Raw genomic sequence first — 57,671 nt, 5'->3', positions numbered from 1 at the left:
GAGACGGAACTCCACCGGCAGTTCGCCTCGCAGCGGGTCAACCAGGTCAACAGTCGCAAGGAGTTCTTCTACGCCACCCCGGCGGAGGTGCGCGACGCGCTGCAACGGTTCGCCGGACAGCATCTGATCGAGTTCACCGAGGAACCCCAGGCGCTGGAATGGCGGGCCGGCAGGCGCATGGGCGAAGCCGGTGCGCCCGTCGTCGGCGCAGGAGGAGTTGCCGCCCGGACAGCATGAGGTGCGGCGGGGCGTCACTACGATCACGGCCATGGATTGGCTGGAGCGGGCGGCGAAGCTGAGGCAGTGGAGTCGAGACGGGGTGCGGGCGCCGCACAAGCCGTTGCTGCTGCTGTACGCGCTGGGCCGTTTTCAGGCGGATGCCGCGGACGAGTTGCCGTACAGCGCGGTGGAGTCGGATCTGAAGCAACTGCTGGTGGAGTACGGTCCGCCGCGCGGGACCACGCCCGCCTATCCCTTCCACCATCTGGTCAGCGACGGGGTGTGGGAAGTGCGGACCGATCACGGCACCGGCAGCCCGGGCACCGGGGTCCGGGAACTACGAGCCAGCCGGGCCACCGGGCGGCTGGCCCCGGACCTTCGGGTGGCGCTCCAGCGGGAACCGTCGCTGCTGGGGCGCATGGCACGGGTGCTGCTGGATCTGCACTTCCCAGCGTCACTGCACCAGGACCTGTGCGACGCGGTGGGCCTGGAACTGGAACTCGCGGAGACCGACGCCCTGGCAGCGCCCGGGAGGCGGCAGCGGGACCGCCGGATGCGGGAGATGGTGCTGACCGCGTACGAGTACCAGTGCGCCTTCTGCGGCTACGACGGCATGATCGGTACGGCGCCCGTCGGCCTGGAGGCCGCGCACGTGCGCTGGTGGGCGTTCGACGGCCCGGACGACGTCGACAACGGACTGTGCCTGTGCTCGCTGCACCACAAACTCTTCGACAAGGGCGTCCTCGGCATAGGCGACGGCCACCGCATCCTGGTCTCGCAGCAATTCATCGGCCGCAGCCAGGCTGCCCGCGAGCATGTCACGGCACTCGCGGGCCGTCCGCTCATAGGTCCTCAACCCGGCATCCCGCCCGTCGCGGCAGCCCACCGCTCCTGGCACACCAGCCAGGTCTTCCACGGCAGCCCCCGCCCGGCTGCCGCTTGACCCTGTGTTCAATGCGGGATTCCAAGGGACTGGGCGCACCAAGCATCCCTGATGGCTCCTCATGCTGCTTTCATCGCTCGCATGCGTCCCCCGGTCCGCCGCCTCAGGCAACGCTCGGCCTCCCCGCCCGGTCGAAGTGCGGGAGGCGATCCACACGTGGCCGGGGCCTCGACCATGTTCTGGTCGAGGCCCTCTCACCGCATCGTATGCACCCTCGCCTTCGGCTATTCCACCGCTTCACGGCGCGCTCGCAATAGCGCATCGAGGACACTCACCGGCGAGCGAGGGCTCATTGTCAAGCGGGCATCGAGCGCTGCCTCCCACTGCTCGGTTAGCCCAGCCATGAGGCGCTTGCGCATGCCGGGGGTGACGTGGGCATAGCGCGCCGAGACCGAGCCATCGATATGGCCCATGCGTTCGTCCATGAGGACCTTCTCGGTGCCGAGGTCCTCCATCACGGTCCGGTGGGTGTGGCGAAGACCGTGGGGTGTGAGGCCCTTGGCAATCGGAAGCCAGCAGGCGTCAGCTCGGCCGCTGGCGCCGCGTCCTCGGGCTGGGACGCCAGGCCACGGCTCGCCGAGTAGGGGTACCGGGCGAGCCTCCTGTGGCGCCTTCTTCGGGTACCAGCCGGAGACCGCCGGGGTGAACAGCCACGTCGCAAAGCCGTTTCGGCGCCAGTGGGCGGCGTGCTCCGACACCGCGCCGCCGCGCACGAACCCCAGGTCCGCGATGGCCTGCTCCACCCTCACCCGCTTTACTTCGGCGACGCGGTCGGGGTGATTGAGGACGTTGGACACCGTGCCCGTGGAGACTTCAGCACGGCGTGCGACATCGACGAGCTTCGCGCCCAGGTGGCCGCCGGTGCGGGCCGCGCCTTGGCCCCGGAAGACGTAGGTCTTGCCGTGACACGGGCAGGGTGTCGGCTTCGTGCGGGCGACGTGGTTGGCGACCAGGGCCGACAGCCAGTCCATCGCGTCGATGGTGCGGTAGCTGTCGTCCTTGGGTGGGCAGCGCACCAGCTCGCCGGTGTCGAGTTCGTACAGCTGCCACTCGACACGGACAGCGCCCGGGCGGGCGAACTCCGTCTCCAGGCCAACGATTTCGCCCCAACGCATGCCGGTGTACCCCTTGAGGACGACGGCGACGAACTCGTCGTCGCGGCCAGAGAGCAGGGCTGCTCGTTCGGCGGTGAGCAAGATGCCGAGGGGGTCGGTGACGACCTTCTCCGGGCCTCGGTCTCGGGAGCGGCCGGCGCGCTTGCCGCGACCGCGTCGCTTGGCCGCTGGATTGGACGTGATCAGGCCCTCGTCGATCGCGTCCTCGAAGATCAGGTGGAGCGTCGAGCGCCAGGTCTTGACGCTGGAGGCCGCGTAGACGGCCTTCTCTTTCTTCTCCCACAGGTCGACGTCCGTGCGCAGGATGCCGGCGAGCGCCTTGTCCTCGAAGTCGGGGAGCAGGTGCTCCTCGATGTGGCGCTTGTAGTTCTGCATGGTCGAGGCGGCCAGGTCCTGGGTCTCGTACCAACGGTTCGCATACTCGCCGAAGGTCTCCTGGCCGAGTGCCGGGTCGCGCCAGTCGCCGCGGCGGTACTTGTTCTCGGCCTCGCTCGCGGCGCGCTGGGCCTCGCCCTTGGTGGCGAAGCGGATCGCCTTGCCGTTCTCGTCGACGACCGTGAGGTGCTTGCCGGGCGCCGTCTTGTACCGGCCGCGCCAGTAGTTCCCGCGCTTCTCCGCGAAGCCCAACTTCCTTCTTCCTCCTGTGCTCTCGGCTTGAGGTTGGACGCGGGCGCGCTACGCGACGGTCTCGTACTGGGTACGACGAGGCGGTCGCGCCCGCAGATGCCCTGTCGGCGGAGCCGTAGTCGGCCCAGGGGGCTGGGCGGCACGAGTTCGTGCGGTGGGAGGACTTGTGACCGTTGAACCGGCCGGCGCACTGCTCACGGATCGCTTCGGGCGCTCTTCGTGAAGGCTGACGATCCCGGCGAGGTGTTCGGCGGTGAAGCGGTAGGCGCGGCCGACTCGGGTGTGCGGGATGAGGCCGCGTCGGGCGCGGTCCTTGACCCACCAGGCGGAGCAGCCGAGGGCTTCGGCGATCTCTTCGGGGCGGTAGAGACGGAGCAAGGGGGCTTCGGCCCCTGTACTGGGACGGTGTCGCATGAGGGCGGGGGGTATCGACGAGTGGTGCAAGAAGAGCGGGGCCTCTCTCGGTTGGGGGCAGCGGCTTGGGTCAGCGGTGCTGGACAGGGCTCGTCACGTGACGGCTGGCCCCTGCAGCAACGTGAAGGGCGGGACTCGGAGGGCTTCGGCGATCGCGACCAGGTCGTCGACGTCGCATCGACGCTGGGCACGTTCGATGCGGGACAGCATGGTGTTGGACATCGGGTGACCGAGTACAGTCATGCGGCCAGCCAACTGGCGTTGCGACAAACCGCGTTCGTTGCGGAGAATTTCGATGGTGCGGGCGGTCCGCATTCCTGCGGGGCCGATTTCCAATGAGCGTGCGGGCATGGCTCCATTTGTAGCGTCCATTCGCCGGTTTGGTTAACCGGCGATCGTGGTCTATGTTCCGCTCGCGCGGTTCCTCGGGCGAAGCGGGTCCCCGGGCCGGGAGGGGTCGGAATCCGGTACATCGATCGCCCCTCTGACGTGGGGTGTTGTGTTGTAGCTTCGTCGTCGGCGGGAGGTCAACGGCTTCTCGATGTGATCCTTCTGGCTCGGCATCCGGGGCAACTATTTCGGCAACAGCGAATCGTGGCCTACCCTTTTGGGGCCGCTTGCTTTTCGAGCGGCCTTTCTGCCGTGAGAGATTGCGCGGGATAGGGCTGGACTTGTGCGGCCCGGGTGTGGCTATGTTGACGACACCCCCGGAAAGCGAGAGCGGCCATCAGCCTGCCCCGCGCTGCCGAAACCGGACAACTCCCCCGCCCCTGAAGCCCGTATCGCCACGATCGACGGTGAGCCGTGGGTGCCCGCCCACCTGCAACCGAGTGAGGAACCGACCTCTTGGCCCGAATCCGCACCATCAAGCCCGAAGCCTTCGTCTCCGAGTCCCTGGCCGGCGTCTCCTTGACCGCCGAGCGCACCTTCCTCGGCCTGCTCACCCAGGCCGACGACCAGGGCCGCCACCGCGACCACGCCGCGATCATCGCCGGACAGCTGTGGGTCCTACGTCCGGACCACGGGCCCGAAGAAGTCGAGAAGGACCTCGCCCAGCTCGCCGACGCCGAACTGATCTGCCGCTACAAGGGCCCGGGCGACAAGAACTACCTGCACGTCGTCACCTGGCACCAGCACCAGAAGATCAACCGGCCCAGCAAGAGCCGCCTTCCCGCCTGCCCCCGACACGAAGCCCCGGCCGGAGTCATGCCCAGCGCTGCAGGCGTCGGCATCACGGAGCCCTCACTGCCGCCTCACGGAGCCCTCCGTGAGGACGCACGGGGAAGGCGTGCGCCCGCGGTGAATCCGGGCACCGGCAATGAAGTAGCAGGTCAGGACGGTTTCACGGAGTCCTCCATGAGGGCTCACGGAGGACTCCCGGAGCCATCCGTGAAGCCTCACCGTCCGGATCTAGGACCTAGGACCGTGGATCTAGGAAGTACCCCTTCGGGGGGCGCAAGCGCCCCCGCGCCCGACACCGTCTCGGCCAAGCAGCTCCTTGCCGAGTACATCGCCGCGTGCAACCACCGCCCGCCGGATGCCTTCCTGAACCATCTGGGCGGGCAGCTGCGCAAGCTGCTCGACGAGGGCATCACCCCCACCCACCTCCGGGCCGCCCTCGAACGCCATCGGGCCAAGGGCCTGTCCCCGAGCGTCCTGCCCAGCCTCGTCCACGAGGTCATGAACGCCACCTCCCCCGCCACGTCTGCCGCCCACAGGGCATGGACGAACCCCACCGACATCGTCGCCGCCTACGGAGATGAGCTCTGACCGCCACCCTCACCCGCGCACCCCAGCGCGTCGGCCCGCTCGCCAACCGGCTCAACGGCATCCTGGCCAACCGCGGCATCGACCCCGCCGCCCCCGCTGAGGAGCCAGAGCCCGAACCAGTCACCGCCCTGGAGCTGGCGGACGCCCGGATCCCGGCCCGTTACCGCCGTGCCCTGGCCGACCACTCCCAGATCACCGCCTGGGCCGACCAGATAGCTGGAGCAGGACGCCCCGGCCCGGGCGGACCGGGCATCGCCGAGGGCCCGTCCCTACTGATCGCCGGCCCCACAGGTACAGGCAAGACCTACCAGGCGTACGGCGCGGTCCGGGCCCTCCTGACCCGAGGCGTCCGCCTGCGCTGGGAGGCCACCACCTCCGCCGACCTTCACGCACGGCTTCGCCCCCGCGCTGGCCACGACGGCGAACGGGACCTGCAGACGCTCGCTCGCTGCCCGCTGCTGCTCCTGGACGACCTCGGCGCGGCCAAGACCAGCGAATGGACCGAGGAGCTCACCTACCGCCTCATCAACCACCGGTACGAGCACATGCTCCCCACCCTCATCACCACCAACCTCCCCACCGCCGAGCTGCGCGCCGCGCTCGGCGACCGCGTCGCCTCCCGCCTCGCCGAGATGACCGAACGCGTCATCCTCACCGGCCCCGACCGACGCCGCACGGCGCCAGCCGTCTGACCGGCCGACGCTCCCTCCCCCACCGTCTCGCACCGCCCGCCCGCGCTTCCGCCTGCCCTCGAACGCGCGGGTCTCTTGGAGAGCCCATGCATGACATCTGGCACCACCACGCTCATCAGCGCCAACGGCACCGGCACACCCGTCCTGCCACACTGGATCACCGCGCCTGCGGCCATTTCGGTGCTGCTCCTCGTCGCCGCCCTGTCTGCCGCACGACTCCTGCGTCGGCGCCTACGAAAGCCGGACGCCGGACGGCGCCGTAACACCGCCGCGATCCCGATCGCCGCCGTCGCCGCGATCGGCTGCACCGCTTACAGCGCGGACACCAGCTGGCGGTTCGCCGCCGACTACCTCGACATGGGCAGCACCATCGAGCGCGCCGCAATGTTCGCCGCCGCCGAGCTCGCCCTGTTCGCCACCGCCCTGCTGGCCCGGCAGAACCTCAACGGCCCGAAGCAGGCGCCCGGCCTGCCCGGCACCCTCACCTGGGTGATCACCGCCGTACAGATCCTGCCCTCCTACGCCGAATCCGGGCCGGTGGGCGGAACGGTGCGGGCCTTCGTCGGCCCGGTCATGGCGGCCATGCTCTGGCACCTGGCCATGGGCATCGAACTGCGCCACCGCAGCCCGCACGCCGACTCCCGCAGCCTGGCCGCCGTCCTCGCCCGACAGGCACGCGAACGGCTCCTGGCCCGGCTCTCGATCGCAGACCGGGACGCGGATGCCGCCCGGATCATCCGCGAGCGCGCCCTCGACCAGGCCGTCACCTTGATCCTCCGGGCAGAGGCCATGACACCCTCGAAGCGCACCAAGTGGCGAGGCCGACGCCTCACCCGCCGCCTGCACCAGGCCCTGGAGCAGGCTGACGTCGACCGCGACGAACGCCAGGACGAGCTGCTGCTGCGCAAGCTCGCCACCCGTCAACAGGCCACTGCCCTGGCCGCCAAGCAATTGCCCGCGCGCTGGCCCGACACCGCCACGCGCACCAGGGGCAGCTCCGCGACGGCCCGCCCGCAGACCGCGGCAGAAGAACGGGCAGGAATTCCGCGCCGCCCACCCTCCAAGGCCGCGGGCGGTGTCACCTCCGACCGGGCAGCCCGCCCTCAGCCCGAAAGCCGCCCGCAACAGCCCGCCCGCACCACCGTCAGCCCGGAACCAGAACCGGGCGAGGGGCAACCGGGCGGCGATCCAGGCACGGCCTCGCGGGCAGAGTCGAAGCGCCCGGGCTCCAAACCGCGCGCGACACGGGCCCTCCTCAACACATACGCCCAGGACCTCTACCGCGAGCACGGACGTCTCTCCCGTGACCTGCTGGAGGACGCCGTGCGCAAGGACGGCTACAGCGTGGCCAGCGACACCGCCGGAGAGGTGGTCCGCACCGTCAAGGCCGAGCTGCCGACGGCGCCCGTCGGCCACCCGCTCTGAGACCGCCCCCAAGGCCCAAGGAAGACCGCTCAATGCACGACTCGCACCACGAACTACACGACGCACAAGAGGAGATCACCACGCCCACCTCGACGGCAGCAAGCAATGGCGATGGACCGTCCATGGGCCGGTCCATCGCAGTCTCCTCCGCCCCGGGGGTGGCGGAGGGGAAGCTCCGGCGCGAGGGCGCGCCGGAGCAGGAGGGGGTGGGTGAAGACGCTGTCGCCGAACAGCAGCCAGTCGTCGTACGTGCTGCCGACGAAGCCGCGCTCCACCGTGTCGCCCATCGTCGAGAACGTGATGACGAGCGCCGCGAAAAACGCGTCGACGTGCGATACAGCGTCGACGAGAAGATCAAGATCCTTGCCAAGGCCCAGGCGTTGGGCATCACCGGCGCGCACCTGGTCGGCGCGGTCGTCATGGCCTTCGTCAACGGCGAGGCGCACCTGCCCGACCAGCGCACGGTCTACGACGACGTGATCGATGAGTTCGCTGCCCTGCGCACCCAGATCGCCCGGATCGGCACCAACGTCAACCAGATCGCCCGCCGCCTCAACTCCGGCGGCGATCCACACCCTGTGGACGCCGCCATTCTGGGCCGGGCCGAACGCCTCCTGGCCACTGCGCAGGACGTGGTGAAGGCCGTGGACGAGGCCGCTTTCCGGGCCGCCGGGCAGAAAGCGGGCCGAGCGTGATCGCGAACATCGTCAAACCGGGCAGCAAGACCCTGGGCGTTCTGATCTACCTCTTCGGGCCGGGCAAGGCGACCGTGCACACCGGCCCGCACATCGTCGCCTCCTGGGACGGCTTCGCCCCAGACCCCGGCCCCGAAGACAGCCCCGGCCACACGGAGCGGATGGACCAGCTCGCCAAAGCCCTCGACCTTCGGGTCAAGCAGGCGGGCGACCAAGCACCGGAGGGGCACGTGTGGCAATGCTCGCTCCGCGCCGCACCCGAGGACCGCGCCTTGACCGACGCCGAGTGGGCCACCATTGCCCGCCGCGTCCTGCACGCCACCGGCATCGCCCCAGACGGTGATCCGGACGGCTGCCGCTGGATCGCCGTACGCCACGCAGATGACCACATCCACATCGTCGCGACCAAGATGCGCGGAGACCTGCGCCCGCCGCGCAACTGGAACGACTACCACCGCGCCATGACAGAACTCACCCAGATCGAGACCGACTTCGGCCTCCACCAGGTCAACCGCGACCGAGACACCTGGCCCGCCGCCAAGCGCCCCACCCGGGCGGAGACGGAGAAGGCCGCCCGCAACGGACACAGCCGCGCCGTACGCGAACAGTTGCGCCTCACGGTGCGCACCGCGCTCTCCCACGCCCACAGCGTGGAGGAGTTCCTGGGCCTGCTCGCCGATGCGGGCCTGCAGGTCGAAACCCGCACCCTGCCCTCCGGCGACCTGAACGGCTACAAGGTCGCGCTGCCCGGCGACAGTGCCGACGGCAAGCCCATCTGGTACTCCGGCGCCGCTCTCGCCACCGACCTGTCCCTCCCCAAGATCCAAGAACGCCTGAGGGCCACGGAACCCACCGTCCCGCGGCCGGCAGGCCGGCCCCGGCCGAACCCGTGGCACCAGGCCACCGCCGCCATCGAGCGCATCCCCCACCACCTCGCCCAGGACGATCCCGCGCCGGCCTCGGCGCACCTGGTGGCGTTCGGGGAGATCCTCTACGCCCTGCCCGCCCTCGCCCCCACCCACGTCCGCGCCGAACTCCGCAAGGCGGCCTTCGCGTTCGAGTACGCGGTCAACACCCGTGCCCGCGTGGATCACCAGCATGCCCGCGCGCTGCGCGGCGCGTGCAAGACCCTGGGTACCCACCCCGCCGACGACGGCCTCATCGCGATGCTCGTGGACGCCGCGGTCCTCACCGTCATCGCCGTGCGCCGCCAGAGCGCTCTGCGCCACCACGACCAACAGGTCGCCGCAGCCCAGCAGACCCTGCTCCACCTCCAGGCCGCGTACCGGCAAGCCGCACCGGCCCCGCTGGCGCGACTCGCCGAGCGCAAGCCGCCCGCCGACACCGCGCGCCACTACGCCGAACACCTGCGCAAGGCCGTGCCCGCCTACGCCGAACAGATCCTCAACGAGACCGCCTGGGACGCACTGACGGCCGTGCTCGCGGACGTCCAGCGCAAGGGCCGCAACCCTGCCGACCTGCTCCAACAAGCAGCCCAGATACGCCCGCTGGACGATGCCCACTCACCGGCGCAAGTCCTCACCTGGCGCATCCAGCGCCTCGGCGAACGCCACGCACCCAGCCCCCGCGCCGCACAAGCCCAAAGCTCTGCACAGCGCCCCGCGCCTCCGTCCCAGCCAGCAGCAGCCGCCCCCGCCCCAAAGGCGTCGCCCGCACAGCGACGGTGATCAGTTCCGCGTAGGCGCTGGGGGGTGAGCAACTCCAGCACATCCCGGGCCCGGCGCATCAAACGACCCTCGCAGCGGCTCCTGACGCCCCACGCCACTCTCCTCGGCGCGGCGCCAGCTCCTCAGCCGAGCGCGCGTCGTGCCGGGCACCGACCTCCATCCAGCGCCCGGCACGAAGACACTTCGCCCTCGTAGTCCATGCCTCCCCGGACCAAGGCGCACCCCACGCCCCGAGCATCACCCGCCGATACCACGCCGAACCCCCCAGCACCGGCCGATCACACGACACCGCACAAGGAATCACCCCATGCCCGAACTCTCCATACGCCCCGACGTCGTCGTCCTCCTCACCGAATGGGACACCTCCCGCCGCGACCCCGACCACCTGTACCGCCGCGACGGCAACCCGTTCACCGCTGCCGAACACGACCTCATCTGCACCTGCACCCAGGAAGAGATAGACGCCGCAATCGCGCAGAAGCGGCTTGCGAACGACTTGGTGCACGAACACCGGGCCCTGCAGGAAGCCCTCGTCGGCTTGGCCACGAAGTACGTCGACCCGCTCCCCGACGGCACCCTGCCCAGCAACGTCTACGCCCTCATGACCGACGAGGACTACGCCGAATGCGGGCGCCTGGTCGAAGCCCTCCGCACGCGAGACCCCTTCCGATACCGCTACCTGTACGAAGAGAACTAACTCTCCGCACGCCAACGGCGGCCCACAAGTGGGCCGCGGTTGCGACAGGACGGAAGCAGCTACCAGAAGCGGTGGTCGAGCCCGAGCTGCCTGCCCGCCGGACCCGCCTCATCGCTCCGTGGACCTCGCCCCCGTGGCCTTGGCAACCGTCTTGCGCACGTGGGCGTCGACAAGGCCGGGGCTACCGGAGACCACGACGACCACCGTCCCGGTGCGGACGGCCGTCTGCTTGACGATGCTGCTGCGCCCGCCGGCGGAGAAGGTCAACAGCTGGCTCCACTGCTCGTCGCCCAGCCGGGCGACGAGCACCTTCTGAGTCGTGACCGTGACGGGAGTACTGCCGGCGAGGACCTGATAGGTAGGGCAGGAGGTCATCGCCTCGAAGATCCGGCCCACGCTCCGGGAGAGTTTGTCCCCGGTGTCGCTGTACAGCTCCTCGGCCACCTCGGAGTCGCTGCCGCCCGCATAGGTGAAGGACGCCTTCGCCTTGTGCGGGAAGTCGAGGCTGCCGCCGACCGCAACCTCGGTGCCGAGCTTCTCCAGCGCTGGGCAGCCGATCACGGTCACGTCGTCGTGCTGCTCGGAAGGCTGCGGAGTGCGGGCGTAGCCCTCGCCCAGGTCGCTCTCGTCCAGGAGCCGCTTGGCCAGTGCGGTCGAGGACAAGGGAGTGGGCGCCGGGGCACTCTGGCCGTCTGGGTGCACCGGGACGGTCGTGGAGGGCGTCGTGCCGGAGGAGGTGGCCCTGCCGCGGGAACAGCCCGCCAGGGTCAGGACGGCGAGGGCGCTGAGGCTGAGGACGGTCGTGGTGTGAACGCGCATAGGAAACCCCTTTGTGGAGGAACGGACGGTCTGACCAGGCCGGCCCTCCGGGCACCGGCAATACGAAGGGGGGCAGGGGGTGCGGCGGTTCAGTGGCCGAGGTGGCGCAGGCCCTCTTCGAGAGTGGGGTGGAACCGGTCGACGGGACCGGAGTGGCGGTTGAACCAGACCGCATCCAGGCCGGCCTCCTGCATCTCGTGGCCAGACCTGCAGCGCAGCCATATCGAGCCGTCCCGCATGCAGAAGACGATCCAGTCCCGGTACATGCCGCACTCAGGGCACGCACGGACCTCACCGTCGACGACGAGCGGCTGCAGCCAGCGCATCATCACCCCGGCCACCTCCTGGCGTGACGGCACCCGCAACTCCGGCGGCAGGAGGTCGGACACAGCCGTTTCCTCCGCTGCAGGGTCCTGTGAGATTGGCTCGGGGCAGTCGGGCCACGGCTGCGCGGACTGCAGCCGCAACAGCAACTCGTAGCCCGCACGCTGGGCTTCACGGAATGCACGGTCCTCACGAGCTCGTCGAAAGAACAAGACCCTCTCCTTCTCTGTCATCGGGCGTGTGCGGCAGCGCACCGCGTCTGACCTGCTCACACTCGGGAGGTCAGCGACGAGCCACACAGCAGCGGCGCCTCTGGCATCGGACGTCGTCAGCTGCGACGGACGACGGTGATCCGCCCCTCGGCGTTCTCGGGCACGATGCGGCGGGGCACCGGGACCGGTGAGGCCAGCGAGGAGGCGAAGGCGGCCACCAGCTCATGAGGGACGCTGGCGCTGAAGCTGGCACACCACAAATACGGGGCGCTGACGACGGGGTCCGCCCATGCCTGCCAGCCCACCATGTCAGGGCGCGGGTCCGCGTCGTCGATGAGAGGCGGCAGCATCTCCAAGGAGACATGGCAGGAGAACCCGGGGTCCGTGGCAGCGGTGCGAGGGTGGTCCACATCGCGGATCCAGCCCCGGGCACTCAGCGCGTCGAGGACCGTCTCGGGCCCCTCGACGCCGACGTCGGGCACCTCACGGGCGTCGATCGCCACGAGGAGATCGGCGAGCGCCTCGTAGGGCACACCCGTGGTGAAGTACACGTTCCACTCCGGCACCGCGGAGGCGGCATGCCCGCGAGCGCTCAACTGCCAGGCAACGGGCAGACCGCCCAGCTCGAACGGATAGGCAGCGAGGATCCACTCGGCACCACGCAGCCCGTCCGGGCTTACATACAGAAGGGTGTGACGGGAGGTCGGCCACATGCGCCAGCCGAGGTCGGTCAGGGTGTCGTCGATCCGCTCGGCGAGCACACCGTCGTCACCGGCGAGATGGCGCGGGGTGACCCAGTACACCGGGTCCGGCAAGTTTGGTCGGGAGCGGTCGCTGAGGTGGTGCGGGTGCAGGGGCGCCTCCATGGGCTCGAAAGCGGTATCCGACAGGGCGTTGTACGTTGGCATGGTCCTGGCGCAAAGCACCAGTCATTTCGGGATCTTCCCTGTCTGCCCCCGGCGAACTGCATTGCGTCAGGACCGGAGTCAGAGTGTCGTGTCGATTCGCCGTGCGCATACCTGGACCAGCAGTTGCAGTTCCACACGAGTCTGCGAGAGGAACAACGTGCCTTGTGGGGTGTCGACGAGGGCCATATTCACCATCCCCTCAAGACGCCGCCTGTTCGAGGCCGGAAGTAGTGCGGTGCCATGAAGCGGAAGTCCGGTCTCAATGCGGTTCTCCAGGAGCTGGCTCAACTGATGCCATTCGTGCCGAGCGCTGTTCATGTGGGCGGACACTTGGTCGGCTGTGGCAGTGTTCAGGGAATCCAGTGCCTGTATGAGTGATCGTGCTTGAGCGTTGATCTGTGTGCAGAGCTTTCTCGCGCGAGAGTGGACCTTCAAGGAGGCGGCGCCTGCGGCGAGGAACGTGCCCATCGCGAAACTGAAGTTGGCGTTCTGCTGGTCGAGCTCCGGGCGGCTGAGGGAAAAGAAGAGGACGAGAGCCATGGTCGCCGAGACGATGGCGATGACCCGGAAGGCAACTTTTCTGGTGATGCGGGCGTGCAGTCGTGTCAGTGGGATGAGTTCCTCGTCTCCCCTGCCGGTGAGGAAGTAGTTGGTGATGGCCACCAGGGCGAGGAGCACCATTCCCCCGGTACGGTCAACGCTGAGCACTCCTCCCGCGACGACGGTCAGCCCTAGATAGAGGGCCGCCGAGGTGGCGTTACGCAAGGTGAACAAGCGGCGTCTGGTGTCCGGATCGAGGTGAGCGGTCACGCCGGTGCCGAGGACTACGAAGGCGAATAAGAAGACCAGCCAGCCGACGAAGAAGATCGATTTCCACACTGGCGGCGTTGTGAGCACGGCGGCGCCCATGCCGCAGAGGAAGTAGGCGGTGCCGGCCGCGCCGGCTGACCAGAGTCGTCGTCGAGGGGGGATTCGCTCAGCCTGGGACTGGAGTCGGGCGACCATCGTCATGGGTTGAGAAACGACCAACTGGGCCAACCCGGTTCCAGCACGCTTGCTGGAACGCAGTGCCGGGCCATGACGACCTGGTGACGGGCCGCCGGCTTGTCGCTGTCGCTGGCGCTGACGGCCCGTCTCCCCTCGCCTACTGGGGCAGTCGCTTCCCGCCCTGCCGGAGGAATAAGCGGCTCGTGATCACTTCACCTGGATCCTCGACTGCAAGGCCGGAATCGCAGCGATCTTGGACGCCTCAAGGTGGTCCCAAAGGATGCCTGGCGGCCGGTGCGGCGTGCTGCAGGTGATGACCTCGTCGGGCGTGACAATCACGTCGACGTTCACGTCATGCTCCGTGGATGGAATGGGGGTTTCGATCACCTGGAGGGGGTGCACCGTGGTGACGACGAGCGTCTCCGGCCCGACGAGTCCAGCCTCGGTGAGCAACGCAAACTCCAGGTCGGAGTACCCGGCTCCTTTGCCGATCCGAACACCGGAGCGGTTGACCGCCACACTACCGAGGACCACGACGCTGACGGGGCGCAGGGCATCGACTTCGACCGTCGGCGCGATTGTTGCCGCGACGCGGCTGCTCGCTGCCTCATGCGGGGGTACTTCCAGGACGGCCGGGTCGAGGAGGTAAAAGGGATTGGGTGTGGCCAGCTTCGGGACGGCCATGTAGAGGAGTTTGCCATCCTCCAAAGCGCGTGCACGCACAGGGAGTTGGGCTTTGTCCGGCACCGCCTTGATGACCGTGGCGTTCTTCCACGCCTCAAGCCCGGCGAGCCGCGCAGCGGCTTCTTCGGAGCCTTTGAAGTTGGGTATGCGGCCGTGGGCCGTGTCGTCGTGCACCGCGCCGGCCGCGTCGAGGGCATCCCAGACCTGCGTCCGTACGAGCTTCTTTGCGTCATCGTGTGTCGCGGACACAACAGGTTCTCCTTACGCTTACATCGTTGCCATGAGCGCGAACAGCCGGTCATGGATGTCGGCGACGACCGGGTCCTGCCGCCAGGGTCGCAGCTCTTTGGCGGCGCTGAAGACCACGTTCAACCCTCCCCCGCCCCGGGTCTCCTCCAGTTCCGTGATGGCCTCGGCGAGCGTGATCACCGCGGCATCTACCTCGCGTTGGCGAATATAAGCGAGCGTAAGGTTGCCCAGCACGATCGCGCGAGACTTTCGCCGATCTTGCAGTTCCGCGGCCGTGGTCTCCAGGAATTGCTGGGCGCGTCGGTGCTGTCCCAGGGAGAGGTAGCACGATCCGGCAAGGCGGCCGAATTGGCCGGGGGAGACGAGATCGGCTGCGGCATCCAAGCCGTCGGACCTCTCCAGATGTCGTTGGGCTGCATCGAGTGCTCGCTCGCAGTCCTTTGCTTCTCCGAGCATGGCGTGAGCTTCGCCGGCGTGAAGGAGAGCCATGCCGGTCAGGGCCGGACTGATCGAGCGGGCCGTGGCCGCTGCCTGGAGTGCGAGGTCCAGTCCCGTCCGGGGGTCTTGCGCTCCGTAGAGCGCGACGTAGCAGGTCCGCAGAAGAGCATGGCTTTCGAGAGCGTGATCACGCAGGCGTCGGGCGACCGTAACGCCCTGGTCGTAGTAGCTGCGTGCCGTGGCGTGGTCGCGTCTCTGTGAGGCGTCCCAGACGAGCTGTCCCATGAGCGTGAAGGCGTCGCCTTGGAGGGAAAGCAACTCGCGTTCTGTTCGTCCGCGAGGAGCCTTCCGCGCCATGAAGGTGATCAGGCTGAGTTGTTCTCCGCCCTTGGCAAGGAGGCTGGCTGACGGTGTGCGGTCGTACCGTGCTGCGAGCTCCTCGAATTCGCTCCGCAGCTCAGCCACTGTGGTCAGATCTGTCTGTGCGGGGTCGAGAGCCCGCTGCCGGGTTTCCGCTGCCGGGCCTCCCGGCTCTGATTCTTGTGTGAGCAGATCGTCCAGTTCGTCGACCGTCACATGGAGTTCATTCGACAGGCGTGGGCGCATCCACGGCTGTGGCGATGCCGTGCCTGCCTCCCAGCGCACGATTGTGGAACGGTCCACGCCCAGCCTCTCGGCGAGTACTTCCTGGGTCAGGCCCACGGCTTGGCGTCGCTCGGCGAGGCGCTGTCGCCTGCGTGCCATGACTCGGACCCCCATCTTCCTAGCCGTCTCGTACGAAGGACACCGAGGTCATGCCCGCTGGTGCCACACGGATGCATCACCAGTGCGTCAATTCTGCTCTGGGAGCACGGGAGTTGGCTCGGTTGAGTGGGGTTCTGCACTCCCCCACGCCGAAGGGCCATGACCGATGCTGCAGGACGCATTCGTTTCCGCCGCTCCACGAGCTGAGCGAGTAGGCCGCCATCTCGCTACGCGTCCGGTCCAGGGCCTGAACGGCGGGCAGATGGTCCCGGCACTTCGCATGACGCGTCGAGGTAGGCGCGACAGAGGTTGCATCGCTGCCATTCCCGTCGGCGGCGTTCCGCTAATTCACCCCGTTCCAGGTACTCCTGAATAGAAAAGAAGACTCCTTCGGTTCAGGAGACCGCAGCATTCCGAATCACTCACGCGCTGCCTCCATTGCCATACGGGCCTTTGGCGGCGTGCGCCCAAAACCAGCCCATCAGCCATGCCTTCTGGGCTCCTTAGAAAGGTGGTCCCGTGATATCAGCTCACCACCTCATCGTGATCGGTTTCGATGAGATCGTCGCCAACAAGTACCTTCCGTGCATTCGCGATGCCATCAGGTCCGGCTACATCGACTCCTACTCCATCATCGATCTGGAGTCGCAGCGGACGGAAATCGACCGACGCATACAGGCCGCGAGCCTGAAGCCACGAGGAGTCGTATACCTGCCGGATTCCGGCGACCGAGTGCGGGAGACGCCGCAGGAAATCATCGCGGCCGCCGTCCAGCGCCTGCGAATAACCGGCATACCGACCAAGGTGTACATCGCCACGGAGGTGCGAGCTCACGAGGCATACCTGCGGTTCTGCGTGGAGAACCACATCGACTCGCTGGTCGAGAAGCCCGTACTGGCTCCCATCGTCGACGGTCGGTTCAAGCCCTCGTACATCACGAAGACCATGGAGGAACTCATCGGTGTTGCTGCCGACTCCCCCGCGGAGCATTCGGTGATGACGCTGAGCCGGTACCACCAGATCTACAACCAGAAGGTCGTCGCCTCACTGAGAGACCGGATGGAGAGGTGGGAGGCACCCCTGACTTCCTTCCATCTCCGGGCCGCCGGCGGTGTATGGAACCTCCAGCGCGAGTTCGAGAGCCGGGACGATCACCCGTACAAGTACGGCTACGGGATGATGATGCACGGCGCGTACCACTACGTGGATCTCGCGACCCAGATCCTGTCCCTCAACTCGGAGCTCTTCCCCGAGCGCCAACTTCGGTTGGAGGTAAGCGCCTTCGGCGCCTTCCCCATCGACCAACACCAGCGCCTCTCCCAGCCGATCGCCCGCCGCTTCGAGGATGCCGGCGCACGGTGGTCGGCGGACGCGGATGAGGGCTTCCGTTTCGGCGAGACCGATGTGACCTCCACGTTCCGCCTCGTAGACGCCACGACGGGGAGGACCGTCTCGCTCGGGACCTTGTCCTTCGAGCAGACCACCCCCTCCATCCGAGACTGGGTCGAACTCCCGGACGGCCTCTACAACGTCAACGGGCGCACGTCGAGCGTCGACCTGGAGGCCCAGCTGTCGACGCTGTTCTCCACCCACGTCCACTGCTACGACATCCCTCGTGGTGTCAGCGCGGACGGGATCGACGCGTTCGCCCGCGTGACCACACGCGCCAATGCCTCGCTGCTGCCCGACGAGCAGTACGTGTCGGAGGAGTCGTTCGACGGGCTGTTCCACAGTGACAGCAACCGCCAGCTCATGGAGCACTGGCTGCGCGGCTCCGAGCAGCGCAGTTCCCTTGCGAGCCATCTGCGGCCCATGCAGGTCACTGAGGCCCTCGCCTCGTCGGTACTCGCTCCTGGACGCCTGGTCACGGTGCCTTTCTAGGCACCGGCCGCTCCAACTTTCAGGCACAAAGGAGTCATCCATGAATCAGCCAGTTTCGAAGGCATCCGTGCATGCCTTCTACGCGGACGCGATCCCGCGCGGCCGGAACACCGCGGAGAACCTCCAGGCCGCCACCTCGGAGCGGTTCAACGCCCTCCTGGAATCCATCGGAGACGGGACCCCACGTACCGCATTGGATCTGGGATACGGGGCCGGGACCTACACCATCGCCTTAGCGCGCGCAGGATTCCGCGTCGTAGCCGTCGATCAGATCCCCAGCGACTCGCTTCTTCAGCGCATCAGCGGCGCAGGAGATTGGGCTCGCCGGATCGAAACACGGGAATGCCTCGCCGAGAACTTCGCCGTCGATGAGGACTTCGGAGTCATCGTCGCCAAGGACGTCCTGCATTACCTCGCAAGAGGCGACGTCGAGTCCCTCCTCACGAGCGCGGTCACTCACGCGCATGGGGCGAACCACCACTATCTCGAAGTGTTCACGGGGATCACCCGCAGGTCCGCGGACGGCCGACCGCTACGGATCGAAGGGGAGGCCGACTACTCCCCGGACTCCTTCCGACGCGTCATCGAGCGGATCTACGACGGCTGGGACCTCACGCTGCTCTGGTCCGAGCACGCGGAACAGGACAGCCGAACCGGGCGCAACTGCTTCGAAGCGACCCGAGCCACCGTCATCGCCACCAGCCGGGCAGCCGGGCAGCCGGATCAGAGACAGGGAGAATGCCATGAAGTCGAGTACACCCGAGGGGATCAGCTTCGTCATCCCCTGCTTCAACTCGGGGGGCTACCTCTTGGAGGCCGTGGAGTCCCTGATCCAGCAGCCCCACACGTTCCCGTACGAAGTCGTGATCGTGGATGACGGCTCCGACGACCAGCCCACGCTTCGTGCCATCTCGCTCTGCGCCGAGCGCGCCGAGGTCCGCATCGTCCGCCAGGAGCACAGCGGACACCACGCCGCCAGGAACGCCGGCATCAACGCCGCGTCCTTCGAGTACGTGATGCAGCTGGACGCCGACGACCGGCTCGCCACCGCCTCTGAGCTGCTGAAGGCCGGCAGCTACCCGGACCAAGCCGTCAAGCTCCTCAAGACAGACCAGCACGTGGCCTTCGTCCACACCATGTCTCGGATGATCGGCGACTTCGACGGGCTCACCATCTCCTCCTACCCGTGCCGCGAGGAACTGATCCTGCGCAAGCACCACGTACCCACCTCGATCGTCTACCGCCGTGACGACGCCATCCACGGCGGTCTCTACGACCCGGACGTACGGAAGTGGGGGGACTGGGCGTTCGCCGTGAACCTCCTCGCCGGACGATTCCGCAGAAGCGAAGCCAACCACATCGTGTGCATCGCTGGCCCGCTGCACGAATACCGGGTCCACTCGCGCACACGACGGGTCTCCAACGCCGAGATCTCCGAGTTCGACATGACCCTGCTGGTGGTGAAGAAGAACCTCGATCTGTTCCGGCATCACTTCCACCGCGATAGCGCGGCCGAGGACCTCGCGCGCCTCGTCCTCGCTTCGAAGCCGTCCCGGCTCGTCGATCTGATCCGAATGGCCGAGTTCGACCTCGAACAGGCCCTGACGGTCGCCGCCCAGAGGCAGTTCTCCCTGTCGAGCCCCTTCGAAGGCTTGGGAATTCCGTAGCGACGACCGCCATATGAAGGAAGCCCCGGACGATGCGTCCGGGGCTTCCTCGCTGGTCTGGCTAGGCGGGCGGCAGGTTGTTGATCTGGTTCTGCAGCCGGACGATGTCCTCTTCCGCCTTCGTGAGACGGGTACGGATCTTCTCGACCACATTGTCCGGGGCCTTCGCCAGGAACGCCTCGTTGCCGAGCTTGGCCTCCGCCTGGGCCTTCTCCTTCTCCGCCGCGGCAAGGTCCTTGGCCAGCCGCTTACGCTCGGCTGCGACGTCGATCGTGCCGGACAGGTCGAGCGCGACCGTGGCACCGGCAACCGGGAGGGTCGCCGTGGCACTGAAGCCGTCACCCTCCGGCTGGAGCCGGAGCAGCTGACGGATGGCGGCCTCGTGGGCAGCGAGCTGCGTACCCGACAGGTCCAGGCGAGCCGGGACCTTCTGGCCAGGCTGCAGGCCCTGGTCAGAACGGAAGCGGCGAACCTCGGTGATCACCTGCTGAAGGCTCTCGATCTCCGTCTCGGCCGCAGCATCGCGAAACCCGCTGTCCGCCGGCCAGTCGGCGATCACGACGGACTCGCGGCCGGTGAGCGTGGTCCACAGCGTCTCCGTCACGAACGGGACGATCGGGTGGAGCAGCTTCAGCGTCACGTCCAGGACCTCGCCCAAGACGCGTGCCGAGACCTTGGCCGCGTCACCACCGGCCATGAACGTCGTCTTGGACAGCTCGACGTACCAGTCGAAGACCTCGTCCCACGCGAAGTGGTACAAGGCATCGGCGAGCTTCGCGAACTGGTAGTCGTCGTAGTACGCGTCCGCCTCGGCCACGACCGTGTTCAGCCGGGACAGGATCCAGCGGTCCGTTGCCGACAGCTGCTCGGCCGGGGGCAGCTCGCCCTCGATCGTGGCGCCGTTCATCATCGCGAACCGCGTCGCGTTCCAGATCTTGTTGGCGAAGTTCCGGGACGCCTGGACCCAGTCCTCGCCGATCGGCACGTCGGTACCGGGGTTGGCGCCCCGCGCGAGCGTGAACCTCAGAGCGTCGGAGCCGTACTTGTCCATCCAGTCCAGCGGATTGACCGTGTTGCCGAATGACTTCGACATCTTCTTGCCGTGCTCGTCACGGACCATGCCGTGGAACGCGATGGTGTGGAAGGGGATCTCGCCGTCCATCGCGTACAGGCCGAACATCATCATCCGGGCGACCCAGAAGAACATCAGGTCGTAGCCGGTGACCATGGCCGAGTTCGGATAGAACTTGGCCAGGTCCGCGGTCTTCTCTGGCCAGCCCAGCGTGGAGAAGGGCCACAGGCCGGACGAGAACCAGGTGTCGAGGACGTCGGTGTCCTGCTCCCAGCCCTCGCCGCTCGGCGGCTGCTCGTCGGGTCCGACGCACACGGTCTCGCCGTTGGGGCCGTGCCAGACGGGGATGCGGTGGCCCCACCACAACTGCCGTGAGATGCACCAGTCGTTGAGGTTGTCGACCCAGTCGAAGTACCGCTGCGACAGATCGGCGGGGTGGATGTCCACCCGGCCGTCGCGGACCGCGTCACCCGCGGCCTTGGCGAGCGTCTCGACCTTCACCCACCACTGCAAGGACAGTCGCGGCTCAAGGGTTGTCTTGCAGCGCGAGCAGTGGCCGACGCTGTGGACGTACGGCCGCTTCTCCGCGACGATCCGGCCGTCGGCGCGCAGCGCGGCGACGATCGCGGAACGCGCCTCGAAGCGGTCAAGCCCCTCGAAGGGCCCGTGGACCGTGATGACACCGCGCTCGTCCATCACGGTCAGCGCCTCCAGGCCGTGCCGCTGGCCGATGGCGAAGTCGTTGGGGTCATGAGCGGGCGTGACCTTGACGGCACCCGTGCCGAACTCCGGGTCGACGTGCGTGTCGGCGACGACGGGAATAGTGCGGTTTGTCAGCGGCAGCTTGATGCGTCGACCGACGAGGTGCTTGTAACGCTCGTCATTGGGGTGAACGGCGACCGCGGTGTCGCCCAGCATTGTCTCGGCGCGGGTCGTGGCGACGACGACCGTGTCGTCGCCCTCGCCGTACTTCAGAGAGACAAGCTCGCCGTCGTCGTCCTGGTAGTCGACCTCGATGTCCGAGATCGCAGTGAGACAGCGCGGACACCAGTTGATGATGCGCTCGGCGCGGTAGATCAGGCCGTCGTCGAACATCTTCTTGAAGACGGTCTGGACGGCACGGGACAGGCCCTCGTCCATGGTGAAGCGGTCACGGCTCCACGCGACGCCGTTGCCCAGGCGCCGCATCTGGCCGGCGATCTGACCGCCGGACTCGGCCTTCCACTGCCAGACCCGCTCGACGAACGCCTCGCGGCCCAGGTCGTGGCGGGACTTACCCTCCTTGGCAAGCTCCCGCTCGACGACGTTCTGGGTCGCGATACCGGCGTGGTCCATACCGGGCTGCCACAGCGTCTCGTAGCCCTGCATGCGCTTACGGCGGGTGAGGGCGTCGATCAGCGTGTGCTCGAAGGCGTGGCCCAGGTGGAGCGAGCCGGTGACGTTCGGCGGCGGGATGACGATGGTGTACGCGGGCTTGTCACTCTTCGCGTCAGCCTCGAAGTAACCGCGCTCTACCCAGCGCTCGTACAGCGTCCCCTCTACCTCGGCCGGCGCATACTGGGTCGGCAGTTCGGGGGCGCTGTTCAGCCCGCTGTCGGGGCGCTGAGTGTTGTCGGTCACGACGGCCATTCTATGGCCCCGGCACTCTTCGCCTCGCCTGACTATTGCGTGCACCCCACGACATGGCCAGGACTGAAAGGTGGCCGCACGGAGGTAATCCAAGTGTGACCAAGAACACTCCCGTGCGGCCGGTTCCCAGCCTACCCCTCCGCCCCGACAGAACGGCAAATCCCCGAGCCGCTCCAAGGCCGGCGACGTCGCCCTGATGCGTGGCTCGAAGAAATAGGTCGTGGGCGGTGACGTGCTGTCGGCATTCTGACGCGATGCTGTTGAAGCTCACCGGGTCCAGTTGCTCGGGCAAGACGACCCTGGCGTACGCGGCGGCTGCCCGGATCGGGAAGATCGCCGTGCACGACTTCGACGAGCTCGGTGTACCGGAGGGCGCCGACCGGCACTGGCGCCACCGCATGACCGAGAAGTGGGTGCGGCGCGCATTGGAATTCCAGGACCGCGGCATCGATCTTCTGCTCTCTGGACAGTCCCCCTTGGGAGAGATGCTTGCCGCACCCTCCGCCCCGCTACTGGACGGCATCGCCGTGTGCCTTGTGGACGTCGCTGATCCGGTCCGGCGCGCTCGCCTCGCCGAGCGCGACCCCGGACGGTGGGACGCCCAGGCGATCGACGCCTACCTCGGCTGGGCTGAATGGCACCGCAAGCACGCCCTTGACCCGTCTCACGGGCCCGACGTCATCATCGACGGCAGCTGGCCCGAGATGGCCTGGCGCCGCTGGACCGGCTGGAATGCCGGTGATCCACGATGGCGCACCCATCTGCTCGACACCACGGACCGACCAGTCCCGGAATCCGTGGACCTTGCCGAACAGTGGATCATCGAACAGCGTGACGCACTCCAGGCTGGCCAGCTCCCCCTGCGGCACGGTTGGGCTTAATGATCTGCCCGAACGTTCGAGCAACGCGAGACGTTCCTCGGAAACTGATCACGCGAATTCCCATACAGGCACATCGACTTGAGACAAGCCTTCTGCGCTGGCTCCTAGTTTCCCAGCAGCGGGCAGGGAGACAATGACCTGGTTGTTCAACATCGTGTACGCCGTCGTGGGAGGTGCGCTGCTTGGTTTCGTCGCCTCGAAGGACAGGCTCCAGCTCACAGAAAGCCCAGCAGGCCGAAGCCGCCATCAACCGGACCCTGGCCAAGGCACCCCCTGAGCAGAGACGGCTTGCGGACGGCCGTAAGACGGAGGCCGTCCTGATCGGCATGGTCCGCGAGTGGGATGAGATACGCGGCGGCAGTTTCGAGTGCCACCCCACCGGCAGCCGGTGGGCTCATCTCTCCGACGACTCACGGGCGATCGGCGACTTCCGCCCCTTCGGACTGAGTACGGACCTCTGCGCGATCAGTGACCACGCGATGGCCCGTACCTTCGCCTCTGGCTACCGAGAGTGGGTCGTCGGCAACGCACCGCCGGTGTCCTACTGGAGCACCGTCGCCATGCGGGAAGACGCCATTCCCGTCATGCTGGCGGTCCTCGATCGTGAGCTGACTGGTGCGGTCGGCTGTCTCGACTGGTACCTGCGGACACCGTGCTGGTCCCCCCTGTGCCGACAGCACCCAGGCGACGGCGATACGTCCTTCTGCGGCTCGCCGAGCTGTGCCTTAGCCACACCTGAAACGCCGTGCGAGTGCGTCTGTGGCGGCGTGAACCACGGGATGGGAGTGGAGGCCCTCCAGGCTCTACATCCGGAACCTCCCGACTGGTCGTCCGCGCCGGCACCTGTGTGGCATCCGGGTGCTGGCACCGTGGAAGTCGATCGCGCGGATAGACGAGTCGCCGGGCGTGACCCTTTCGGCCGGCACGGCACTCGCGTACGGCCCCCGTCATTGGCGTGGACCTCGCCTGCCGTCGGCGCGCCGCGCAGCCGCTGAGACCCTCCGTCCAGGACCGTCCGAAACCTCGACCGCCACCTGTTCCACCGCAGGTCAGGACATCCCCGAGGGTCCCCGAACCCCCGGACGAACATTTGGATAGCATGCTGGGGGCAACCGGTCCCGACACCTTGCGTCGCCTCCACCACTGATGCGCCCACGAATCAGTCTCGGCGTCGCTCGAATCAGCCGCCTCTGTAACGACTGCCGGGCCTTTGCCGAGTCGTGGGTGGACCGGGTCTGCCGCGGAGCCCCGACGATCGCCGACGGCGGATACCAAGGCACCGGACTGTTCATCCCGCACCGCAGACGACGAGGTCAGACCTACCTCAGCCCACAGCAGGAAGCGGAGAATACCGTCCACCGCCGGGCTCGAGCCCGGGTCGAACACGCCCTGTCGCGGTTGAAGAACTGGAAGTCCTACGGGACTGCCGTCTCAAGGGCAACGGTGTCCACCAGGCCATGCTCGGCATCGCCCAGCTCCACAACCTGGCCCTCACTGGATAACTCACGCCCCATACGGGGGCAGCCTCTAGCTCGATTTCAGAGGAGACTTCCGTGTCGCCGCCGTTCACGACTGATCTCGGCTCGAGGTGAGGTTGGGCTGGCTCGCGGACGGGGTGGCCATCGTGGCGCGTGCCTGGCCGAGGAGTCCGACGGCGTGGCTCAGGCGGGGAGCCTGCTGGAACGGGAAGAAGATCAACCAGCAGGGGATGGATGGCCACTGCTGTGCCCGCGCTGTTCGATTGGTTCGTCTGCCACCTTTTGTGGCTCTCGGGGTGGATATCGTTGGCGAGTCGCCCGCGCAGGGAATGCGACGCCCCACGTGCTATTCACCCGACAGAATATGTCCGGCGTGTACATGCTGGGCACGCCGGAAATAGGGTGACCAGCAGGAACACCACGGCCTTCGGGTCGCCACCTTTGACGAGCAAGGACACCCCCGACTGATGACAGTGACGCAGCAGGAGATCGAGAACCGGTTGTGGGACGCCGCAGACGAGCTTCGTGTGGCGTTGCCCGAAGCGCAGTACTCCTCGGTGGTCTTCCCGCTGATGTTCTGGAAGTACCTGTCGGACACCTGGGAGCACCATCACGAGGAGTTCCTGGCCGAAAACGACCTGAACGACCTCTCTGCCGAGGAAGCCCACGAAATCGAGTACCGCGACTACCAGTTGTTCGAGATCCCGTTCATCCACCCAGGCACCGTCCAGCAGCGTCGCGCCCCTTGGTCGTCGATCCTCGACACCATCACCCAGCCCGGCCTCGGCCAGCGGGCCCGCGCCTCCCTGCAAGCCATCGAGACGGCCAACCCTGGCAAGTTCTCCCGCCTGTTCGGGTCTATGACCTGGACCTCCGAAGAGGTGCTGTCGGGTGAGGTGTTGGCGGCGGTCATGCAAGCGATGGACCGCACCCCGAAGATGCACGAGGGCAACATGTCCCACGACGTGCTCGGTGGGGCGTACGAGTACCTGCTGAAGCGGTTCTCCGACGGGTCTGGCACCCGCGCCGGTCAGTTCTTCACCCCGCGCGAGGTTGTCGAGCTGATCGTCGAGGTCCTGGACCCCAAGGGCTACGAGTCGGTGTACGACCCAACCTGTGGGTCGGGCGGCATGCTCATCGCCTCCGCGAACCTCCTGAAGGCCCACGGCGGGCGTGGCTACACGCTCAACCTGTATGGGCAGGAGGCCGTGCCGGACACTGCGGGTGTGGCACGCATGAACCTCTTCATGCACAACCTCACCCAGTTCAAGGTCGAGGTCGGCGACACCTTGAAGGACCCTCGCTTCAAGAAGCCGGACGGGTCCGTCGCGCAGTTTGACGTGATCCTCGCCAACCCGCCGTACAGCCTGAAGTGGAAGCCCTGGACCAACGACCCCCGCGCCATTGGCGGTGTCGCCCCGCAGTCGTCAGCGGACTGGGCGTTCGTTCAGCACATGATCGCCAGCATGGACCCGAAGAAGGGCCGCGCCGGCGTCGTCCTTCCGCACGGCGTCCTATTCCGCGGCGGCCAGGAAGCAGCCATCCGCCAGCGCGTCCTGAACGACGACTTCCTGGAAGCCGTCATTGGGCTGCCGGCGAATCTCTTCTATAGCACCGCCATCCCCACGGCGATCCTGGTGTTTCGAGCGGCCGGCACCAAGGCCCCAGAGCGTCAGGGCGGGGTGCTGTTCGTCGATGCCTCCAAGAGGTTCTCCAAGGCCAAGAACCGAAACATCCTCACCGACGCGGACATCGCTGACACGGTGACCGCCTACAACTCGAAGTTCGATGCCGACGGCAACCCGGTGGACCCCGACAGCGATGGCGGCCTGACAGCACGCTTCGTGCCCAGTACGGAAATCGTGGCGAACGGGTACGACCTGAACATCGGCAGGTACATCAAGCAGGCCGCCGCTGAGAGTGAAGACCTCGGCACCCTCATCGATGCCTACAACCTCGCTCGCGCCGAACGTCAGAAGACAGAGGCGCGCATGCTCTCCGTGCTCGCCGACGCGGGGATCGAGGGCTTCGATGAGTGACCCGACGAGCAATGACAATGCCGCCCGGGTACAGGAGGGTTGGGTCCGGGCGCCTCTGGCACGGTTCCTCACGTCGAATGTGGAATTCGTGGACGTGGACCCGGAACAGACATACCCAACCGTGGGGGTGCTGAACAGGGGGCGAGGGCTGCTCTACCGCGAGCCCGTCGCCGGGAGCTCAACCTCCTACAAGAAGCTCAACCGGATCGGCCCAGGCGTGCTCGTCTACAGTCGGCTCAAGGCGTTCGAGGGCGCGATCACTATCACGCCCGACGACCTGCCGGAATCGTTCGCGTCACAGGAGTTCCCCACATTCGCCTTCGCGCCCGACGCAGATCCCGACTTCTTTCGCATTCTCACAACGACGCAATCCATGTGGGATGCCCTGCAGGGGGCCTCCAAGGGGATGGGTGGCAGGCGTGAGCGGGTGAAGCCGACTGACTTCCTCAACATCGTCATGGACATCCCTCCGCTGCGAGTGCAGAAGCGGATCGTCGAGGTCATCGGCGCGGTCGACGACCAGATCGCCGCACTCAACACCGAATCGGAGGCGCTGGAGGCGATTCTGGATTCCCTGCGCTCAGATCTGCCAGAGACGGATCACCAGCCCATCAGTGACGTACTGCTGGGGATCGACAACGGCAAAAGCGTTCAAGCGGCGGGGGAAGCCACTGCTGAGGACGAGTACCGAATCCTGAAGAGCAGCGCCGTGCAGCGTGGTTGGTTCAAGCCTTCTGAGGCCAAGTCGCTGACAGAGGATGCCACATTCTCGCCTAGTCATCTGGTGAAGGACGGGGACCTACTCATCACGCGGGCAAACACGCCGGAGCGCGTTGGCTTCGTTGCTATCGCAAAAAACGTGCCTGAGGGGACGGTCCTGAATGACATGATGTGGCGCCTTCGCGTGGACGAGTCCCGCGTTTCCACGGGCTACCTCGAGCATGCTTTGTCATCGCGCGAACTGCGGACACGAATCTCGGGCACGTCCGGCGGAACTAGCAAATCGATGGTCACAATCAACAAACGCGGTTTCGGCGCCGTTCGAGTGCCCGTTCCGCCGCTTCCTGAGCAGGGCGAGTACGTCTGGCGGTGCGGCGCCGTGGTCGGGGGGATCACTGCCATCCGTGCTGAGGAGGCCCGTCTTTGTAATGTCCGGGCGGGGCTGCTGTCGGGTCTGCTGGATCGGAGCATCGACATCGAGTCCGCCGAGCAGGGGGTCTGAGCCGTGGTGAAGGGCATTCCGGAGCGTGAGTTCCAGAACCTGGTGATCCAGTGGTCCCTCCCGATGGGGTGGGGCTTCGCAGCGGGCAGGTCGCTGCCGCGTGAGACGACGCAGACGGTGCTCGCCCGCCAGCTACGGGACGCCATCGTCCGTTTAAACCCTGGGATGATAGACGGGTTCGACGTGAGCGCGGTGGTCGAGGAGATCGTCGCCACGGTCAACGCCGTTGAAGGCGGGCTGGTGCGGGCCAACGAGCAGGTGCTGCGTCTGCTGCGCGGGCATAAGGAGTTCCGGGACACCGACGGCGTGTGGCACGCTCTAAAGGTCATCGACTTCGAGCACCCGACCGCCAATATGCTGGTCGTCTCGGACGAAGTGACCATCACCGTCCCCGGCAAGACATCCCGCCGGTTCGATCTCGTGTACTGGGTTAACGGCCTACCTCTGGTAGTGGTCGAGGTGAAGTCACCGACCGCGAAGTCCGGGTGGGCCGATGCCGCCCGCGAGATCAACGATGTGTACGCCACCGAGTATCCGTGGTTCTTCACCCCCAACGTCTTCGCCATCGCCTCCGACGGGCTGAAGCTGCGGTTCGGTGCCGTCGGCGCGCCCACGAACCTGTGGCAGCCGTTCCGGTCCACTACCGACGACGAGAACCTGTCCGGCCAGGCTGACGTCCAGCGCTCCGTCGAACTGCTGCTCAACCCGGCCACCATCCTGGACATGCTGGCGAACTTCGCCTTGTTCGACACGTCCGGGGGTGGAACGGACAAGAAGTACCTGCCCCGCTACCCACAGATGGAGGCCGCGCACCTGATCCACGAGAGGGTCCTGGCCGGCGGGACGAAGGGGCTGATCTGGCACCACCAGGGGTCCGGGAAGACGCTGCTGATGGTGTTCGCTGCCTCCCTGCTGCTGACCGACACCCGTACCGAGTCACCCACGATCATTCTTCTGTCTGACCGCACCCAGCTCGTCCGGCAGACCTCTGGGGTATTCACCTCCGCGATGGGGGACGCCTACTTCCACCAACCCGCCACTAGCGCCAAGCTACGCGCGCTGCTGGCCGACGACGTCCGCGGCGTGATCTCCACGACCGTGCACAAGTTCGCCGACGCGGGCAAGAACCTGTCGACCCGGGGGAACATCATCGTGCTGGTCGACGAGGCACACCGCACCCAGTCCGCCAGGTCGCAGTCCCTCGCCGGGCACATGCGCGCAGCGTTGCCGCACGCGAAGTTCTTCGGAATGACCGGCACACCGGTCAGGAACCTTGCCACCGATACCTTCGCACTCTTCGGCGAGGAGACCGACCCGGGCAGGGTGCTGCACCGGTACTCGGTGTCCCGGTCTCTGCTGGACGAGGCGACCGTCCCGGTCATGCTGGATCCGCACCCGGTCCTCTTCGAGATGCGCGACCAGGCGTTGCAGTCCGAGTTCGACCAGTTCGCCGACGAATTCGACCTCGACGACCCCGACCGCGAGGCTCTGTCCCGCAAGTTCGGGCGGCTCACCTCGGTGTTCACCAACCCGGAGCGCATTCACGCAGTGTGCCAGGACGTCGTCGACCACTACCTGGCCGGCGCCTACCGAAACGGCCTCAAGGCCCAGGTCGTCGCCTACAACCGTGAGCTGGCCGTGGCGTACACGGACAAGATCAACGAGTTGCTGGCCGGCTTCGAGGCGTCCCAGGTGCTCGCCGAGGTCGGGAAGCACGACCGGATCACCGCAGAGGTGAACATCTCCGTCTCGGACGCCAAGGACGAGGACCGCGCCATGCGGCCGTTCCAGCTCTCGGAGGCCGAGGAGGAGGAGCAGAAGCGGCGGTTCCTCACCCCGGACAACCCGCTGTGCTTTCTGGTGGTGACCGCGAAGCTGATGACCGGGTTCGACGCCCCCAACGAGGGCGTCCTCTACCTGGACAAGCCGCTGAAAGCCCACAACCTGTTCCAGACGATCACCCGCCCCAATCGCACCTGGGTGTCTCCGACCGGGTTCGTGAAGACCTCAGGCGTGGTCGTGGACTACATCGGCCTGGCTGAAGAGGTCCAGCGGGCCGTCGTCGACCCCACTTCGGAGGCGGCTGCCAGCAAGGGTGGCGGGTTCGTCACCGACGTGTCCGAGCTGGTCGCTGAGTTCCGCACCACCTTCGCCCGCATCGAGGACCTCCTCGCGGACGTGGACGACCTGGACCTCACGGTCCACGGATACGAGTCCGTGCGTGCCATTAACGTCTTTCTGGACGCCAACCCTGGCGCCGCCGAGGTGTTCACCAAGGACTACCGGCTCCTGGCCCGCCTGTACCCGCTCATAAACACCGACAAGCGGGTCGTCAAGTTCCGGGACGGCTTCGGGCTGTTCGGGTCCGTGTACACGACCCTGTTCAAAAGGTCCTCCGACGAGGAGAGGAAGGAACGGCTGGCCGAGCTGGGGCCGATGGTCCTGGAGATAATCAACGCTCACGTCCACTCCTTCTCCGTGGTCGCCTCTCAGGAGGAAGCCCTCGTCTTGGACGCCCAGGGCATCGCCATCCTCAAGGAACTGCTGGCCCTCGTCCGCCCCAAGCCCAGCAGGGGCGAGGGCAAGGACAAGACTCCGCCGTCCGCTGCGGAGATCCTGGACCACATCAAGGCCGCCCTCGAAAGGGGCGTCGAACCAGGGTCCGCGAAGTACACCGCCCTCCCGGTGCGGATCAGGCTGCTACGGGACCGGATCATCCAGAACTCCCAGGACGCCCTGGAGTTCTTGTCCGAAGCACTTCGAGTCGCACGCGCCATCGTGGACGCCGAGAAGCACCCCGCCGAAGCCGTCGTCGTGCTGGACGACGACCACGTGGGGGTCTTGTCACGGATCATCCACGACCACGCACCGCCCGGACTCACAGTGCTGGAGCGAAACCTGGCCGAGGAGATCGACAAGGTAGTCACCCGCACCCTCACCCAGTCATGGGACAACGCTGACGCTCGCAACCGAGGCGTTCGCCGTGGCACTGCTGCGGTCTTCCGCCGGTACCTGTTGAAGCCGGTGGGGGAGCCGTATGACTCCACCGTCGCTTACATCGAAGCCCACTACCTCGTCGACTGACGAATGTACGGAGGCCCGGCAACCTGTATGGCGGTAGTCGGGCCTCACCGCGTTGCTGGGGGCCGTGCTCTACCCTCCGGCCGCGTCCAACGCACTCATAGTTGGACACGCGTGTTCATCAACTCGACGCCATGTGCCCTGAGCCGTGCCGCTGATTCGTCTCGGAAACGGGCCGAGCACTGTTAACCGAGCCACTGGCTGCGGCAGGGCCTTGGCAATAGCGGTCGTCGGCCGCGAGGGTGGCGTAGGTCACACCTTCGATGCTGTTGGCGTCGGAGGCGAAGCGAGAGTGCGCTTCGTCCTGAAGGTAAGTGCGGACCATGTCCGCGCCGAGTACCCGCTGCCGGTCAACGCGGAACGTCAGGTCTCCGATGACGCGGTTTGCGGCGATGGCATAGCGCTGGCCTAGTTCGAAGAGCTGGAAATGGTGGGCGACCCGAGCGGCGAGGGTGGCGTCCCAGGTGGCTGGAGGAGTGACGAAGAACTCCAGTCGGACCATCTCGCCATCATGGGCGGTACGAGCATCAAGCCACCGCTCATGGGATATCCGGTCCAGGTAGGGATGCAGGAGCGTGTTCTCCAGCTGGTCGGGCAGTTGGTCTCCCTTGATGAGGTTGCACCGCTCGCACACCGGGACCAGGTTGAGCGGGTCCACGCACAGGGCGGGGAAGAGGCTCTTCGGCATGAAGTGGTCGAGCTGGTAGACGATTCCCTGCCGACACAGCGGACACCGTGCGTCGGGTGGAGCGGCCATGAGCTGACCGCGGATCTTGGCGCCAGCGACAGTGCTCATGCCGTTGCCGTAGACCCACTTCACGAAACGCTCCGCGTCTATCCCAGGTACCGCGAAATGGCCATCATCCAGGCCGTGTAAGGATTTGACGGAGGTTGCCTCCCGAAGTCTCTGGCCTGCTCTCCGTACCGTGTCGGAGGCGTTCAGTAGCTTCTTGCGACGGTCGCCCCTCGTGGTGCTGGTAGCGACGCACGCCCTATAACTGTCCGCGGCCTTGATCAGTGGAATCTTTAGAGGCCACATCACACGGCCCCATTCGTCTTCTCCGCGAGGAGGATACGGACCAAGCCCCTCGCCTCACTGCCCAGCTGTCCGCCAAAGTGGGCCAGCACTTGTTCGTAGGAGTCCATTCGCGCGACGGCCTTGGTGATCTCCGCGTAGAAGCCGGAGTCCATAACCTCCAGCCCGAACACCTCGTGCGTCAGCGCGCCCACGTTCTCCCCGTAGGTCTCGATCTGGGGCCGTTCGAATCTGCTGGTTTCCCCGTAACGGATCAGCTTGTAGACGCACGAGCGCGGGGCCGTCTGCAGAACAACGGGCGAGTGGGTGGCCACGACGGCCACACCGTTACGGTCAGTGAGCAGTTTCGACAGTGCCTGTATGAAGGAGGCCAGCAGCGGCGGATGGAGATGCGCTTCGGGTTCGTCCAGGAGAACGAGTGACTGCTCAGCCACACTGTGGACAAGCTGCGTCATCGTCAGCGCCACGATTGCATGCCCCGAACTCAACTGCGAGAAATCAGCGGTCAAGTCCTCAACCTGGTTGGGGTGCAGTCTCATGCCGCCGCGTATATCGCGGGCGAATGCTGCAATGCCGGAATGGGCGAATTGGGGGTCTCGGCTTAGTAGCAGCATGGCTTCGCGCCAGTCCATCAGGGAACGCGACGTAAAGACCTCGGAAAGGGCCGCATTGAAGTCTTGCCGTAGCCCGTCTTGCAGGGTGGTGCGGTATTCCGCGAAGAAGTTGTGGTCCACGCCACCTCGAAGTCCGACGTAGACGTATGACGCCGCCCGTGGTGAGGCGTTCTCAGCGTCAGGGGCAAGGGATTCGAGATCGACGAACGGGTCGAAGGCGCTAAAGGTGACAGAGACGACGTTGGTGAACTGTTCGGCAGCCCCCGAGTTAGACGTGGGAAGCATGGCGACGCTTCCGAAGCGGCCATCCAGATCAGGGCGGGCAACTGCGCCAGCGAGGTTGCGCAGCAGGGTTGTCTTACCGACGCCGTTTCGGCCGATAAGGACGTGGATATTGCTCGATGGGCTGGACTCCGGGACCACTTGGAAGTTGACACCACCACTCACGTCCTGCCCGGGTGCATCGTATCGGAATCGGTATTCGGTCAGCCGGACCCCGCCCCGTGCGATGCGGTTGAACTGCGCCCTGACTGTTTGCTCTTCCACACTTCGCAGTAGCGAGACGTCCGTAACCCTGTGTTGCTTCGCGTCCTGGATTCGGTTGGGGAAATACGCCAGGTCGCAGAGGGCTTCGAGGATTTCGACGCGCTTGTCACCACCGAGCTTTCTGATCTCGTCGTAGTAGTTGTCGGACTGGCCGAGCGAAAAGAACTCGCCGGGCAGCCCATCGTCGTAGCGCCCGTACTCGAAGGAAGCCGTGCCAACCTCCTGGCCAGTCACCGCGATCTTCACCGGGCCCAGATTCCAGGTGTCGGTCGGGGTCCGGTACCAAAGGTGGTACGAGGTGCGGTAGCCGAAGTCGTCCCAGTCGTCGGCCTCTAGTACCAAGGCTTCTGGGCCGCTGGGCACAGGACTGCCGTATGACTGGACGAGGAACTGCACGCGTCGGGCCTCCGGGGTTGGTGGCGGGTGGGCGCACATCGACGGCGCTGGATGCGCACCCTACCGCGCCGCTTGCGCAGTACCGCTTGCCAGCCTAAGGAGAGGACAGGGAGGTCCGCCGGCCCCGTCGCGAGCGGGCTCCACTCCTGAGGTCACGGGCCCGGCACCGCAGTGGGGTTTGAGAGGCCGCACCTTTAAGACTGATCTCGCGCAGCCGTGCCTTGATCCATTGTTCATCGCGCTACCGTGTTTGTCCCGCATCGAGGCCGCGGCCGAAGTTGCGTCCACCCAGCCGCCGCAACTCGCCCGCGGTGCGTGAGTAAACCGGTCGGCGTTAACACGGATACCCCTGCCCGTCATGCCGGGTGTTTGCCAGCCGCAGCACCATGGGCAGTGTGTATGGGTGCGATCACCGTGCGTGCGCACCGCCATGGGGGTGGACGTTGTCACGAAGGGACGTCGGAGCAGCAGGAAGTCGAGCAACTAGAACAGTCGCCGGCCTCGTCGCCCGATTCGGGCAGGAGGTCAGAGCCAAGCTCCAAGGGCCCGCTGGAGCGGGTAGCGGGAAAGAGGAGAGCCTCACCGCACCGGTGGAGCAACTACTGCGCGGCATGGCCGAACGACAGCACATGAATCTGATCGCCCATGGCCAGACCAGCGTCAAAAGACTCGGTGTGCGACCCGACTTCGCCATCAGTGCCGGTGGAAGGACCATCGGGCACGTCGAGTTAAAGCGTCCAGGCAAGGGAGTCGACCCGCTGAAGTGGTCCGCAAAAAGCCACGACCGCGAGCAGTGGGAGAAGATCAAGGCCCTCCCCAACGTTCTGTACTCCGACGGCTACGACTGGGCTGTGTACCGCTTCGGCGTGCAGCTCGGCCCAACCGGGCACCTTGTGGGGGACCTACTCACCGGCAATCGGCAACTCGTCCCGGCGGACGATGGATTCGAGCGGGCAATCGCCCTCTTCCTGACTCCGGCGCCGCTAACACTCAGCAGCATCGGTGAACTGGTCAAGCGCATCGCCGGAATCTGCGCCCTTCTGCGGGACGAGGTCACGGAACGCCTCACCCGCGAGGAACACGGAGAGGCCGTCGCGGCGTTCTCCATTCTGGCCGGCAACTGGAAAGACCTGCTCTTCCCCGACGCCCTCCCCGCTGAGTTCGCCGACCACTACAGCCAGACGCTTACCTTCGCGATCCTGCTGGCCCGTCTTGAGGGCATCGACATGGAGAAGCTCTCCCTGTCTGACGTCGCAGGCAAACTAGGCAAACGTCATTCCCTGATGGGCAAGGCCCTTGCGGTGCTGACCGACGAAGCCCTCGACGATCTCCGTGGCGTCATCGACACGCTGATCGACGTCGTCTCCGCGGTCGACCCGGAGATGTTCAAGGACGACAGCGGGGACGCCTACCTCCACTTCTACGAGGGATTTCTGAGCGCCTACGACCCGGAACTGCGACGACGGACGGGTACCTACTACACGCCCAGCGAGGCAGTCCGCTTCATGGTCCGGTTCACCGACGAGGTGCTGCGTGTTCGGCTCGGCCAGGAGGACGGGTTCGGCAGTGAGGACGTCACTGTGGTCGATCCCGCCATGGGCACCGGAACCTTCCTCATCAACATCGTCGACCACGTCGCCAAGGACCTGGCGCTGAAGCACGGCGACGCCCTCAAGAGCGGACTTCTGCGTGAGCTCTCGGGGCGCCTCATCGGTCTGGAGAAGCAGACCGGACCGTACGCGGTGGCAGAACTCCGCGTGCACCACGCCTTCAAGGCCCACCAGACCGACGTCACCGGCTACGCGCCGAGGCTTCTGGTGGCCGACACACTGGACGACCCCACCATCGAGCACCACCTGGGCCTGATGTACGAGGCGATCGCCCGACACCGCCGACTGGCCAACAAGGTCAAGGCCGAGGAAAAGGTCATGGTCGTCATCGGCAATCCGCCATACCTGCGTGGTGCCAGGCAGTCAGGGGTTGGGCGCTGGGTCGCCGACGGGAATCCCAACAACCGGGGGGCGATCCTGGCGCGCTTCCATCCTGAGGATAACGGGCGGGTGGGATACGCCCTGGACAATCTCTACGTGTACTTCTGGGCATGGTCGACCTGGAAGGTCTTCGACCAGGTAACCGCCTCGGGGGCGCCAGAGGCGCCCAGCGGAATCGTCGCGCTCATCACCAACTCCGGCTTCCTGGACAGCGAGGGAGCCGCTGGCATGCGGCGCTATCTGCGCGAGTCGGCCGACGAGGGCTGGATCATCGGACTCTCTCCCGAAGGCCCGTACTCCGACCCCCGCACGCGCGTCTTCCAAGCCGTGAAGCGCGAGGTCTGCATCGCTGTCTTCGTCCGCCGAGGACCGCCTGACCTGACGCGTCCGGCGCGCGTGTGGCGAATCGACGTACCCGCGGGAAGCAGGGAAACGAAGTTCAGCTGGCTCGACGGACTTAGCATCAACGGACACCAAGACGGGGGCCGGCACAGGGACGGGATACCGTGGCAGCCTTGTTCCGACGGCTGGACCGCCCCCTTTCAGGCCGTAGCCGCCGCCGAGTGGACAGCTATGCCCACAGTGGACGCCCTGCTGCCGTGGACGAGTTCCGGCAACAAGAACAACCGCAGTTGGCCGGTATCGCCCAGCCCGAGCGTTCTACGAGAACGCTGGCGGACACTCGTCCAGGCTCCGGCAGCGGCCAAAGGGACGCTGCTCAAGAGCACCCGCGATCGCCGTCCGGACAAGCCGGAGCAGCCACTGCCAGGACACGAACGGCGAAGCACCCTCGCCGAGGAGACGGAGCAGACGCCGGTCCTTGTCCCGTACGGCAGGATGACTTTCGACCGGCAGTGGATCATTGCGGACCGGCGCGTAATCGACTTTCCTAGACCTGCCTTATGGTTCGCGCACAGCGACCGCCAGATCTATTTGTCCGAACTGCACTCGGAGTCGGGGCGGGCAGGGCCGGCGGTGGGGTTCACAGCTCTTATACCCGATATGCACCACTTCAAGGGTACGGAAGGCGGCCGAGTCGCACCGCTCTATCGTCACGCGGAACTTGCCGAGACGAATGTGACGCCCGGGCTGCTGAAGACGTTGTCGCAAATCCATGGGGTGGCGGTGACAGCAGAGGACCTCTTCGCTTACATCGCGGGCATAGCCGGCCACAGTGGCTACACCCGTCGCTTCGCGGAGCACCTGGCCACCCGTGGCGCCCACATTCCGCTGACTCGGGACCCCGCACTGTGGGCGAAAGTGGCTGAGGCTGGCCGACGTACCGTGTGGATACACACGTACGGGCAGCGCTTCACGTCGCCACAACACGCCCGCCCGTCCGGGCAGACCCCGAGACTTCCCGTAGCGGAACAACCAGTTTGCACCGTCCCCATCGGTGAGGACGACAGCGGGGTGCCCGACGGCATCTCCTACGACGCGAAGACGCGCACCCTCACGGTCGGAGTCGGCTCCATCAGCCCCGTGGCGCCGGAGGTCTGGGACTACCGAATCGGCGGCGTGCAGGTGATCCGCAAATGGTTCGGCTTCCGCAAGCGCAGACCCGACATCGAGTGGCAGACCCCATTGAACGACATTCTGCCACCAGCATGGCCTGCGCGATGGACGGTTGATCTACTGGATCTCATCAATGCACTCGCCCTCCTGATTGCACTCGAACCCGAACAGGCCCGGCTCCTGGATGCCGTGAGCGCAGGCCCACTGATTACGACGCATGATCTCCGAGAGCAGGGCATCCTGCCGGTTCCACCCTACGCAGCCAAGGAACCGAAGCCGCCGCGAGCGTCTCGCCGCACGCCGGGAACCGGACAAGGGACCTTCGATTTCCCAAGCTGAGTGGGGTCCGCTCGCTGCCTCTACTTCCGGCTCTTCGCCGAGAGTCTGGTCGACCCGCGTCAACACCCTCCATGCGGCACCCGCTGGTTCGCCACGACCAGTCAATGCAGAGATTACTGAGGTTGAAACTCAGGTTGTGCTTCGTAGCGGCACTCGAACATGCGAGCGTTGGCCGGGCGGCGGTAACGGTGTCCGGCGGGGACCACGCCCCGTCCTTCGCAGGACCGACGTCCCCTGGGTGGTCGCCTCCCTTGGGAGCCATGTGGGAGCCAACCCGCTCCCCAAGCCCCCTCCGGACCACCCGAGACCACCGCACCCCAACTCCCTGACCAGGACAAACACCAAACCGCCTGGTGCTAGCCCCACCCGAACCTCATTCGGGACGAAGAGGTCGTGGGTTCAAATCCCGCCACCCCGACGCTGGTCAGAGGGCCGTGAGTAAATTTACTCACGGCCCTCTGTCGTGCTTGGGGGCCAAACAGGGGGCCAAACGGATTTGATCAGGCTCCAGCGACGTCCTCTGCCGAGTCTTCCGTCTCCTCCCCTTCCTGATCTTCGGCGAAGATGTCGTCCATGGCTTCGGCTCCCTCGGTGATCACGGGCCGGAGCTGCTTCCGGTAGACCGCTTCTGTGGTGGCTTGGCTGCTGTGGCCGACCAGGAGTGCGATGCGCTCCAGCGGGATGCCGTGATCGGAGAGCAGGGACACGAAGCTGTGCCGGAGCTCCCGAGGCGTCCACTCCGGCTTGAGCCCGGCCCTCTTCACGATGGCCTTGAAGTCGCGACGGACGTTGGCCGCATCGAGCGGCTCGCCGGTCCGAGTCGTGAAGACGCGGCCGGCCGGGCTCCACTCCATCCCTCGCGATGCCCGCTCCTGATTCTGCCAGCGCAGGTGCTCTTCGAGGACATCGACCACCTGCTTCGGCAGAGCGATGGTCCGCCGGCTCTTCCTGGTCTTCGTCTCGCCGTGCTTGCGCACCGAGCGCCACACCGCGACGTGAGGCGGGATGCCGCCCTCTGTCTCCAGGAACACATGATCCCAGGTGAGGGGGCGTGCCTCTTCTGTGCGGACACCGCTCAGCAGCGAGACCACAAGGTAGGCGTACAACCGCGACGGGCGCGCCGCGACGAGCACGGCTTTCGCCTGCTCCAGGGTCAGTGCCTTGCTCGGCCGGCCGGGGCGCCCCTCCGGCGCGGTGACGAGCAGGGCGACGTTCCGCGCGGCCTTGTCCCGGCGCTGAGCGTGCGCGATGGAGCGGCGCAGGAGCCCTTGCCATCCTCCGCGAGGATGGGCTCATCATGACCACGCCGCGCGGCAGCTACGCCCGCGATCCGCAGCAAGCCACGGACTCCAGCGGGGCCGAAGCGGTTGTCGACCTCCCCGACGTCCTCCGCCAACTCGAACATCTCACCTCCCAGGTCTCGGAATTGCGCGGCAGGCTCGAAGCGCTCGAAGGCCGCTCCGTGCCGGGTGGTGCGCGATCTGCAACCAGCATGCTGCGAACGGGAGTTGAGAGGTAAGTGACAGCCAGGGGACGGCAGTTCGGAGCCGGGGACATGTCCGGTGACACCCGCCTGTCACCTTCCCTGTCCCCCCGCCTCACGCGCGAGACTCGGAGCAGGCACTCGGAGGAGGGCGCATGACCGACGACAGGCCCGCATGGGCGCGGCGCATCGCGGCTGAGCGGATGGCGCGCGACTGGTCGCAGCGAGACGCAGTCAGGGCTCTGCGGGCGCACGCTCCCACGGAGCTGCCGGCGGAAGAAAGCATTGATTTGCCAGTGGAAGCGCTGGGAGTCAGGCCAGATGCCGAACGACTTCTACCAACCGATCATGGCGGCCCTCTTCGGCACGGTGACACGTTCCCCGCGCCGGCACGGCGGGACGGAGACAGGGAGATCCTGGCAGCGTCCGGCATGGAGACGCTGGAGATCGTGAGCCGCCTCAACCGATCCGACGTCGACAACGCCACGCTCGATGCCCTGCACATCACGACGGACCGGCTCGCCTCGGAGTACCCGTACATGCCGAGCGAGCAGCTCCTCATCGAGGGGCGCCAGTGGCTTCGTCGTGTGGTCGAACTCCACACGAAGAGCCTCACGCTCGCACAGCACTGCGAGGTGCTCGCCCTGTCCGGTTGGCTCGCTCAACTGGTGGGCTGTGTCGAGTACGACACCGGCGACCGCTACGCGGCCGAGTCAACGCGGCAGGCCGCGCTTTCGCTCGCGACCGAGGCGGACCATGCGGAGGTCGCCGGGTGGGCACATGAGATGCGGGCGTGGTTCGCCCTTACGACCGGCGACTACCGCGGTGTAATTGCGGCTTCTCAGGCCGGGGCCGAGGTGGCACAGCACCACGGCGTAGCAGTCCAGCTCGCAGCCCAGGAGGCCAAGGCGTGGGCGCGAATCGGTGACCGCCGGCAAGTCGAGGTGGCCTTGGACAAGGGGCGGCAGCTACTCGAAGGGATGCCGTACCCCGCGAACCTGGACAACCACTTCGTGGTGGACCCGGCCAAGTTCGACGTCTACGCGATGGACTGTTACCGCCTGGTCGGCGAGGACAAGCTTGCGCGCACGCTCGCTAACGAAGTGTTGAGGGCAGGAACGGACTTCGATGGCACTGAGCGCTCGCCTATGCGCAACGTTGAAGCCCGCGTCACGCTAGGAGTCACGGCGGCGCGAGAGGGCGACTTGGAGCAGGCACTGGACATGGGAGAGCGGGCCCTGGAAGGGGACCGCCAGTCGGTGCCGTCCCTGATCATGACCAGTCGAGAACTTGCTGCCGAGATGAGGCGTCGGTACAGCGCTGAGCCGGCGGCGCAGGACTACCTTGCGCGGCTTCACTCGCTCTCCGAGCAGAAGCCCGGATTCATGTCCAGGTAAGGAAAACAGTCGTGAGGGCGTCGACGGCTAGACTCGACGCCCTCACGTGTGGCGCGTACCTACCGGCCAGGACTGTCAGCTCTCTTCGCGCATCAGTAGTACAAGAAGGAAGAAAGCAAGAAGAATCTGAAGCGACGTGGACGTCCGCTGATCAGCATTCGACGCTACGGCTAGCATGAACTGCACCAGATCCCCTGGGCCGAATCGTGCGGGTTTCTCAGACACGAGGCAACACCCTCCCCTATATTTTAAGAGCCTGGGTCAGGAGACCCAGCAGATCCAGGCTGGACCAAGGGGTGGGTGTTGCCGCTACTGTCACGCGTTGCCACCTCTACGGCAACACTCGCAGACCGGAAGGGGTAAGAATGGGCGAGCTGGTTCCCCTCAGTGAAGGAATCCCCAACGAGGCACGGGAACTTGCCATCGAGTTGCGTAGGTTCTTCCAGTCTCTGAACATTTCAGTGCGCAGATACGCGGCGCGATGCAATTATGACCCCGCAACAGTATCTCGATATTTGAATGGCAAGAGAGTTCCACCATGGCCATTCATTCAGAGGCTACTGGCGGAAGTATCTGAGCAGCGTGGATTTCCCATCCAGCAAGGGGCTCTGGAGGTTGTTCGCAAGCTACACAGGACAGCTCTACAAGCCAGCAATAAACACCTCTACACAGTACAGATACTTCAAGACAAACTGGCCGAAGCCGACAAAGAATACAAGAGGGCGGGAATTCGCGAAAAGGCACTACTGGAAGCCGTGGAGATCCGACAACACCGCATCGCCATGCTAGAGCTAGAAACTCTTGAGCTAAACTCATCGCTACTCGAAGAGAGAAGCAAGTCGACAACGCTTCAGAGGCAATTGGAAAGCGCCCAAGCTACTGAAGACGAGCTTGGCGAACTCAGAGCAGAGGTACAGGAACTCAAGACGCAGCTCGGTCGAGCACAAGAACTGACCCAGCAAGCCGAAGCGCGGTGCGAAGAGCTGGAACAGCAGCTACGGGAAGCCGAAGAGGCCGCAATTTCAGGACAGGAAGCAAGAGAGCAAGAGCAATTGGAAGTCGCCCTGCGGGAAGCCTCGGAGGCCAGGTCACTTGCCGATCGACTCAGGGAAGAACTTGAAGAGGTGCGCAACGAAATTGATATCCATGAGGCCAACACAAAACCTGCCGCGAAACAACCCACCAAAACACCGCTGACACCAGGAGAACAGCTCGCCAAGGCGGCACTCACCATGGACCCCATAGACCTGGCTAAAGAGCTTGTCAGGTTGAATCTATCTAGCGAGCTTGAGGAGTTTCGAGCATCGAACGAGATTGCAATGAATTATCCCCTACCAAACCTTGGCGAACTCATCCTAGAGATTGATAAGCTCTCCCACTCTCAAGCACGTTCCCTCATGTTGGCAATCGGGCGATCACGCACCCCGGAAGACACCTATACTCTAATTCGAGATTTCGGCCATCACACCGTTGATGGCAGTTCAAACCTGGGATCCGATGCAGTTAATTGGTTTACCAGGGGTCAGGACTGGCCCAAAATCAGATCCTTGATGGACATTCTGGAAAATGCGGGATGGAAGGAGCTGGCGCAACAATGCATCACAGATACAGGAAGCAACCAGGAGAATCGCCGATTTATAAATACTCTCAACGAGACTTCCGGAGTCGAACGCGCCACGCTACTTCGAAGCTCAGCACAGAATCGAAGCGCTGAAAAGCTACTCGAACTGCTTTCCATACTCAACACGTCCGATACGAATCTCCTTTCCGATGTCTTGACATCGATAGTTGACGAAAATCCGAAACGCGCCAAAGATATCCAGCGGATTTTGGATACGCTCGGAATCGTCTGGAGCAGGTGACGCCTGCGGCGCTTGGTTCTTCAGGGACCCTCCGCAACAGACCAGGTTCACCACAGGCCTATCGGCTGCTCAACCTCTCAGGTCTTGAGCCCAACGGGGGCCAAACAGGGGGCCAAACGCGTCAGCCGCACCAAGACCGTCCCGGACAGTAATGGACAGCGCCGGAGGCAAACCAGCAGGCCAAGAGCCTTAGAGCAAGGTCATGCAGGGCCCGATCGCGTTCGGGACGAAGAGGTCGTGGGTTCAAATCCCGCCACCCCGACGCCGTAGTACCAGGTCAGGGGCCTGATCCGCATCGCGGGTCGGGCCCCTGAGTGGTTTCCGGGACCTGCCGGGAGAAATCTGGGAGAAGATCTTGAAGTGGCGAAGCCGTTCCTCCGCCAGTGCTCCGCCTGGTCGACTGCGCCCCCGCCGCGGGTGAACCCGAGAGCGTCAATGGCCTCTCGTACGCGCGCCCTAGTGGCTTCGGCTACGGCGTCCGGTCGGTTGAGGACGTTGGACACCGTGCCAGTGGAAACGCCGGCACGTCTCGCAACGTCGACCACCTTGGCGCCGGTCTCGCCTGTGCGGGACACGCCCTGTCCACGGAACACGTAGGTGTTGCCGTGGCAGGAGCAGGGCTTCGGCTGCGTGCGTGCGATGTGGCCCGTCCACAGGTCAGTGAGCCACCTCGGCGCGTCGATGGTGCGGTAGCTGTCGTCCTTGGGAGGGCAGCGCTCAAACTCACCCGAGTCGAGTTCGTAGAGCTGCCATTCCACGCGTACAGCCGCACTGCGGACGAACTATGTCTCCAGACCAACGATTTCGCCCCACCGCATGCCCGTATAGCCCTTGGTGACAACGGCGACGAACTCGTCATCGCGCCCAGAGAGCAGCGAGGCGCGCTCAGCAGACAGCAAGATGCCAAGCGGATCCGTGACGACCTTCTCGGGCCCACGGCCGCGCGAACGGCCGGCGCGCTTTCCCCTGCCGCGCCGTTTGGTGGCAGGGTTGGCGCTGATGAGTTCGTCATCGACCGCGTCTTCGAGGACCAGGTGCAGCGTGCCGCGCCACGTCTTCACACTCGACACGGCGTAGAGCGCCTTCTCCTTCTTCTCCCAGGTAACTGAGAGGCAGCCGGTCCGGGGGCCAAACGGGGAAACTACGCAGGGACGACGCCGGACAGTAATGGACTCCTATGAAGGCGGATGCGCAGGTCAGCATCTCCGACGCGCTCGAACGCCTGCATGGCGCCCCGGACGGCGAGCCGGACTAGACCACCCGCCCCGACTGGGGCGGGGCAGGCGGCCCGGTCGGTCGGGACTGCCTGCTACGGGTTGAAGTTGAACGTGAATTCCGGGGCGGTCACGGTGAACTCCTGCATGAGAATCGTCCGCGAGCCCGTGTCCGAGACATTCGAACACCACTCGAAGACACTGAGCGGGACCGTCTCCTGGTATTTATCCCGCCACTCGACGCCGTCGCCCGCGTAGGCGTAGCAGTACCAGATCGGGTTGACGGCGTTTGCGTCACCGCCGTAGACGACGGCGGTCTCCCCGGGGCCGATCCGCCACCAGCCCTCCTTCAGCCAGTTGCTGCTGGCAGAGCAGTTGGGCTGGTACCGCTCGACCATCGCCCAGATTTCGCGCTCGTAGTTGTTCTTGAACCTCAGCGCCACGGCGCGCCTCCTACTCCCCGCTCGGCTGCCTGCGGGCAGCCGGGCTTCCGTCGGACCGGGTCAGAGCGTTTTGCGGGCGCGAATTGTCCGTCCCGCCGGGGTGAGCGCCGGACCGGCCCGCTGCGATGGCACGCTCCAGTGCCTCTTCGTCCGCATCGGTTTTCGGATCAACCGCCTCGGCAGCCTCCTGCGACATGGGACCTCCTATCTCCGTCGGTCAGGTGCGGAGGGGAGGTTCCCGGGAGAAGGCGCGGCGTACCGCAGCGGGCGGGGAGGTGCCCCGTACGGGACCTCGGCACAGGGCCCGATCAGGCTAAACAGCCTGCTGCCACCCGCATCGTCTTGATGGCCTCCGCGACGCCCCGCACCGCGATATCGGGCTCACGGGGGCCATCGCTCCATGTACGGCCATAGGCCGCCCACGCCGTACGAAGCCCCGCCGCGCGCCCCCTCCTATATCCGTCTCAGCGTTGTCCCCGACCATCCACCCTCCGGAGCTGGGCCTGACGCTGCACAGCTCGGCGGCAGCCTCGACGAAGTGCTCGTACGCCGGTTTCATGGCTCCGATCCCCTCCGAGACACAGATGCCGTCGGAGTACGATGCGAGCCCGGTCGCGGCGAGCTTGGCCCGCTGGATGTCCCCCGCCCCGTTCGTCGCAATGCCGAGCGTCCGCCCTGCACCACGCAGCGCTTCAAGTCCTTCCCTCACCTCTGGGAGGCAGCGCACCGACCGCGCGCCGCCGTCGACGTACTCGCGCGAGAGGTCGCCCGGGTCGTCGCCGCCCCCGAGCGCCTCCCACAGATGGACGAAGTCCGCCGGATAGGCTCGCTCTCCGATGGCGGGCGCTTCACGGCCCTTCCAGGAAGCTCCCACGGGAGGCCAAAGCGGGGGCCAAACGCGACAGTCCGAACCGGACCGTCGCGGACAACCACGGACGGAACACGGGCCGTTGGACCTGGCCAATCACTCGCCCCACAAGGTCAACTACCCCCGGAATCGCGTTCGGGACGAAGAGGTCGTGTGTGATGGGTATCCGGCTGATGCAAACGACCCCGTGCCACCCAGCGCTTCAGTAGCCTGAACGAGTGATCGCTGAGTCGTCGGAGCCATCGTCCCAACTCGGGCTACTCGACCTCACGGTCGACCTCTCCGTCCCGCAGGTGTACTCAGGTACGGACTTCACCGTCTACTTGCACGTCAAGAACCCTTTCGCGGTGCCCGTCTGGATCGATGCGGTGGAGCTGAGCCTGCCAACTCAGCTGTTCTGGCGGATACCCGAGTTGCCAGAGGACCGGGACCCTGACGCCCTGCCCACGGCAGAAGCGGATGCCTTGCGGGACGCGATCCGGGAGAGGGTGGCCCGCCGAAACGCACTACTGCAGGACCGGAAAGGCCTCGATCCCACCGACCATGACGCACGGGAGCGCATCAACGAGGAAATCTGGGAACTGCGGGACGAGAACGAGCTTGACTTGCAGCGGCTGCATGGCGGCACGGGGCAACTTCACCTGGACGCCTCCGGCGAGTCGATCGTCAATCTCCACGGTAGTGCCCAACAAATGCACATCAAGGCTCGTGGTGAATCAACCGTCAACGTCTATGACCCGCTCGCGAAGGATCGCGAGCGGGTCCCGCTGGTGGGCTCGCTGCCGCCCGGTGCGGCACTAGAACCCGGCTGCACCGACGTCTGGACCATCCGTCTCGGCACCAGCCGCAGCCCGTTCTTCATCCCGGCCAGCTACCGTCTGCAGATCACCGTGATCTATGGGCTGACACAGGCACCCGGTGCAATGGGCCCAGACGCGTTGCCGAATGGGCAGGGCAACGAACCCGCCCGCCGACGGGTCTTCTCCAACACCACCTCTCTCACAGTGCCACTCAAGGCTGCTCTGTGGAACGTCATGTCCGGTGGCGCCCTCGGCGGCGCGGTGGGAAGCGCTGGCCGCTCGCTCCAGGACGCCGGCAGCCTGAGCCCCCTGTTCCACCACCATCTCGGAACAGCCATTGGTTCACTGGTGCTCGCGGTCATCCTCAGCACCGCCGCGATCGTCTTCGCAGCACGGAAGTCCGAGGCACAGTCCTTCATCACCGTGGAGGACTTCTGGGGCGGGGTCCTCATCGGCTTCCTGATCGGCTACTCCGGAACAGCTGCGTTCACAGAGCTCACCGGTGTCAGCAGCTAGGACCCCGGTCACCTACGCGCGCTGATGCACCGACGCGAACCCGACGAAGAGGTCGTGGGTTCAAATCCCGCCACCCCGACAGCCGAAACAGCAGGTGAGGCACCTCCCAAATGTGGGAGGTGCCTCACCTGTTTCTGCGTGCGCGTATATCTGCGTGACTAGCGTTTCGTGAGTGCCTACGGCTGCCGATCCTGAGTGCCGAAGATGCCATCCATGACGACAGCGCCGGTCTGGATCACGGGTCGGACCTGCTTCCGGTAGACCTCCTCGGTCATGGCAGTCCCGGAGTGCCCGACGAGCCGGGAGATCTCCTCCAACGGGACGCCCCGGTCGGAGAGCAGGGACACGAAGCTGTGCCGGAGCTCCCGAGGAGAAGACGAGCCCGTGTTCCTCCCACGCGGGTGAGTGCCCGCAGTTCCTCGGTGCGAGCCCCGGTCAGGAGCGCGAGGACGATGTACGCGCACATCGGAGTTCCTTCGGCCCCCTTGAGCACGGCGCCGGGCCGTCGTGGGCCGTCCGAGGTCGACCAACAACGACAGGCGACAGCAACTAGCGGTAAGTCTCCCCCAGTTCGGAGACGGTCGCAGGTGTCCACCCCCGGAGCAGAGTTGAGGAACGACAGACGACCGCTGTAGCGGGACCGCCTAGATCCAAATCGACCAGGCGCCTGCCACTGTCGCGATTACGACACCCGCGCCGGCGAGCCAGGCCGGACCATGAAGACCGCCACAGATGGTCATCAGGGTCAAGGTCAGTTTCACGGCCAGGCCCGGCTCCTCAGCTTGATGACGTGGCTGGCAGGGACAGCACGGCACGCTCACCCTGTGAAGATGCTGACACCCAGCCCCCGCTCTCTGTGGTTCACCACGGCTTTCAGGGGGCGGGCGGGCAGCCGGGCCCGCGATCCCGCCCCGCCTGAAAAGCCGTCCCCAGCAAAACTTGAGAGTTGAGGGAAAATTGCGTCCGCAGCGTCCGGCCACCCTCCGCTACTAAGTGGTCCGCTCCGTAAAACCTTCGGGATCGAGGCGTTTGACAGCGAACCCAGTCGTTCAGGCTTCCCTGTCAGTGAACCTGGTCATGCTTCGGCCCGATGTCTTTGATCCTGGTCGGAGTTCCGTCCGGGGCGAACGGGTGGTGGAAGGTGAAGGCGTGCGGTGCGGAGCCGTGGTCGTGGAGGTGTTCCAGCCTGGAAACCCCGTCCTGCCAGGTGGGTATCACGCCGTCGGAGACCCACCAGAACACGTAACTCGGGTGTCCTGTCCTCTCGAACCAGTCGTAACGCCTGTTCAGCGCCTCACGGTGCAGACCGGTGTAGATGGCGTCGAAGGCGGGGCGCAGGTCGGTCCAGAGTGAGAGGGTCGCGGCCAGGGCGGTGGTTTCCACCGTACGGCCCTTGCCGTACCAGGTCGGTACGGCGAACTCTCCCCATGCACCCCAGTCCGCCTCGAAGAGCATGCCCCGGTCACCGTCTGCCGCTTCGGCACGAGCGAGGTACCCGGGGTGCCGGCTGATCTTCCGGTAGACGGCCTCACCGCTGTCGTAGAACTCGCGCGTGAGAGGTGCGGGATCGGAGAGAGGTGACTTCAGGACGCCGAATGTGTACAGCGCGAGATGGGGCATGCGTCTCTCCCTGGTTGGGGGTGCCTGGTGTGGACCCGGTTCGGCGGCTTACGCACGGGGCGAGGATTCGTGGGGCGTGGCCAACTCATCCCGTCGCGGGCGGCTCAACCTGAAGGAACTCCTTGCGACCGTGGGCGATCGCCGAAGACCAGGTGAAGGTAGCTGCCTCTGCGGGCCATGTCGAAGTTGCGTTTTCCCTGTCCAAGTGGCCTCTTGCACCGGTCATTGCGGGGGCTGGGGCGGTGACGGGCGGGGCAGGCTGCGGGGTACCAGTGATCCACTTCGGCCGATCGGTTCGCCCGCCATGCCCGCACGCTGGTCGTGCCCGGAACTGGCCCGCGAGGCCGCCCGGCGGGGCATCGCCCCGTTCATAGAATCCTCTGTCGCACCGGCAGCGTGAACAATCCCCGAAGGATTTGCGGCGCCGACCACCAAGGGCGCGTTTCCGCAGGTCAACACGGCTCTTAGCGTGGGGCCGGTTGCGGACGCCGCCCCCTCCGGAACAACGAAGAGACCACCCATCCGGGGTGGTCTCCTCCCGCGAGGGCCTGTCCGACGGGTCGCGGCGCCGACCCCGCTGTCACCCGAATGGCGCAACATGACGTGCCACCCACATGGGTGAAGATCAAGCTGGCTAGTGCCCCAACCGAGGCAATGCGTGAAAGGGGAACTAAATGCGCATTCGACGAATCCTCGCCGCCGCCATCGCCACGGCGGCCCTCGCCGGACTCGGCCTCACAGGCGCCGCCACCGCCACCGCACAGGGTGCCCCATCCTCCGTCACCCCTTCCGAGTGCAGGCAGGGCGGCGGAATTCCCGCGATCAATGAGCCGGGCAACCCCTGCAAGGGCGGTACGCACGACGGGGAGACGGTCGACTAAACCTCACAAGGCGCCCCGCAGCCACGCGCCGCGGGGCGCTCCCGCGCGAGCACAGCGAGCTGCCGAGGTTTGCGCGGCTGTAGGCCGCACCTTCTCCGCGGAGATCGCGGCGCGGCTCGGAATCGCCGAGGGCGAGCCGTGTGTCCGGACGACGTACGAGTTCCTGGCGGACGGCAGGTCAGTGCAGCCGTCGACGAGTTGGGAGCCGTACGACCTCACCGCCGGCACTCTCGTCGTCCTCCCTGAGGGAGGGCCCCACGCGGGGGCGGGCGTTGTGCACCGCATGGCCGTAAGTGGGGTCACCGCATCCAGGCGGCGTCCGCGTCGGTCAGCGGGTGCGGAGACTGCCGGTGTACACGTCCGTACGGTTCTGTGGTGTGCCGGAGTTGGTCTCGGTGAGCACCGCCCGTACTTCCTTGCCGTCTGCCACCAGGCCTTGGTAGTCGCCGAGGAAGTAGCCCCCGGCGAACGGCGCCTGCAGCCAGTCGAAGACCCGCGAGATCCGTCGTTCGGTCCGGGGCTTCGGGTTTCCGTGCTGCAGTGTGGCCAGTTGGTAGGCGGTGGGCAGGGTGGTGGTGTTGCCGGGCTTGAGGAAGCGCAGGTCGTAGTAGGTGAGCGCGACCGTGCCCCGCTCGGCGACCGCGATCGACGGTGAGAAGGCCGGAACGCCCTTGGGGCTGATCAGCTCCGGGGTCCCCCAGGTGCGTCCGCCGTCGGTGGACCGCACAAGCTGGACGGAGTCGAACTTTCCACCGGAGAAGTCCGAGCCCTCGTAGGCCATGTACAGCGTGCCTGTCTCGGGGTCGACGGCCGGGCTCGGCAGGGTGGCCGCGGCGCGCAGCAGCTTGGTGGGGTCGTTCGGGTCGACCTCCGGTACGGAGGTGTCCCGAGCCACGGTGACCGGGGCGCTCCAGGTCTCCCCGGCGTCGGTCGAGGTGACCACCTCGTAGCGGGCTTCGACGACGGTGCTCAGGTCGTCGGCGTAGGTGATCCGGTCGAAGAAGTCGTACAGGGTGCCGGTGCGCCGGTCGGCGACGATCAGATGGCCGATGGTCTGGGTGTTCGGCACGGTGCTGGTGTCGACGAACGGCCGGGCCCTGCTCCAGGTGCGGCCGCCGTCACGGGTGAGGGAGATGTAGCCGGGACCGTCGAGGGAGCTGGGGCCGGGTGGGTCGTTGTCGAGGCGGTTCCAGACCTGGTAGGCGGTGCCCTTGCGGATCGGATCGGCGGTGAGTGACGGCTTGTCGTTGAAGAACGGCTGCTCGTCGACGTGCGTGGTGGTGAGGTTGTGCCAGGTGCGGCCGCCGTCGCGGGACGTGGCGGCCAGGAGGCCGGTGCGCGTGCTCTTCGTGAAGTCGACGCCCTCGCCGCTCGCGTAGACGGTGCCGTCCGGTCCGGTGCTCACCCAGGGGTCGGTGGCCCGCTCGAAGTCCGCGCCGCCGGGGGCGCACAGGCTGAACGGCAGCGTGCTCTGGTGGAAGGTGTGGCCGTCCGTGGTCCAGCCGGCCACCAGGCCACGGGCGCCGCCGTCGTTCCAGCGGTCCTGCTGGAACACGGTGACCACGCGCTTGGGGTCGCGCGGATCGACGGACAGGTACGGCTCGACCTCGGTGGCCGGGTAGACGATACTGTCGGGCGACCTCGCTCCGATGGTGCACTTCGCGTACGGGTCGCCGTGGGACACCTTGACCAGTGGTGTGCCGTCGGGGTTCCGGTCTGCTGCGGCGGGAGTCGCGCCGGTGACCGTGACGAGCAGGAGCGCGGCGGTGGTGACGGCGGTCAGGGGCAGGAAGACGCGCATGCGGGATTTCCTCCGGGCCTGTCGGCCGGCGTACGGGACCGCCGTCGGCGGGGCGGCCTGGGGCGCGGAGGCGTACCGGAACGCGAGGGTGGGGCGACTCCGCTTGGTCCTTTTCGGCGTTGCAGCCGGTGCCCTTGATGGGCCGAACGACGGAGTCGCCCCCGGGGTCGTCGAGGAGCATGGCGGAGCCGACCGGCGGGTGCACCGTGCCGGTCGGCTCCTTGGTCGTTGCTGTTACGGCGCCGTCTCGTAGGTCCCCGGAGAGGGCCGTGGGCCGCGTGCCGGTCGGCGACGCCGGCGGGGTCGGCCTTGGCTGGGAAATCCGAATCAATACAGCTAGGAAATGCGAACCCGTCATCGCGAGTGCCGCGGTGTCGAGACGGGCGCGGGCGATCCACCCGACGGTGGACCGGGTGCTGTCACTCCATACCTACCGCGCCGGGTGCACCGGCCGGACCGGTTGTCCAGCCGTGCGCCGACCGGTCAAGTGATCGCCTGCCTGGTCCCGTCGGGCAGCTCGCAGGCGTAGCCGGCGTAGGGGCGTGAAACGATCTGTCCGCCGGCGGCCGTGCAGTCGTCTCTGGAGATGTTCGGAGACGAGGCGGCCGCGGCGTTGACAGCGCCGACGGCGCTCGCGCCGGCAAGGGTTGCCGCGGCCAGGGCGAGGCCCAGGATTCTTCGCATGCGCATGACTTCCTCCTCCTCTCAGGCGCCTTCGTTCGGCCTTCGGGAAGGACAAGTCTCAGGACGACGGCGCCCTCTTGCTCAGCATGGGCGCTCCGCATGAGGCCCGCGAGGCAAGGCTGGGCGCCGCGCCCGGAGAGGCACGACGTCACCGACCTCGACCGGCCGCACCGCCGGTAGGAGCGGGGCGACGTCGATGTCCTTGGCGTCGAGACTGCCCACCGGGGCCGCGTTATGTCCGGGCAGGCCGGGGGTTGCCTGCCTCCGACCGGTGCCGGTGGGCGGCTGCCCCGCGCGGTCCTCTAGCGCGGTTCGTGGGCCGCCGCCCGGCAGGCACCGGTCGCGGCGCCGCCCGCCACTCCGGCCCCGGTCAGCCCGGTCACACAACTCTGCAGGTCTCCGACCACGCCACGGCTGCAGGCCGCTGTGACGGAGTCGGAAGCGGTGGCACCGGCCAGTTCGGCCATCTTTGTGCAGGCGGGGATGTCCGCCCGGACCGCGGGAGCGGCGAGGACCGCACCACCGAGGGTGAGGGTCAGGCCGGTGAGGGCACCGGCGATACGGGTCGACGTGCGCATGGGACGCACCTGCCTTCCGGGGTGGTCGCGCGGTCCTGGTCCCGGCGGGCCGGATCCACGCGGTAAGGCCGCCTGGCGACGCTCGGTGAGTGGTGCCCCGGCCGGCGGGCTCACAGACTGACCGCACGATTCTGCGTCGCATCCGTTGAGCCGCACTCGGACCTCCACTCGCGGGCCCCTCACTCCAGCGTCGCATCCTCTCCCCCTCCCGTCCTGGGCATCCGGGGGCGGCCGCGCTGAGTAACTGCGATTGCGCGAAGCGCGGTAGCCGGCCCGTCCGGCCTCTGCCATGGGTCTGGGGACGAGACCTGCGTCACATCTCGCTCCAGTCCCCGTCGTCGGCCGCCAAGCGCCACGCCCCCTCCGCATGTCAATGAACAGCGATCTCCTTTCCTATGCCGTGCGCAGTGTCGCTGCGCATGCATTGTGCGAGCGGTTAGGTGGGGATCTGGCGACCTATGGCCACCGTTGGCCGCTGCTAAATTCTTCTTCATTGAGCCTCTGGATGACAGACCCGTCCCACGAGGTCATGGACAGGGATTCTGCGCACCAACGCTGCGCAGTCACTATCGGGATCGAAGACAGGGGGCGCGGCAGAGTGAAGGCGTTCTTCGAACTGCTTGGGAAAGCGATGCAGAGCACGGGCATGACGCTGCGCCTGTGCCTGCTGATGCTTGTTGCCGCAGCGGCGTATGCGATCAGCCAACTCAAGTAAGCCGGCCTGGAGCGAGGAGACCCATACGTGGAGACCACGGAAAGCCACGCCTCGAACGTCGTTGACCGGCTTTGGCGGGCGTACGCGCCCTACCAGCGGGGCCGGAACACGTTCGACGACCTGACATCCATGCTCGCGATCCTGTTGCTCGCCGGATTCGTCGAGTCTGTGGGCGGACCGGAGGACGAGTTCGTCAGGCGGTGGGCCCGTGCGGTCGCGGAGGCCCGTATCGGTCTCTCGCCACTGATGGACCTGCGCGCCGCGTTGGCCGGCGCCGGAAGGCACAGGGACTTTCCGGTACTCGACCTCCGCAACCTTGAAGTCGGGCTTCTCGACGATGACGAAGAGTCGGGCGACGTGCCGTGGGCGGCCGCCTTCCTCACCGCGCTGAACCAGCGTCCGTCCTGGGCCAAGGCCGGATTGGCGGAAGTCTGTGAGCTGCTCATGGAACGCCACGTGCAGGAAAGCACCCTTTCCGCCGGGGAGTTCTACACACCGCGCGCGGTCGCGCGCCTGCTCATCGAGTCCGCGTCTCCTCAGCCCGGAGACCGGATCCTTGACCCGGCCTGCGGGTCCGGCGGTCTTCTCGCGGCCGCGGCACAGTGGATCGCCGAGTCCGGCCGCGTGGACGGAGCCACTTTCGAGGCATACGCCACGGATCGCAGCAATCCGCGGCTGGCGATGATGAATCTGGCCATCCATGGGGTGGATCAACCGGTCGTAAGCGCCTCCGACCCGGTGTCGCTGCTTCGGCGCCGAAGCAGCGGCCTTGCCGACCGGGTGGTGAGCAACCCGCCGTTCAACCAGCGCATCGAGGACATCGGCATAGTCGACTGGCCCTTCGGCCGGCCTCCCGAGTCCAATGCGAACTTCGCCTGGCTCCAGCTCGCGTGGAGCCGGCTGAGCGAGCACGGGACCGCCGCGATGATCATGCCGCAGGGGGCCGCCTGGTCCAACGGCCGCCAGGCGGAGATCCGCAGGAGAATGATCGCCGGCGGCGCACTCCTCGCCGTCATCGCGTTGCCGCCCAATCTCTTTTATGACACCTCCGTTCCCGTGCACATCTGGATACTCGCCCGCGACAAGTCCCACCAGCTGCCGCCCGGCGATGCGAACGACGTCCTCTTCATCGACGCCAGTCTGCTCGGCGCACAAGTGCCGCGGCGGCCACGCGTCCTGACCGCAGAGGACGTGGAACGCATCAGCGGTCGGTTCCGCTCGTGGCAGCGGTCTCCTCGTGCGACACCCGATGAACCGGGGTTCTCCCGTTCGGTCGCGCACGAAGAGATCCTTGAGAACGACGGCAGTCTCGACCCCCGGCTGTACGTCGAAGCCGAGCAGGAACGACCGTCGACGGCGCCGGCTCTGAGTCCCATGCTCGACGAGCTGGATCGGCACGACGAGGCGACGGCCGGTTCGAGAATCGGCCTGCGGAAGAGTTTCAGCACGTGCGAACGCCTGACCCGCAACGGGAACCGGCCGCCGCGCGTACCTCTCCGGAGCATCGTGGCCGGCACCGCGGAGGGAATGTTCGAGAACTCGACGTCAGGTGTACTGCTCGCCGGGCCTTCGGGAAGTCTCATCCGCGCCGAAGACTACGTCGAGGGCGGTGGCGTTCCCGTGGTCATGCCCAAGGACCTGACAGGCAGCGGATTCAGTGTGGCAAGCATCAGACACATCACCGGGCAGCAAGCCGAAGGGCTGGAACGCTTCCGCCTCCACCGGGGCGACGTCGTGCTGGCACGCCGTGGAGAACTGGGGCGATGCGCTGTTGTCCGCGAGGAGCAGCAGGGCTGGATCTGCGGAACGGGCTGCTTCGTGCTCCGGCCTCCCGCCGACCTCGACGCCGACTACTTCGCGGCGTACCTCCGCAGTCCGGAGGCACGCAAGTGGCTCGAAGCCCACTCCACGGGAAGCATGACCATGAAGACCATCTCGCTCGACGTATTGGGCGATCTGCCGGTCGCATTGCCCGATCTCGGGATGCAGCAGGCGATTGCCGGCGCGATGGCACGACTGGACGAGCACGAGCGACTGTTGCGAGAGCAGCTCGCGCTCACGCGGAAAATCCACGCTGATGCACTGAACGGGATCCTGGCGAGCTAGGACCTCATCACGAATCCAGGCAGACGTCAGCCTGCCCGTGTCCGAGTCGTCGGTGTGGGCTGGAGGCCGCCCATGTGCGGTGGCCGCCCCGCGGAAGCGGGTGCCGCACGCGAAAACGCCCGCCTCCGGTGTTCTGTGTCAGCGGTGCGGCGTACGCTGGCAGGTCGCTGTCGCAGGGTGCGGGGGAGGAAGCGGGAGTTGGCTACGGGCAGAGCGGGTTCCGGTGTGTCCGCTGGGGCCGAGGACGGTTCGTGGGCGCGGTTGCTGGAGGATGTGGCCAGGAGCGGACGGCGGCTGCGACGCGAGGAGTTGGAGTCGCTTCGCGAGTACGGCGACCGGGCCGCCGAGGAGGGGCGGGGGCTCGCCGAGCTGGTCGACGAGCGGCTGGCCGCGACCGGCAGGGTCTGGGAGGGGCAGCCGGTGGACGCGGCGTCGATGGCGGCGCTGCGGGCGGCGGTGGCCGCGCTCGCCACGGGCCACGGCCGGGCCTACCGGGAGCGGTTGCGCCGGGAGGAAGCCGGACGGCGGGAGTTCGTGGCGGACCTGCTGAGCAGCCGCAGTGACCTGGGGCGGCTGGCCGAGCATGCCGAGCGGTTCGGGCTCAATCTGGCGTGTGCGCATGTCGTCGCGGTCGCCGAGGGCGACGGCTACGACCTGGAGGATCCCCAGGTGCGGGCGCTGGAGCGGCAGTTGCTCGGCCGCTTCGGTGAGGAGGAGGTCCTGCTGGCGGTGAAGCACGGGCGGCTGGTGTGCATCGTACCCGCCGGCCCGGGGGAGCCTGCGGCGATCAAGGCGTTCGCGGAGCTGACGCAGGGGCGGCGGGTCGTGGTGGGCCGTCCGCACAGCGGGCCCGGCGGTGTCGTGCACTCCTACGAGGAGGCGCGGAACGCGTTGGAGCAGGCGGCCCAGCTGGGGCTGGACGCGAAGCTGCTGAACGCGGCCGATCTGCTGGTCCTGCCGGTGCTGCTGCGCGACCGGGAGGCCCTGGAGGATTTGGTGCACGGGGTGCTGGGCCCGTTGCGGAAGGCGCGTGGCGGGGCTCAGCTGCTGCTGGACACCTTGACCGCCTACGCAGAGTCGCGCTACGTCGCGGCGGAGGCGGCCCGGCGGCTCGGACTGAGCGTGCGGGCCCTGGCGTACCGCATCGCGCACATCGTCCGGCTCACGGGATTGGATCCGGACGACGCGCTGCAGCGCTACACCCTGGAGACGGCGGTGTTCGGTGCGCGGCTGCTGGGGTGGCCGGATCAGTCGGCGGACGGGTAGGCGGCGGACGGGTAGGCGGCGCACAGTGCGTGCCAGCGGGCCGTCTGCTCGGGGGTGGAACGGCCGCGGAGTTGGGCGAGCTTGAGAAGGTTGGCCTCGGCGGCGCTGCCCAGGGTCCGGGCTTCGGCGAGGTAGTGGTCGTCGAGCAGGGCCTCGACCTCGGCGTCGCTCTGGACGGGGTCGATCCGGGCGGCGAGCTGGGCCATGGTGCGGTAGGAGCCCTGGAGCAGGAACGGCGGTTCGAGGCGGTCGGTGTCCTCCTGGGCGGCGGAGGCGATGTAGGCGCCGTTGACGGCCAGGACGGTCCGCTGCACGCGCCGCAGCCGGGTGAGGGTGGCCAGCACCCGGTCCAGGTCCTGCACCGGGTGGGTGAGCTGGTCGGCCTGTGCGCCGGGGTCGCCGGCGGCGAGGGCGGTCAGCAGGCCGAGGTCGGCCGGGGCGGTTCCGGCGAGGGGGGCCAGCACCGGGTTGGCGGCGAGGGCGTTCTCCAGGAAGGAGAGGGCGAACAGGTCCTGGTGGCCGGTGAGCACCTCGCCGAGGTTCCAGACGTCGGCGCGGTTGGCGAGCATGTCGGGGATCTGGAAGCGCTGCCCGTTCGCGGTGTGGGGGTTTCCCGCGAGGCAGACGGCGAAACGGCGCCCGCGCAGGTCGAAGCTGCGGGCGACGCCGTCGCTGACGGCCTCGACGCGGCGCTGCGCGTCGCACAGCGGGATGAACTTCTGGAGCAGTTCGGCCGAGACGTGCTGGATGTCGTCGAGGTGGAGGAGGACGTTGCTGCCTGCCTCCAGGGCGAAGACGATCTTCTCGACCTCGCGGCGGGCGGCCGCGTCGGGGGCGCGGTCGGGGTCGAGCGATGTGGTGCCGGTGCCGAGCGCGGGACCGTCGACGCGGACCATGAGCAGGCCGAGGCGGTCGGCGACGTATTCCAGCAGGGTGGTCTTGCCGTAGCCGGGCGGGGACAGGAGCAGCAGCAGGCCGCTGCGGTCGGCGGGGCCGGCAGGACCGGTGGTGTTGAGCGTGCCGAGTTGCTTGGCCAGGTTGTCGCCGACCAGCGGCAGATAGACCCGGTCGATGAGCTGGTTGCGGACGAAGCCGGCGAGCGGACGGGGGCGGTGGTCGTCCAGGCGCAGCCGGGCCCGCTCGGCGGCCAGGACGTCCGCGCGCTGTCGCTGGAAGGCCCGGAAGGCCGGGGCTCGCACCTCCCGGAACACCCGTGCCCGGTGCGGGAGTTCGTCGATGCGTACGGTCAGCCGGCCCTCGTGGACGCGGGGGTGGGTGCCGAGGAGGCCGTCGACGGTCTCGCCGACGGGCGCGGTGATCTCGTAGTGCGGCAGGTCGGGTGCGCACAGGTGCGCCACGGCCTCCGGCACGCCCTCGCCGTCGGCGTCGTCCACGTGGACGGCCGCGTACGCGCCCAGCCAGGCGGCGGCGAGTTGGTGCCGTGCGGGCAGGTCGGTGCCGAGCGCGTCCAGGTCCGAGGCGAGGACGGGGGCGGCGGTGGTGTGGCGGAAGCCGTCCAGGAGGGTGCGCGCGGCGATCCCGGTGGCGAATCCGTCGTGCGGGTCGGCGAGTTCCTCCTGGAGGTAGTCGCCCGCGTGAGGTGCCGGCGGCAGGCCGGTGGCGGCGGTGGACGCGGCCACCGCGTCGGTGAGTTCGGCCGCCAGGTCGGTGGAAGCGGTCGCCACGCCGTCGGCTCCGAAGTGGACGCGGGCCAGCGCCAGGGAGCGGGCGCGGCGCTGCCAGGCGGCCCGCTGGGCGTCGGTCGCGCCGTGCGCCCAGAACAGCTGGGCGGTGGCGCGCACCTCGGCGGGGTGCTGCAACAGACCGGCACCGGCCCGCAGCCGCAGCAGCGCGCCGAGGACGGCGGCGGCGTCGTGGTCGTGGACGCCGCGCTCGTACCCCTCGTCATAGCCCCGCTCGGCCGCGCGGCGGACCTGGTCGAGCAGCGGTTCACCCGGTGCGCCGGTGGCCGTGGACAGCAGCGAGGCGGCCAGGTACTCGGCGCGGTAGAGCGCCGGTGACTCGCTGACCAGGGGCTGTGTCCAGAACTCGCGGCCGGCCAGCAGCTCGGGGAGGTCGGCGGACCGGCGGTAGCCGGTTCCGGTGACGACGAAGGCCAGGCCGTCGCCGTCCGGCTGGAGGGTGAGTTCCACCGGTTCGCGGCGGACGGCGAAGCGGTGGCGGCCAAGGCGGACGGTGGCTCCGCCGTCCTCGGACAGGTCGGCCCGGTCGCGCAGCTCGCGCAGGGCGGTGCGGACGGCACCGGACAGGCCGTCCTCCAGTTCCTGGGCGCGCACCTGGTCGTCGAGGTCGCGCAGTTCCCCGGCGAGCGACGCGGTGAGACCGTTGAGCGCGATCTCGTCCAACGGGAGCGGCTCGTCCTGCCCGGTCTCCGAGGCG

General features: G+C 66.9%; 44 protein-coding genes and 4 pseudogenes (1 of these 48 running past the window's edge). 26 read left to right on the top strand and 22 right to left on the bottom strand.

The genetic code is table 11. From position 1 onward, the window contains the following. Both KVT45_RS34185 and KVT45_RS34180 read left to right on the top strand, forming a co-directional pair. A protein-coding gene (locus KVT45_RS34185) for a DUF4041 domain-containing protein (protein ID WP_308310942.1) crosses the window boundary here: on the top strand, nt 1-237 show its 3' end. The gene continues 1,137 nt to the left of window position 1, outside the view; 237 of the gene's 1,374 nt are visible here — the last part of the coding sequence; its start codon lies off the left edge, out of view; its stop codon occupies nt 235-237. Nucleotides 238-268: 31 nt separating this feature from the next. Next, nucleotides 269-1,162 (top strand): phosphorothioated DNA-binding restriction endonuclease, encoded by an 894-nt coding sequence (locus tag KVT45_RS34180; protein WP_217553034.1) that lies wholly within the window; start codon nt 269-271, stop codon nt 1,160-1,162. A gap of 224 nt (nt 1,163-1,386) precedes the next feature. Here the strand turns inward: KVT45_RS34180 and KVT45_RS34175 are convergent, their stop codons facing one another. From KVT45_RS34175 to KVT45_RS34170, 3 genes are all read right to left on the bottom strand, one after another. After that, entirely contained in the window at nt 1,387-2,904 is a 1,518-nt protein-coding gene (locus KVT45_RS34175) for a LacI family DNA-binding transcriptional regulator (protein WP_217553033.1), read from the bottom strand. 48 nt (nt 2,905-2,952) lie between these two features. Further along, complete coding sequence (locus KVT45_RS56685) at nt 2,953-3,318, bottom strand: helix-turn-helix domain-containing protein (RefSeq protein WP_254647760.1); 366 nt, start codon at nt 3,316-3,318, stop codon at nt 2,953-2,955. Between the two features lie 93 nt (nt 3,319-3,411). Beyond that, nucleotides 3,412-3,669, bottom strand: coding sequence for a helix-turn-helix domain-containing protein (locus KVT45_RS34170; protein WP_217553032.1), 258 nt, complete (start codon nt 3,667-3,669; stop codon nt 3,412-3,414). A 495-nt stretch (nt 3,670-4,164) separates the two neighbouring features. On the opposite strand from KVT45_RS34170, the gene KVT45_RS34165 reads away from it, so the two are divergent. The 6 genes from KVT45_RS34165 to KVT45_RS34140 all read left to right on the top strand — a co-directional run bounded on the left by KVT45_RS34165 (nt 4,165) and on the right by KVT45_RS34140 (nt 10,285). Continuing rightward, the gene (locus tag KVT45_RS34165) at nt 4,165-5,088 is read left to right on the top strand and encodes a hypothetical protein (RefSeq protein ID WP_217553031.1); all 924 of its coding nucleotides are present in this window, start codon (nt 4,165-4,167) and stop codon (nt 5,086-5,088) included. Further along, entirely contained in the window at nt 5,085-5,780 is a 696-nt protein-coding gene (locus KVT45_RS34160; protein ID WP_217553131.1) for an ATP-binding protein, read from the top strand. Before KVT45_RS34165 ends, KVT45_RS34160 begins: the two co-directional genes overlap by 4 nt. A gap of 90 nt (nt 5,781-5,870) precedes the next feature. Further along, complete coding sequence (locus tag KVT45_RS34155) at nt 5,871-7,205, top strand: hypothetical protein (RefSeq protein WP_217553030.1); 1,335 nt, start codon at nt 5,871-5,873, stop codon at nt 7,203-7,205. 32 nt (nt 7,206-7,237) lie between these two features. Continuing rightward, complete coding sequence (locus KVT45_RS34150; RefSeq protein WP_217553029.1) at nt 7,238-7,900, top strand: MobC family plasmid mobilization relaxosome protein; 663 nt, start codon at nt 7,238-7,240, stop codon at nt 7,898-7,900. Continuing rightward, a complete protein-coding gene (locus KVT45_RS34145) occupies nt 7,897-9,588 on the top strand; it encodes a relaxase/mobilization nuclease domain-containing protein (protein ID WP_217553028.1) in 1,692 nt (563 codons plus the stop codon). The genes KVT45_RS34150 and KVT45_RS34145 overlap by 4 nt, the downstream gene beginning before the upstream one ends. A 307-nt stretch (nt 9,589-9,895) precedes the next feature. Next, nucleotides 9,896-10,285, top strand: coding sequence for a hypothetical protein (locus tag KVT45_RS34140; protein WP_217553027.1), 390 nt, complete (start codon nt 9,896-9,898; stop codon nt 10,283-10,285). 108 nt (nt 10,286-10,393) lie between these two features. Here the strand turns inward: KVT45_RS34140 and KVT45_RS34135 are convergent, their stop codons facing one another. The 6 genes from KVT45_RS34135 to KVT45_RS34110 form a co-directional block, all read right to left on the bottom strand. Beyond that, entirely contained in the window at nt 10,394-11,104 is a 711-nt protein-coding gene (locus KVT45_RS34135; protein WP_217553026.1) for a hypothetical protein, read from the bottom strand. Between the two features lie 89 nt (nt 11,105-11,193). After that, complete coding sequence (locus KVT45_RS58185; RefSeq protein WP_217553025.1) at nt 11,194-11,493, bottom strand: hypothetical protein; 300 nt, start codon at nt 11,491-11,493, stop codon at nt 11,194-11,196. A gap of 263 nt (nt 11,494-11,756) precedes the next feature. Next, on the bottom strand, nt 11,757-12,506 hold the full coding sequence (locus KVT45_RS34125; protein ID WP_217553130.1) for a DUF317 domain-containing protein: 750 nt from the start codon (nt 12,504-12,506) through the stop codon (nt 11,757-11,759). Nucleotides 12,507-12,626: 120 nt separating this feature from the next. Beyond that, entirely contained in the window at nt 12,627-13,559 is a 933-nt protein-coding gene (locus KVT45_RS34120; RefSeq protein ID WP_217553024.1) for a hypothetical protein, read from the bottom strand. A gap of 183 nt (nt 13,560-13,742) precedes the next feature. After that, the gene (locus KVT45_RS34115; RefSeq protein WP_217553023.1) at nt 13,743-14,468 is read right to left on the bottom strand and encodes a 5-formyltetrahydrofolate cyclo-ligase; all 726 of its coding nucleotides are present in this window, start codon (nt 14,466-14,468) and stop codon (nt 13,743-13,745) included. A gap of 18 nt (nt 14,469-14,486) precedes the next feature. Beyond that, nucleotides 14,487-15,650, bottom strand: coding sequence for a helix-turn-helix transcriptional regulator (locus tag KVT45_RS34110; RefSeq protein ID WP_217553022.1), 1,164 nt, complete (start codon nt 15,648-15,650; stop codon nt 14,487-14,489). Nucleotides 15,651-16,169: 519 nt separating this feature from the next. Here KVT45_RS34110 and KVT45_RS34105 point away from each other — a divergent pair. From KVT45_RS34105 to KVT45_RS34095, 3 genes are read left to right on the top strand one after another with little or no spacing between them, the layout of a single operon-like run. Further along, a complete protein-coding gene (locus KVT45_RS34105) occupies nt 16,170-17,531 on the top strand; it encodes a hypothetical protein (RefSeq protein WP_217553021.1) in 1,362 nt (453 codons plus the stop codon). Between the two features lie 40 nt (nt 17,532-17,571). After that, nucleotides 17,572-18,408 carry a class I SAM-dependent methyltransferase gene (locus tag KVT45_RS34100; RefSeq protein WP_217553020.1) on the top strand — a complete coding sequence of 279 codons (837 nt, stop codon included), beginning with the start codon at nt 17,572-17,574 and terminating at the stop codon, nt 18,406-18,408. Beyond that, the gene (locus tag KVT45_RS34095; protein WP_308310941.1) at nt 18,350-19,198 is read left to right on the top strand and encodes a glycosyltransferase family 2 protein; all 849 of its coding nucleotides are present in this window, start codon (nt 18,350-18,352) and stop codon (nt 19,196-19,198) included. The genes KVT45_RS34100 and KVT45_RS34095 overlap by 59 nt, the downstream gene beginning before the upstream one ends. Before the next feature lie 61 nt (nt 19,199-19,259). On the opposite strand, the gene KVT45_RS34090 is transcribed toward KVT45_RS34095, so the two are convergent. After that, nucleotides 19,260-21,899 (bottom strand): valine--tRNA ligase, encoded by a 2,640-nt coding sequence (locus KVT45_RS34090; RefSeq protein WP_217553019.1) that lies wholly within the window; start codon nt 21,897-21,899, stop codon nt 19,260-19,262. Nucleotides 21,900-22,153: 254 nt separating this feature from the next. Here KVT45_RS34090 and KVT45_RS34085 point away from each other — a divergent pair, with 254 nt between their 5' ends. From KVT45_RS34085 to KVT45_RS34065, 5 genes and pseudogenes are all read left to right on the top strand, one after another. After that, a complete protein-coding gene (locus KVT45_RS34085) occupies nt 22,154-22,780 on the top strand; it encodes a hypothetical protein (RefSeq protein WP_217553018.1) in 627 nt (208 codons plus the stop codon). A 1,251-nt stretch (nt 22,781-24,031) separates the two neighbouring features. Further along, a pseudogene (locus KVT45_RS34080) lies at nt 24,032-24,282 on the top strand (transposase); the annotation flags it as partial. Between the two features lie 443 nt (nt 24,283-24,725). After that, complete coding sequence (locus tag KVT45_RS34075; RefSeq protein ID WP_217553017.1) at nt 24,726-26,297, top strand: class I SAM-dependent DNA methyltransferase; 1,572 nt, start codon at nt 24,726-24,728, stop codon at nt 26,295-26,297. Then, nucleotides 26,290-27,519 carry a restriction endonuclease subunit S gene (locus KVT45_RS34070; protein WP_217553016.1) on the top strand — a complete coding sequence of 410 codons (1,230 nt, stop codon included), beginning with the start codon at nt 26,290-26,292 and terminating at the stop codon, nt 27,517-27,519. The genes KVT45_RS34075 and KVT45_RS34070 overlap by 8 nt, the downstream gene beginning before the upstream one ends. Before the next feature lie 3 nt (nt 27,520-27,522). Continuing rightward, a complete protein-coding gene (locus KVT45_RS34065; RefSeq protein WP_217553015.1) occupies nt 27,523-30,603 on the top strand; it encodes a type I restriction endonuclease subunit R in 3,081 nt (1,026 codons plus the stop codon). A gap of 118 nt (nt 30,604-30,721) precedes the next feature. Here KVT45_RS34065 and KVT45_RS34060 read toward each other — a convergent pair whose 3' ends face one another. Both KVT45_RS34060 and KVT45_RS58180 read right to left on the bottom strand, forming a co-directional pair. Then, a complete protein-coding gene (locus KVT45_RS34060; RefSeq protein WP_217553014.1) occupies nt 30,722-31,420 on the bottom strand; it encodes an HNH endonuclease in 699 nt (232 codons plus the stop codon). Nucleotides 31,421-31,638: 218 nt separating this feature from the next. Next, a complete protein-coding gene (locus KVT45_RS58180) occupies nt 31,639-33,192 on the bottom strand; it encodes an AAA family ATPase (protein WP_308310940.1) in 1,554 nt (517 codons plus the stop codon). Between the two features lie 611 nt (nt 33,193-33,803). Between KVT45_RS58180 and KVT45_RS34050 the strand changes: the two genes are divergently transcribed. Then, complete coding sequence (locus KVT45_RS34050; RefSeq protein ID WP_217553013.1) at nt 33,804-37,037, top strand: type ISP restriction/modification enzyme; 3,234 nt, start codon at nt 33,804-33,806, stop codon at nt 37,035-37,037. Nucleotides 37,038-37,537: 500 nt separating this feature from the next. On the opposite strand, the gene KVT45_RS34045 is transcribed toward KVT45_RS34050, so the two are convergent. Then, complete coding sequence (locus KVT45_RS34045) at nt 37,538-38,188, bottom strand: site-specific integrase (protein ID WP_308310946.1); 651 nt, start codon at nt 38,186-38,188, stop codon at nt 37,538-37,540. Nucleotides 38,189-38,334: 146 nt separating this feature from the next. Between KVT45_RS34045 and KVT45_RS34040 the strand changes: the two genes are divergently transcribed. From KVT45_RS34040 to KVT45_RS34030, 3 genes are all read left to right on the top strand, one after another. Next, the gene (locus KVT45_RS34040; RefSeq protein ID WP_217553012.1) at nt 38,335-38,556 is read left to right on the top strand and encodes a hypothetical protein; all 222 of its coding nucleotides are present in this window, start codon (nt 38,335-38,337) and stop codon (nt 38,554-38,556) included. A 119-nt stretch (nt 38,557-38,675) separates the two neighbouring features. After that, nucleotides 38,676-39,917, top strand: coding sequence for an XRE family transcriptional regulator (locus tag KVT45_RS34035; RefSeq protein WP_254647757.1), 1,242 nt, complete (start codon nt 38,676-38,678; stop codon nt 39,915-39,917). A 365-nt stretch (nt 39,918-40,282) separates the two neighbouring features. After that, the gene (locus tag KVT45_RS34030) at nt 40,283-41,779 is read left to right on the top strand and encodes a helix-turn-helix transcriptional regulator (RefSeq protein ID WP_217553011.1); all 1,497 of its coding nucleotides are present in this window, start codon (nt 40,283-40,285) and stop codon (nt 41,777-41,779) included. Between the two features lie 359 nt (nt 41,780-42,138). Here the strand turns inward: KVT45_RS34030 and KVT45_RS34025 are convergent. The 3 genes and pseudogenes from KVT45_RS34025 to KVT45_RS58495 all read right to left on the bottom strand — a co-directional run. Continuing rightward, nucleotides 42,139-42,879: pseudogene (locus KVT45_RS34025) on the bottom strand (LacI family DNA-binding transcriptional regulator); the annotation flags it as partial. 209 nt (nt 42,880-43,088) lie between these two features. After that, complete coding sequence (locus KVT45_RS34020) at nt 43,089-43,436, bottom strand: DUF1036 domain-containing protein (RefSeq protein WP_217553010.1); 348 nt, start codon at nt 43,434-43,436, stop codon at nt 43,089-43,091. Between the two features lie 313 nt (nt 43,437-43,749). Next, the gene (locus KVT45_RS58495; protein WP_217553009.1) at nt 43,750-44,310 is read right to left on the bottom strand and encodes an HAD family hydrolase; all 561 of its coding nucleotides are present in this window, start codon (nt 44,308-44,310) and stop codon (nt 43,750-43,752) included. A gap of 212 nt (nt 44,311-44,522) precedes the next feature. On the opposite strand from KVT45_RS58495, the gene KVT45_RS34010 reads away from it, so the two are divergent. Continuing rightward, nucleotides 44,523-45,620, top strand: a complete 1,098-nt coding sequence (locus tag KVT45_RS34010; protein WP_217553008.1) for a hypothetical protein — start codon at nt 44,523-44,525, stop codon at nt 45,618-45,620. Between the two features lie 176 nt (nt 45,621-45,796). Here the strand turns inward: KVT45_RS34010 and KVT45_RS34005 are convergent. Both KVT45_RS34005 and KVT45_RS34000 read right to left on the bottom strand, forming a co-directional pair. Continuing rightward, nucleotides 45,797-46,116 (bottom strand): annotated as a pseudogene (locus KVT45_RS34005) (tyrosine-type recombinase/integrase); the annotation flags it as partial. Nucleotides 46,117-46,682: 566 nt separating this feature from the next. Next, complete coding sequence (locus KVT45_RS34000) at nt 46,683-47,240, bottom strand: DUF3291 domain-containing protein (protein WP_217553007.1); 558 nt, start codon at nt 47,238-47,240, stop codon at nt 46,683-46,685. 674 nt (nt 47,241-47,914) lie between these two features. On the opposite strand from KVT45_RS34000, the gene KVT45_RS33995 reads away from it, so the two are divergent. Further along, entirely contained in the window at nt 47,915-48,121 is a 207-nt protein-coding gene (locus tag KVT45_RS33995; protein ID WP_217553006.1) for a hypothetical protein, read from the top strand. Nucleotides 48,122-48,218: 97 nt separating this feature from the next. Then, nucleotides 48,219-48,476, top strand: a pseudogene (locus KVT45_RS56675) (GntR family transcriptional regulator); the annotation flags it as partial. On the opposite strand, the gene KVT45_RS33990 reads toward KVT45_RS56675, so the two are convergent. The 3 genes from KVT45_RS33990 to KVT45_RS33980 form a co-directional block, all read right to left on the bottom strand. Continuing rightward, the gene (locus KVT45_RS33990; protein WP_217553005.1) at nt 48,450-49,922 is read right to left on the bottom strand and encodes a sialidase family protein; all 1,473 of its coding nucleotides are present in this window, start codon (nt 49,920-49,922) and stop codon (nt 48,450-48,452) included. The pseudogene KVT45_RS56675 and the gene KVT45_RS33990 sit on opposite strands and share 27 nt — an antisense overlap. A gap of 483 nt (nt 49,923-50,405) precedes the next feature. Next, nucleotides 50,406-50,612: a hypothetical protein gene (locus KVT45_RS33985; RefSeq protein ID WP_217553004.1), complete on the bottom strand. Its 207-nt coding sequence runs from the start codon at nt 50,610-50,612 to the stop codon at nt 50,406-50,408. A gap of 296 nt (nt 50,613-50,908) precedes the next feature. Then, the gene (locus KVT45_RS33980; RefSeq protein WP_037648659.1) at nt 50,909-51,184 is read right to left on the bottom strand and encodes a hypothetical protein; all 276 of its coding nucleotides are present in this window, start codon (nt 51,182-51,184) and stop codon (nt 50,909-50,911) included. Between the two features lie 373 nt (nt 51,185-51,557). On the opposite strand from KVT45_RS33980, the gene KVT45_RS33975 reads away from it, so the two are divergent. From KVT45_RS33975 to KVT45_RS33965, 3 genes are all read left to right on the top strand, one after another. Continuing rightward, the gene (locus tag KVT45_RS33975; protein WP_217553003.1) at nt 51,558-51,899 is read left to right on the top strand and encodes a hypothetical protein; all 342 of its coding nucleotides are present in this window, start codon (nt 51,558-51,560) and stop codon (nt 51,897-51,899) included. 27 nt (nt 51,900-51,926) lie between these two features. After that, nucleotides 51,927-54,005, top strand: coding sequence for a type I restriction-modification system subunit M/S (locus KVT45_RS33970; RefSeq protein WP_217553002.1), 2,079 nt, complete (start codon nt 51,927-51,929; stop codon nt 54,003-54,005). Between the two features lie 198 nt (nt 54,006-54,203). Beyond that, nucleotides 54,204-55,271 (top strand): CdaR family transcriptional regulator, encoded by a 1,068-nt coding sequence (locus KVT45_RS33965; protein WP_254647756.1) that lies wholly within the window; start codon nt 54,204-54,206, stop codon nt 55,269-55,271. On the opposite strand, the gene KVT45_RS33960 is transcribed toward KVT45_RS33965, so the two are convergent. Further along, a partial coding sequence (locus tag KVT45_RS33960) for an AAA family ATPase (RefSeq protein WP_368857560.1) occupies nt 55,253-57,671 on the bottom strand: 2,419 nt, incomplete at its 5' end. The two genes, KVT45_RS33965 and KVT45_RS33960, sit on opposite strands and share 19 nt — an antisense overlap.

The sequence above is a fragment of the Streptomyces sp. GbtcB6 genome (assembly GCF_019091475.1).
GTDB classification, from domain to species: domain Bacteria; phylum Actinomycetota; class Actinomycetes; order Streptomycetales; family Streptomycetaceae; genus Streptomyces; species Streptomyces hyaluromycini.
Note: the sequence above shows the minus strand (reverse complement) of the source record. Positions and strands in the feature narration are given on the sequence as shown.

Coding starts and splice junctions, on each gene's coding strand:
- KVT45_RS34180 (WP_217553034.1), top strand. CDS start 269: ATGGATTGGCTGGAGCGGGCGGCGAAGCTGAGGCAGTGGAGTCGAGAC.
- KVT45_RS56685 (WP_254647760.1), bottom strand. CDS start 3,318: ATGCGACACCGTCCCAGTACAGGGGCCGAAGCCCCCTTGCTCCGTCTC.
- KVT45_RS34170 (WP_217553032.1), bottom strand. CDS start 3,669: ATGCCCGCACGCTCATTGGAAATCGGCCCCGCAGGAATGCGGACCGCC.
- KVT45_RS34155 (WP_217553030.1), top strand. CDS start 5,871: ATGACATCTGGCACCACCACGCTCATCAGCGCCAACGGCACCGGCACA.
- KVT45_RS34150 (WP_217553029.1), top strand. CDS start 7,238: ATGCACGACTCGCACCACGAACTACACGACGCACAAGAGGAGATCACC.
- KVT45_RS34140 (WP_217553027.1), top strand. CDS start 9,896: ATGCCCGAACTCTCCATACGCCCCGACGTCGTCGTCCTCCTCACCGAA.
- KVT45_RS34135 (WP_217553026.1), bottom strand. CDS start 11,104: ATGCGCGTTCACACCACGACCGTCCTCAGCCTCAGCGCCCTCGCCGTC.
- KVT45_RS34125 (WP_217553130.1), bottom strand. CDS start 12,506: ATGGAGGCGCCCCTGCACCCGCACCACCTCAGCGACCGCTCCCGACCA.
- KVT45_RS34120 (WP_217553024.1), bottom strand. CDS start 13,559: ATGACGATGGTCGCCCGACTCCAGTCCCAGGCTGAGCGAATCCCCCCT.
- KVT45_RS34110 (WP_217553022.1), bottom strand. CDS start 15,650: ATGGCACGCAGGCGACAGCGCCTCGCCGAGCGACGCCAAGCCGTGGGC.
- KVT45_RS34100 (WP_217553020.1), top strand. CDS start 17,572: ATGAATCAGCCAGTTTCGAAGGCATCCGTGCATGCCTTCTACGCGGAC.
- KVT45_RS34090 (WP_217553019.1), bottom strand. CDS start 21,899: ATGGCCGTCGTGACCGACAACACTCAGCGCCCCGACAGCGGGCTGAAC.
- KVT45_RS34085 (WP_217553018.1), top strand. CDS start 22,154: ATGCTGTTGAAGCTCACCGGGTCCAGTTGCTCGGGCAAGACGACCCTG.
- KVT45_RS34075 (WP_217553017.1), top strand. CDS start 24,726: ATGACAGTGACGCAGCAGGAGATCGAGAACCGGTTGTGGGACGCCGCA.
- KVT45_RS34070 (WP_217553016.1), top strand. CDS start 26,290: ATGAGTGACCCGACGAGCAATGACAATGCCGCCCGGGTACAGGAGGGT.
- KVT45_RS34050 (WP_217553013.1), top strand. CDS start 33,804: ATGGCCGAACGACAGCACATGAATCTGATCGCCCATGGCCAGACCAGC.
- KVT45_RS34040 (WP_217553012.1), top strand. CDS start 38,335: ATGACCACGCCGCGCGGCAGCTACGCCCGCGATCCGCAGCAAGCCACG.
- KVT45_RS34035 (WP_254647757.1), top strand. CDS start 38,676: ATGACCGACGACAGGCCCGCATGGGCGCGGCGCATCGCGGCTGAGCGG.
- KVT45_RS34030 (WP_217553011.1), top strand. CDS start 40,283: ATGGGCGAGCTGGTTCCCCTCAGTGAAGGAATCCCCAACGAGGCACGG.
- KVT45_RS34000 (WP_217553007.1), bottom strand. CDS start 47,240: ATGCCCCATCTCGCGCTGTACACATTCGGCGTCCTGAAGTCACCTCTC.
- KVT45_RS33995 (WP_217553006.1), top strand. CDS start 47,915: ATGCGCATTCGACGAATCCTCGCCGCCGCCATCGCCACGGCGGCCCTC.
- KVT45_RS33990 (WP_217553005.1), bottom strand. CDS start 49,922: ATGCGCGTCTTCCTGCCCCTGACCGCCGTCACCACCGCCGCGCTCCTG.
- KVT45_RS33985 (WP_217553004.1), bottom strand. CDS start 50,612: ATGCGCATGCGAAGAATCCTGGGCCTCGCCCTGGCCGCGGCAACCCTT.
- KVT45_RS33980 (WP_037648659.1), bottom strand. CDS start 51,184: ATGCGCACGTCGACCCGTATCGCCGGTGCCCTCACCGGCCTGACCCTC.
- KVT45_RS33975 (WP_217553003.1), top strand. CDS start 51,558: ATGAACAGCGATCTCCTTTCCTATGCCGTGCGCAGTGTCGCTGCGCAT.